The sequence below is a fragment of the uncultured Sphingomonas sp. genome (genome assembly GCF_964243315.1).
In the GTDB taxonomy this organism is placed as follows: domain Bacteria; phylum Pseudomonadota; class Alphaproteobacteria; order Sphingomonadales; family Sphingomonadaceae; genus Sphingomonas.
Genome location: NZ_CAXTEM010000007.1, coordinates 57,672 through 100,086, shown reverse-complemented (window position 1 = coordinate 100,086; position 42,415 = coordinate 57,672). Strand labels below are relative to the sequence as shown.

Here is a 42,415-nt window from a genome sequence, read left to right as displayed (position 1 = left end):
CCGAACTTCGGCCGCAAGTCCTTGAACGAGATCAAGGAAGTGCTGTCGTCGATGGGGCTGCGGCTGGGCATGGAAATCCCTGGCTGGCCGCCCGAGAATATCGAAGAGATGGCGAAGAAGCTCGAGCAGGAAATCATGGGGTGATCGCAGGCGAATAGCGGAAGCTATTCGCCACCTCGGCGATCACCACGGCCGGCGGGCCTTGGCCCGTTCGACGTATTCGGCGCGGCTTTGCCGCGGCGTAATCTGCTTAGGACTGGGCCCCGGCCTACGCCGGGGAACTGGTTGGCGCATTATTGGTGGGCAGCGCCCCCACCAGGTCTGGGGTTCCGTAACACGGCCCCTTAACGAACGAAGGAAATACCCATGCGCCATCGCGTAGGCGGCCGTAAGCTACAGCGGACCTCGGCCCACCGCATCGCGCTGTTCCGCAACATGGCGGCAGCGCTGATCAAGCACGAGCAGATCACCACGACCGTCGCCAAGGCGAAAGAACTGCGTCCGTATGTCGAGAAGCTGATCACGCTGGCGAAGAAGGGCGGCCTGTCCAACCGTCGTCTTGCGCATGCGCGGTTGCTCGACGACGCGCAGCTGGTGAAGCTGTTCGACGTTCTTGCGGAGCGTTATGCCTCGCGCAACGGCGGCTACACCCGCGTCATCAAGGCGGGCATCCGCGCGTCGGACGCGTCGCCGATGGCGGTCATCGAATTCGTCGACCGCGACGTCTCGGCAAAGGGCCAGGATTCGGGTCCGGTGATGACCGACAACGAGTATGACGAGGCCGCATAAGCCGCGACATCGTTGCCAATGAACAGAGGCCGTGCCCAGCGATGGGCGCGGCCTCTTTCGTTGTCGGGTCCATCTGGCTATGCGGCAGCGATGGAGCACCCCCACAGCATCCTCATCGTCGATTTCGGCAGCCAGGTAACCCAGCTCATCGCACGGCGGGTGCGCGAGGCGGGCGTCTACAGCGAGATCGCGCCCTTCCAGTCCGCCGCCGCGGCGTTCGACCGGATGCAGCCCAAGGGCGTCATCCTGTCGGGGAGCCCCGCCTCGGTGGTCGATGCGGACAGCCCGCGCATCCCCGAGGCGATCCTGGCGAGCGGCTTGCCGATGCTCGGCATCTGCTACGGCCAGCAGGCGTTGATCCATCAGCTCGGCGGGATCGTCGAGAAGGGGCATAGCGGCGAGTTCGGCAGCGCCTTCGTCGAGGTATCGGACGGTTGTTCGTTGTTCGACGCCCTGTGGGCTGAGGGCGACCGTCACCAGGTCTGGATGAGCCACGGCGACAAGGTGACGCAGCTCGCACCGGGATTTCGCACGGTAGCGGCCTCGCCCGGTGCCCCCTATGCGGTGATCGCCGACGACGAACGCCGGATCTACGCGATGCAGTTCCACCCCGAGGTGGTCCATACGCCCGATGGCGGCAAGCTGATCGCGAACTTCGCGCGCCACGTCTGCGGGCTGGCAGGCGACTGGACGATGGCGGAGTTCCGCGACACCAAGATCGCCGAGATTCGCGCGCAGGTGGGCACGGGCAGGGTGATCTGCGGCCTGTCGGGGGGCGTCGACTCGGCCGTGGCGGCGGTGCTGATCCACGAGGCGATCGGCGAGCAGCTCACCTGCGTCTATGTCGACCACGGCCTGATGCGTGCGGGCGAGAGCGAACAGGTCGTCAGCCTGTTTCGCGGGCATTACAACATCCCGCTGATCCACGTCGACGCCGAGGCCTTGTTCATGGACGGGCTCGCCGGGATCACCGATCCCGAGGCCAAGCGGAAGTTCATCGGCAAGACGTTCATCGACGTGTTCGAGACCGAAGCCCGGAAGATCGGGGGCGCCGAGTTCCTCGCGCAGGGCACCTTGTATCCCGACGTGATCGAGAGCGTCAGCTTCACCGGCGGACCATCCGTGACGATCAAGAGTCACCATAATGTCGGTGGGCTGCCCGAGCGGATGGACATGAAGCTGGTCGAGCCGCTCCGGGAGCTGTTCAAGGACGAGGTCCGCGCGCTGGGTCGCGAACTCGGGCTGCCGGAGATCTTCGTCGGCCGGCATCCGTTCCCTGGGCCGGGGCTGGCGATCCGCATTCCCGGCGAGGTCACGCGCGAGCGTTGCGACATCCTGCGCAAGGCGGATGCGATCTATCTGGAGGAGATCCGCGCGGCGGGCCTCTACGACGCGATCTGGCAGGCGTTCGCGGTGCTGCTGCCCGTCCGGACGGTCGGCGTGATGGGCGATGGCCGGACCTACGACTATGTGCTGGCGCTGCGTGCGGTGACGTCGACCGACGGGATGACCGCAGCGGCCTTCCAGTTTCCGGGCGACTTCCTGCCGCGGGTGGCGACGCGGATCGTCAACGAGGTCGCGGGGGTCAATCGTGTGACCTACGACTATACTTCGAAGCCGCCGGGCACGATCGAGTGGGAATGATCCCGGGTTCGTGTCAGCGAGTGGGGGCGCGGTACTTGCCTGAGGTGGGATAGCGCCTTCCGACGAGAAGCCGGGCCAGCCTTGTCGCATTGCGTCGGGGCGCGTGGGACGCCCGGTGGTAAATCTTCGCGCCACGCTTTATGCCGAACCCACGAAAGGAGCGGTGGCTACATGGTTCTCCTGGCGGATGCGTCCACCGCAAGCCGACGGCTGTTGCGGCTCGTCACCGACAGCCCGGTTCCGTCGGTAATCAGCGACCCGCGTCTGCCCGACAACCCGATCATCGCGTGTAACCAGCCATTCTGCGACCTGACGGGGTATCCCGCGGACGAGGTGGTCGGGCGCAATTGCCGGTTCCTGTCGGGTCCCGCTACCGAGCCATGGCTGTCGGAAGAGATCCGCCGCGGGGTGCGCGAGCATCGGCCCGTGCTGGTCGAGATCCTCAACTACAAGCGCAGCGGCCAGCCGTTCCGGAACGCCGTGCTGGTCGCGCCCTTGTACGACGAAGACGACAAGCTGTTGTACTTCCTCGGCTCGCAGATCGAGATCGATGCCGATGCGTCCGCGCCGAGCAGCATGCGCCGGATCCGCGCCGCCGAGATGGTCAAGGCGCTGTCACCGCGTCAGGGTCAGGTGCTGAAGCTGGTGGCCGGCGGCTTGCTCAACAAGCAGATCGCGGCCGAACTCGGCCTGTCCGAGAAGACGGTGAAGATGCATCGTGCCATCCTGATGGGCAGGCTAGGCCTCAACACCACCGCGGACCTGATCCGGCTGGCGGTCGAAGCCGGGCTCTGAGCGCGGCGCGGGACGCTACCTCCAAAGGTCCGTATCGTTGGATCGTCGGTGAGCGCCTATCTGCGACTCGGTCGTCACAGCGGTCGCGCCTCGGGTTGTTTTTAGCCACCCGGCCCGGGGTTCGGAACGAAGCCCTCTGTTGCCATGCAGCCGTTGTGACGCCAACTTCCCAACGCCGTGTGCAACTTCTCTTTGTATTTGCGTATCATTTCGAGATTCCGCGACGCCGCGTAAATAGTGGCAATCGACCCCTGGATCGGTTAAAAGCTAGTTAATGGATCGACTAAATGTCGACCGAGGGTTGCATTGCGCCAAACTCGAAAGTCAGGGAAGAGATCATGATCAACAAATATGCAATGGCAGCCGTGTTGGCTGTGGGGATGGCGGGCCCCTCTTATGCCGCGACCATCGCAACCACGCCAGGCAGCGTGGCGTCGTTTGCGCCCACCGCCGGTCTGCTCATCAACTTCAATGGCATGACGCCTGCGCCGTTCACGTTGACGAACAACGGCAGCTCCGGGATCGTTAGCGGCAGCTTGGCAAACCAATATGCGCAGCCGCTGTTCAGTGACAACACCGCCTATCTGGCAGTTCGCGCGGGTGGCCTGGGCACGCTTCAAAGCAGCGTCGCCTATAACAGCGTCAGCTTCTTCATCGGCTCGATCGACGCTTACAACACGGTCAGTCTGCTCGACACGATGGGCAACGTGATCACGAGCTACACTGGGTCGAGCTTCATCATCCCTGCGGATGGCGATCAGACCGATCCAAGCACCAACCGCCGTGTGACCCTCACGCGCAGCGGCACCGATGCGGCGATCGGCGGCATTCGCTTCCAGTCGAGCCAGAACGCGCTTGAAGTCGACAACGTCGTGTTCGCGGTTCCAGAGCCGACCACTTGGGCGATGATGTTCGTCGGTTTCGGCATGATGGGCGCTTCGATGCGCTATCGCCGTCGCAGCACGAAGTTCGTCACCGCGTAAGCATCGCGCTTCACGGTAACAAAGGGGGAGCCGCCGGCCTTCGGGTCGGCGGCTTTTCTCATTGTTGAGCGACGGCCGTTGGCGCGCCCGGGTGGATTCGAACCACCGACCACAAGCTTAGAAGGCTCGTGCTCTATCCAACTGAGCTACGGGCGCGCACGATCGTCGCGTAGCGCGGATTGCGCGGGCGGGGAACCGGCATCATAACGTCTCGCATGAACCAGGGGGATGGGGAGCCGGTCGCGGCGCGCGATGCGGCGTCGCGCCAGTTTCGCTACTTCGACTTCGTGATGGCGGCGTTCGTCACGATCCTGCTGCTGTCGAACGTCATCGGCGCGGGCAAGCGCGCGGTGATCGACCTGCCGTTCGTCGGGCTGTGGCCGTTCGGGGCGGGCATCCTGTTCTTCCCGGTCAGCTATGTGCTCGGGGATGTACTCACCGAAGTCTATGGCTATGCGCGCGCGCGTCGGTGCATCTGGGCGGGCTTCGCGGCGCTGCTGTTCATGGTCGCGATGTCGACGATCGTGGTCGCGCTGCCCCCTGACGCCGGTTGGGAAGGGCAGGCGGCTTACGAGGCGGTGTTCGGGCAGGTGCCGCGGATCGTGTTCGCGTCGATCTGCGCGTTCTGGGCTGGGGAGTTCGTCAACGCCTATGTGCTCGCGCGGATGAAGCTGTGGACCGGGGGCAAGCATCTCTGGGCGCGGACGATCGGATCGACGGTCGTGGGACAGGGGGTGGACAGCCTGATCTTCTACCCGCTCGCCTTCTTCGGCGCGGTCGGCTGGACCGGACCGCAGGTGTTGCAGGTGCTCGTCACGCAGTGGGTGTTGAAGGTGGCGTGGGAGGTGATCCTGACGCCGGTCACCTATGCGGTCGTCGCGTTCCTAAAGGCGCGCGAGGGTGTCGACATCTTCGACGAGGACACCGACTTCTCGCCCTTCAAGGCGCGGGTCTGAGGCTGGTCAGGCGCCGACGGCGGCGAGCAGTCCCTCGAACAGCCGGCGGCCGTCGGCGCCGCCATGCGCAGCCTCGATCCGCCGTTCCGGGTGCGGCATCATGCCGAGCACGTTGCCCTGCGCGTTGACGATCCCGGCGATGTCGCGGGCGGAGCCGTTGACGGGTTCGGCATAGCGGAACGCGACCTGGCCTTCCTCCTCGAGCCGATCGAGCGTGTCGGCATCGGCGAAGTAGTTGCCGTCGTGATGCGCGACCGGGACGGTGATGCGCTCGCCATGCTCATACCCATTGGTAAAGCGCGACGCCCCGCCGACGGTCAGGCCGACATCGCGGCATACGAAGTTGAGGCCCTCATTGCGCATCAGCGCGCCGGGCAGCAGCCCGGTTTCGGTCAGCACCTGAAAGCCGTTGCAGACCCCGAGCACGGGCAAGCCCGCACCCGCACGCTCGATCACCGCCCGCATCACCGGCGATCGTGCCGCGATCGCGCCGGAGCGCAGATAGTCGCCATAGGAAAAGCCGCCCGGCACCGCGACCAGCGCGATGTCGTCGGGCAGCGACGCGTCGCCATGCCACACCATCGTCGGTGCGGTCCCGGTCACCGTCTCAAGCGCGACGGCGAGATCGCGATCGCAGTTCGAGCCGGGAAAGACGATGACCGCGGTCTTCACGCGCGTTCGATCCGGTAGTTCTCGATCACGGTGTTGGCGAGCAGCTTGCGGCACATCGCATCGATCGTCGCATCGTCGGTCGCGTCGGCAACCTCCATCTCGATCAGCTTGCCCGCGCGGACATCCTCGACCCCGGTGAAGCCGAGGCCGTCGAGTGCGTGGTGGATCGCACGTCCCTGCGGGTCGAGCACGCCGGGTTTCAGCGTCACGAAGATCCTGAGCTTCATCATGTCATCCCGCTACCGGCCTGTCCCGCGGTCCCTATGCGCAGGGGTGGGGCAAGAGCAAGCGCGGGATGGCTTAGAAATACCGGGCGAGGGTGAATTCGAAGCGGCTGCGGCTGGTCTTGTAGAGGGCCAGCGAGGAGTCGATCCGCGAGAACGACCAGCTCACCTGCGGCGATAGGCCCAGGACGCGGATCTTGCGGTTGCCGAGCGTCGCTCGGGAGACCAGCCGCCAGTCGCGGCGTGGCGATACGTCGAACAAGGGAATCGGCGCGTCGTATCTGGCGCGGGAGACGCCGGCGCTGAGGCCGAAGTTGATCCCGAAGCGAAGCTCGCCGCCGATACCGGCATTGGCGCCGATCTCGGTGCTCGAATAAGCGCGTTCGTTGAGCCAGTCGCGGCGGAGGAACGGGCCGGCCGACAGCACGATGGCCGGAGACAGGCTCTGTTCGTAGGTGCCGTAAAGGCCACCCTGCCAGCCGCTATAGCCCGAATCGAACAGGGCGGTGGTGCGGCGCGCGTCGAGCTGGAAGCCGATGCGACGGTTGGTGCCGATCAACGTCTGAGCGCCACCGCGGACGCCGATCTGCCGGCTGACCGCGTCGCCGCCGAACCAGCGGCTGGCGCCGACGGTCTGGAGCGAGGCGCTGGTGCGATCGGTGAAGCGATACTCGCCGCCGAGCGCGAGCTGGGCGACGTAATCGTCGAAGGTCGAGCCCGAATAGTTGGTGCCGCTGACGTCGAGATCGGCGAGCGCCGACAGCTTCTTGGCGACGGGAAGGCGGAGGCGGGCAGACAATTGCCCGGTCTGGCCGAGGCCCGATCGCTTGCGGGCGCGGTCGTCGAGGGTCAGCGGGATCGGGGTGTCGCCGAGCATCACCGTCACGGTGTCGACCGCGGTGGCGTTGTTGATGTTGCTATCGGGTGCGATGCCGATGCTTACATCGACCTGCCAGGCACGGGCGCTCCGGATCGTGTCGCGGACGGTGCGGATCGTGCGCAGCACCTCGGGGGAGAGCGTGGCGTCCTGTTCGGCGATGCGAAACTGTTTGTCGGCGGCGGCGGGCTGGCGCATCGCGAGCATGACCTTCGCCAGCTCCAGCCGGACCGCGGTCTGGCGTGGATCGTCGGTCAGGATGGCGCGGTACTGCGCGGCGGCCTCGGGCAGCTTGCCGGTCTGCGCGGCGATGAAGCCGGTGAGGAAACGGGTCTGCATCGTGTAGCCGGGCGCCTGGCGGAGCGCGGCGATGAGCGGTGCGGCTTCGGCGTAGCGCTGTTCGTGCACCAGCCGTTCGGCGGCGGCGAGCAGTTGCTGCGGGGTTAGCTTCAGCTCGCATACGCCGGCGGAGCAGCGCGATCGATCTGCCGCTTCGCTAGCGGCAGGCGCAAGGATCCAGACGCCGAACGCCGCAGCGCCGGCGATCAACGCCATCCGCATGGTGTGTTCCTCGCGCTTGCCGAGCCTACTTTTTAGCGCCGGTAAACGCGCCCAAGATGTCGATCCGCTGATCGGGCACGCCGCCGGTGATGCGGAAGTTGCCGCCGACGTTCTCGGCATTCGGGCCATAGAAGGCGCCGTCGATCGAGCTCGCGCCTGCGACGCTGCTCGCCGCGCTGATCGGGGCGAAGTCGATGTTGGTGCGCGTCGCGCCGCTGGTGAAATAGGCGCTGAGGAACTTGCCCGCAAAACTAGTGCGAGAGCCGGTGAGCGAAGCAGTGCCGTTGGCGGTGAACACCGAACCAGTAGGTATATCGGTGAAGAAGTCGTTGACCGGCGTGTCGTTCACGTATGTCTTACCGACGGTGCCCGTCAGACCCAAAGTCAGCGATGACTTGGAGAAATCCACGTCGACCGAGCTAGTGCCGCTGATCCACTGCAACGGCATCCCGGCCGGTCCGCTGGCCCCGGCGACCATGGTTGCGAGGAAATCGCCGTCGAACCGGCCGCTGCCGGTCGAGGGAACTTGCAGCAGTGTGCTCTTGCTGCCGAAGACCATCACCCCGTGCTCGGAATGAAAGGCGCCGGTCGTTGTGTCGAGCTTGCTGCGATGAGCAAAGCCGGCGAGGGTCACGTAGCTCGCGGTGTTACCCGGGCGCTTGTAGAAAAACGTGTCAGATAGATCGTCGTCGGATGAAGCCTCGAGATAGTTGTAGAATGGAAACTCGGGAATTTCGGCCTGAAGCATACCACCGGCGGTGCGATGAGCGGGGTCTTGATACGTCACACTGCGCGTCACGTTCGCGGCGGTATCGGCAAGCGCGACGGTGAAGATGCCGTCGCGGGGATTGAAGCTGATCGTGCCGCTCGGGGTGCCGACGGTGCTTGCATTGCCGGTGTAGAGGCTGCGACCCTTGTCGTCGACGTCGATCGCATGAAGCCCGCCGATGGCATCGAATGTCGTGGTGGTCTTCACGTCGAGGAATGAGGTAGGCGTGCTGGTGGGCGTCGGCGTCGGCGTTACCGCGACGACGCCACCGCCGGCGACCGTGCCGCCGCTGATCGGCGGGGCGATGCTGCCGAGCGACTGGGTGCCGGCACCGCCGCCGCCGCATGCAGCCAGAGACAGGAGCGGCAGAGACAGAATCGCAAGCGTGGCGCGCATGGTGAGGACCCCTTCAGACCCACATTTCGGGTATGAGGGCGGGATACCGGCACAGGGTTAACAGCGTCTAAAGGGGCGCTTCGCTTGGCCGTTTTTGGCCGCTGTTGGTGAGCGGATGCTCGCTATGTTTCCGCGGACGCGTGGCCGGTGCGACCTCCGCTTGTCCTCCCGCGAAGGCGGGAGCCCAGTACTGGGTCCCCGCCTTCGCGGGGACACATAGGTATCAGCGTCAGTCTGGCCGGACCGATACCGTCGTCGCTTTACTTCCCCCGGCGCTTGCGATGGCTTTCCAGGTCGAGCACCGCATTGTCGCCGCCCTCAGGCAGCAGGCCCAGGCGTCGCGCGACCTCCTGATAGGCTTCGACTTCGCCGCCGAGATCGCGGCGGAAGCGGTCCTTGTCGAGCTTCTCGTCGGTTTCCATGTCCCACAGGCGGCAGCCATCGGGGCTGATCTCGTCCGCCAGGATGATCCGGCCGAAGTCGTTGTCCCAGATCCGCCCGAATTCGAGCTTGAAGTCGACCAGCCGGATGCCGCAGCCGGCGAACAGGCCGCAGAGGAAATCGTTCACGCGGATCGCGAGGTCGGCGATGTCGTGCATCTCTTCCTGGCTCGCCCAGCCGAACGCGGCGATGTGTTCGTCGGAGATCATCGGATCGCCGAGCGCATCGTCCTTGTAGTAATACTCGATGATCGTCCGCGGGAGCTGCACGCCTTCCTCGATCCCGAGACGCTTCGACAGCGAACCGGCGGCGACGTTGCGGATCACGACTTCGATCGGGACGATCTCGACCTGGCGGATCAGCTGTTCGCGCATGTTCAGGCGGCGGATGAAGTGGGTCGGCACGCCGATCGTGGCGAGCAGCGTGAAGATGTGCTCGCTGATCCGGTTGTTGAGCACGCCCTTGCCGTTGATCGTGCCCTTCTTCTGGGCATTGAACGCGGTGGCATCGTCCTTGAAATACTGGATCAGCGTGCCGGGTTCGGGGCCCTCGTAGAGGATCTTGGCCTTGCCCTCGTAGATCTGGCGGCGACGAGCCATGCGGGCGTTCCCCTGGAAATGAGCAGCCCCGGCGCACGGGTCACGCGGCCGGGGCGATAAGATGAGGCGCGTATATCGAAGGGGGGCGGGGCGCGCAATCGGGGCGGTGGCTAGAGCGTCAGCTCTCGGACGCCGGTTTCGCGCCCCGGTGACGCCGCCATATCGGCAACCCGAACCGACACCAGGCGAGCCACAGCAGCGCCAGCGCCAGCGCGGGCGGGCCGAACACCGCGACCAAGCCGAGGATGATCGCAACCGTCGTCTGCGTACTCGCAACCACCGTATCGAGCGCGCTGGTGATCGGTGCACTTGCGTCGAAGCCCCGGACGGCGTCACCGGACCGATATTGGAAGGTCATCGGCGTGGTCGCGAGGCTGGCACGGTTCTCCGCGATGTCGGCGGCGGATCCGGCGATCGTGTTGCGGAGATTGTCGCGCTGCGTGCGCAACTCGCCGGCTTCATTTTCGCGAACGCCGCGTGTGGTCAATCGCGCCTCGACCCGCTTGAGTTCGGCAGTGGCGGCGGTCCGCGTTGCCGTCGATTGAGCGATCGCTTCGCCTGCATCCTTGCCGCTGATCTCGGCATCGACCAGCCGGCCCTTCATTGCCTGGACCTTGGCGATACCATTCTTGCCGAACTCGCGTGCGATGGCCGGGTCGAGCTTGAACGCAAGCATGCCCTGGATGTCGTTCTCGCCCAGCAGTTGATAGCGCATGCCGGTGATCCGGCATCGGTTCACCCCGAGCCGCTCACAAGCCTGCGCATGTTCTTCCTGTGCGGTCGCGATGGCGGTCGGTGCGAGACTGAAGGCGTATCGGTAGTCGAACGCCACTCCTGGCGCTGCGGTGACGGTCACCCCCGGCACCGGAGGTGCCTCGGCGACGTCGTACGTCCGTGTGTCGCTTGCCTCCTGTTTCTGGCTGCATCCAGCAAGGGCGGTAAGTGACAGGGCAATGGCTAGTGAGCGCATCATTCATCCTCCCGATGACGATACACTATCCGCTGACTAGGTAATAAGGTCAAGCGTGCTTAAGTCACGACGAGCCGTTGGGCAAATCGCGGGTTGGTCCACGCATTCGTGGTGATCACTTCGCCCAAGATCTCACCAGCGCGCCAGACTTCGTCGTGCGACAAGTAGAGCGGCGTCAGGCCGAGGCGCAGGACGTCGGGATCGCGGAAGTCGCCGATCACGCCGCGGGCGATCAGTGCCTGGGTGATCGCATGGGCGTGGGGATGGCGGAAGCTGATGTGGCTGCCGCGGGCGGCGGGGTCGCGGGGGGTGATGCAGTCGAGGCCGAGCGCGTCGCCCGCGGTGGCGAGGATGTCGAATAGGGTGGCGCTCTTCGCCCATAGAGCAGCTCGATCCAGGTCTCGCCATAGTGACAGCCCCGATTCGAGCGCGGTCATCGCGAGGATCGGCGGGGTGCCGGCGAGCCAGCGGGTCATGCCGGGGGCGGGGGTGTAGGCGTCGGCGAAGGCGAAGGGTTCGGCGTGGCCCATCCATCCCGACAGCGGACTCGCCAGGCGGTCCTGCCAGCGTTCTGCGACGTAGAGGAAGGCTGGCGCGCCAGGGCCGCCGTTTACGTATTTATAGGTGCAGCCGACCGCGAGGTCGGCGTCGGCGCCGGTAAGGTCGATTTCGACCGCGCCGGTCGAATGGCTGAGGTCCCACAGCACCAGAGCGCCGGCTTCGCGTGCGGCGGCGGTCAGCGCAGCCATGTCGAACCGTTCGCCGGTCTTATAGTGGACATGGGTGAGCAGCAGCACCGCGGTGTCTTCGCCGAGCGCCTCGACGACCGACGCGCGCGGGACGGCGTTCAGCGTCGCGCCCTCGACGCAGGCGATCGCGCCCTCCGCGATGTGGAGATCGGTGGGGAAGTTGCCGCGCTCGCTGACGATGGTGCGGCGTTTGGGGTCGAGGCGCAGCGCGGCGACCAGCAGCTTGAACAGGTTAGCGGAGGTGGAGTCGCCGACGATCACCTCCGTCGGCGCGGCGCCGATCAGCGGGGCGATGGCGGCGCCGATCCTCTGCGGGGCGTCGATCCAGCCTTCATTCCAGCTGCGGATCAGCCGGTCGCCCCATTGCCGTCCGGCGGCGTCGGCGAGTGCCGCGGGGGTGTCGCGCGGCAATGCGCCGAGCGAGTTGCCGTCGAGATAGATGACGCCCTCGGGCAGGACGAAGCGCTGCCGCAGCGGTGCCAGCGGATCGGCTGCGTCGAGTGCTAGGGCCTCCTCGCGCGTCATGCCGTACGCTTCCCGGCGAACGCCGCGCGGATCAGGCGCTTGGTCGTCGCCCAGGCGGCGCTTTCGGGCACGACGAGTTCGACATGGCCGGTTTTCGCGACCTCGTGCAGCGTCGCGGTGTCGCCCGCGGTGGTGGCGGCGGCGACATAGGCGGTGGCCATGCGGAACGGGATGATCTTGTCCTCGCGGCCGTTGACCAGATCCTGCGGCAGGCCGAGCGGCAGCAGCCGCGGCACCGAGGTGTCGGCATAGGGATCGGCCCGCCCGGTGCCGACTAGCTTGGCGACGACCTCGGTTCCGCAGCCATTGTCGGCGCTGGCGGCGGTGTCGGCGAGATCGGGCAGACCGCCGAGGCTGACGACATGCGCGATCTTCAGCGGATCGGTGCGGCGCAGCGGGCTGGTTGCGGGCAGGCGCGGCCGACCAGCGAGCCACAGCGCGAGATGCCCCCCCGCCGAGTGGCCGACCGCGACGACCCGGCTGGTGTCCAGGCGGTATCTGGCGGCGACGGTCGCGAGCTGGTCGGTCGCGGCGGCGGCGTCGGCGAAGGTGCCGGGATAGCCGCCGCCGGCACGGTCGACGCCGCGATAATCGATGTTCCACACCGCGATGCCGTCCTTGCGCAGGTCGTCTGCGATCCAGTCCATCAGCCGGCGGTCGGCGATCTTGGTCTGCCAGCAGCCGCCATGCACCATCACCACTACCGGGAACGGCCCCTTGCCGCGGGGCAGCCACAGGTCGACCTTCTGCATCGCGTCGTCGCCATACGCGATTGTGGCGCTGGCTGCGGGGTGCTTGCGCTTGGCAAGATCGGCCCAGGTCATGAGCCTGGGTTCGACGGGCGCGGCCATAAGCAAGGTCGGGGCGAGCAGGAGGGGGAGCAGCATCGCCGGACGCTAGCCGAGCGCGCGGTACGGGAAAAGTAACCTGCGCGCGATATTGCCGGCAGCATGAAGATCCTCACCCTGTCGAGCCTCTACCCGAATTCAGTGCAGCGGCGCCACGGCATCTTCATCGAGCACCGGGTCGCGCATGTCTGTCGGTTGAGCGACGAGACCCGCGTGGTGGCGCCGATCCCGTGGTTCCCGAGCGGGCACCGGGCGTTCGGCCGCTATGGCGAGTTCGCGCGGGCGCCGCGGGCGGAGTCGCGGCGCGGGGTCGACGTCACCTATCCGCGCTATCCGACCTTACCGAAGATCGGGATGACGATAGCGCCGTGGCTGATGGCGACCGCGCTCTACCCGCATGTCGCGCGGCTGCAGCGCGATTTCGACTTCGACGTGATCGACAGCTATTACCTCTATCCCGATGGAATCGCGGCGGCGATGCTGGCGCGGCGGTTCGACCGGCCGTTCACGATGAGCGCGCTCGGCACCGATGTCAGCCTGATCCCGCGTTATCGGCGGCAGCGCTCGATGATCCTTGCCGCGATCGAGCAAGCGGGGGCGGTGACCACGGTGGCGGCGGCGCTTCGCGACGAATTGCTGGCGTTGGGTGCGGATGCGGACAAGGTGTCGGTGGTCGAGCACGGTGTCGATCTGATGCTGTTCCGCCCGCCCGCAGACCGCGCGGCGCTGCGGGCCGGGTTCGGCCTGACCGGGCCGACGATATTGTCGGTGGGGCATCTGATCGATCGCAAGGGGCACGACCTTGCGATCCGCGCGATCGCCGAACTGCCGGGGGTCCGGCTAATGATCGCGGGCGACGGCCCGCGCGAGGCGGATCTGCGCGCGCTCGCCAACACGCTCGGCGTGGCGCGGCGGGTGGAATTCCTCGGCCATGTCGATCAGCCACGTCTGCCCAATCTTTACGGTGCGGCCGACCTGACGGTGAGCTGTTCGGACCGCGAGGGGATCGCCAACGTGCTGCTCGAGTCGCTGGCGTGCGGAACGCCGCTGGTCGCCACGCCGGTCTGGGGATCTCCGGAAGTGGTGAAGGTGCCCGAGGCCGGGCTGCTGGTCGCCGACCGATCGGTCGCCGCGATCCGCGACGGCATCGCACGGCTGCTATCCGCGCTGCCGGACCGGGGCGCGACGCGGACCTATGGCGAACGCTATAATTGGCACGAGACCGGGCGGCAGCATCGTGCCTTGCTCGATCGCGTGGTGACGCGGCCGTCCTCGCCCATCGCCGTGGATTGATTGCCGGGCCTGCGATGCTATCGCAGGCGTAATGGTCGACGACTTCAAGGATCCCTTCGACAGCATCGTCGATTCGCCGTTCGATAGCGCGCTGTCGGAGCGCTACCTCGTCTATGCGCTGTCGACGATCACGGCGCGGTCGCTTCCCGATGTCCGCGACGGGCTGAAGCCGGTGCACCGCCGGCTGCTCTGGGCGATGCGGCTGCTGCGGCTCGATCCGAGCCAGGGCTACAAGAAATGCGCCCGCGTCGTCGGCGACGTGATCGGCAAATACCACCCGCATGGCGACCAGTCGGTCTACGATGCGATGGTCCGCCTCGCGCAGGACTTCGCGCTGCGCTATCCGCTGGTCGACGGCCAGGGCAATTTCGGCAACATCGACGGCGATAATGCCGCCGCCTATCGCTACACCGAGGCGCGGCTGACCCAGGTCGCGATCGACCTGATGGACGGGCTGGACGAGGACGCGGTGGCGTATCGTCCGACCTATAATGGCGAGGAACAGGAACCCGAGCTTTTCCCGGGCGCCTTCCCGAACCTGCTGGCGAACGGCGCCGCGGGGATCGCGGTCGGGATGGCGACGAGCATCCCGCCGCACAACGCCGCCGAGCTGCTGGACGCCGCGATCATGCTGGTCGACCGGCCCGACGCGGACGGTGCCGCGGTGCTGGAATTCGTTCGCGGCCCCGACTTCCCGACCGGCGGACTGGTCGTCGATCCGCCCGCGGTGATCGCCGAGAGCTATGCCACCGGGCGCGGCGGCTTCCGCGTCCGGGCGCGCTACACGATCGAGCGCGAGAAGGGCGGCGGCTGGCAGGCGATCGTCACCGAGATCCCGTACGGGGTGCAGAAGGGCAAGCTGATCGAGCAGATCGCGGCGCTGATCAACGACAAGAAGCTGCCGATCCTAGCGGACGTCCGCGACGAATCGGATGCCGAGGTGCGGATCGTGCTCGAGCCGCGCAGCCGCACCGTCGATGCCGGCGTGCTGATGGATGGGCTGTTCCGGCTCACCGACCTGGAAACCCGGATCAGCCTCAACCTCAACGTGCTCGACAAGGATCGCACGCCGCGGGTGATGAGCCTGAGGCAGGCGCTGTCGGCGTGGGTCGATCACCAGTTCGAGGTGCTGCGGCGGCGGACCGAACACCGGCTGGCGAAGATCGCCGACCGGGTCGAGCTGCTCGATGGCTATCTGGTCGCGTACCTCAACCTCGACCGGGTGATCGAGATCATCCGCACCGAGGACGAGCCGAAGGCGGTGATGATCGCCGAGTTCGCGCTGACCGATCGCCAGGCCGAGGCGATCCTCAACATGCGGTTGCGGTCGCTGCGGCGGCTCGAGGAGTTCGAGATCCGCACCGAGCGCGGCAAGCTCGACAAGGAACAGGCCGGGCTGGTCGCGCTGCTTGCCGATCCGAAAAAACAGCGCCTGCGGATGAAGCGCGACCTGACCAAGATCCGCGATCGCTATGGCGCCGACACCCCGCTCGGCAAGCGACGGACGACGATCGAGGAGGCAGCGCCCGCACGTGAGATCCCGCTGGAGGCGATGATCGAGCGGGAGCCGATCACCGTGCTGCTGTCGCAGCGCGGGTGGATCAGGGCGATGCGCGGGCATGTTGACCTGGCGTCGGCGGAGACGCTGAAGTTCAAGGAAGGCGACGGCCCGGCCTTCGCGTTCCATGCGCAGACCACCGACAAGCTGCTGCTCGCCGCCGCCAACGGGCGGTTCTACACGCTCGGCGCCGACCGGTTGCCCGGCGGTCGCGGCTTCGGCGAGCCGGTCCGCGCGATGATCGACCTCGACGGCAGCATCGGCATCGTGGCGCTGCTGAAGGCGCGCGGGACCGACCGGCTGTTGCTGGCGGCGACCGACGGGCGCGGCTTCGTGGTACCGGTGGCGGAGACGATCGCGGAAACGCGCAAGGGCAAGACGGTGATGACGCCGCGAACCGGTGCCAGCCTGCTCGTCGTCCGCCCGATCGCGGCCAACGCGGATTACGTCGCCGCGATCGGCGACAGCCGCAAGATGCTGGTCTTCCCGCTCGCCGAACTGCCCGAGATGACCCGAGGGCAGGGCGCGCAGATCCAGCGCTTCCGCGAGGGCAGCCTGTCCGACGCGGTCACTTTCGTCTTCGCCGAGGGGTTGAGCTGGCCGATGGGCGGCGACACCGGACGCACGCGGACCGAGCCCGATCTGTCGATGTGGCGCGCGGCGCGCGGGGCGGCGGGGCGGACCCCGCCGACGGGATTCCCGCGCGACAATCGGTTCGGTTAAGACGCACGCCGCGGGTTTGATCGCGCGACTTAAAATAGATCAGGGTTTATCGCCCTTTAATCATCGCGCTTTAGACGGGCGCCATGGCATCCGCCGCCACCGATGCGCTCAGCGCCCTGTTGCTTGCTCCCGACATGCTGGAGCGAGGGCTGGAACTGATGCCGATTCCGGCCGCCCACGTCCTGCGCGATGGGGACGAGTTGACGCTGGTCGCGGTCAATCGGGCCTATCGACTGGCAGGGCTCGGGGTGAGTGCGGAGCGATCGCCGATGCTGGCGGCGCTCGGGTCGCGCATCGAGGAGTTCCTCGACAGCGCCGCCCTGCGGCTGGAGTTCAGCTGGACGGTCGGCGATACGATCGACTGTCGCTATTATCAGGTCACGATCGCGCGATCGGCGCTGATCCATCGTCATCGCTGTACGATCGCGTTCATCGACCAGACCTCGCAGATCCATACCGAGCGCACCTTGCGCCGCGAGATGACGACCGACAGCCTGACCGGGCTGCCGAATCGCGAGGGCTTCATCGACATGATCGAGCCGCTCCGTGCGGCCAAGGGTCAGCATGCAGTGCTGATCGTCGATCTGCTCCGCTTCGGGCGGATCAACGCCTGCCTCAGCAGTCTGGCGGGTGACGAATTGCTGATCACCGTGGCGCGGCGGATCAAGGGTGCGCTCCGCGCGCGAGACGGGCTGGCGCGGATCGGCGGCGACGAATTCGGCATCGCGATGACGATCGACGAGGACGCGAGCGAGGCGGCACAGCTTGCGGACCGGATCCAGCGCGCGCTGATGGCGCCGTTCAGGCTCACCGATTACGAGATCGGCGTGGAATGTTCGATCGGCATCGCGCTCAACGCCGACGCGATCGAGGATGTCGAGGAGCTGATCCGCCACGCCCAGTTCGCGCTGAAGCGTGCCAAGACGACCGGTAAGACCGAATTCTACCAGACTCAGGCCTTCGCGCTCGCCCGCGAGCAGTTCGCGATGGAGACCGCGCTGCGGCGCGCGATCGATCGCCGCGAACTGCGACTAACCTACCAGCCGATCTGCGATCTATCGACCGGCACGATCGTGTCGTTCGAGGCGCTGGCGCGGTGGCGCGACGACGACGGCAGGGATCACCTGCCGACCGATTTCATCCCGGTGGCGGAGGAGTCGGGGCTGATCGTTCCGCTCGGTCGCTGGGCGATCGACGAGGCAGCGCAGACGCTCGCGACCTGGGACGCGGCGATGGGCGGCGATTGTGGGGTCAAGCTCGCGGTCAACCTGTCGGCGATCCAGTTGCAGCGCGATGACATCGCGCCGGTGGTGGAGGCGGCGCTGGCCCGTCACGGCCTGACCGGCGACCGGTTCACGCTGGAGCTGACCGAAAGCGCGATCGTCAGCGATCCGGACCGTATCGCCGGGATCATGCACGCGCTGCGAGCGCTGGGCACCACGCTGGCAATGGACGATTTCGGCACCGGCTATTCCAACCTCGCCTATCTGCAGAAGCTGCCGATCGACGTGCTCAAGATCGATCGCAGCTTCGTGACCGGCATGCTGGCGGATCGCGACAAGATCGCGATCGTCCGCGCGGTGCTCAGCCTTGCACAGGCGCTCGGCATGAAGACCACCGCCGAGGGCATCGAGAGCAACGAGCTTTCACAGACGCTGGCGGCGCTCGGCTGCACCTATGGCCAAGGTTATTTCTACGCCAAGCCGCTCGAAGCGGCGGACGCGCTGGCGATGCTCGACGCACGCAGGGTCGCCGCCACCGCCTCGTCGGCGAGCTGATCGACCCGCGCGGCATCGGGGAATCCTTCCGCGATCCAAACGGTTTCGATTTTCTTCAGTGTTGCCGCCACTTCCGGTCCCTTGCGAAGACCGCGTGCGACCAGCGCGCCGCCGCCGATCGGCATCGCGGGCGGCGCCCAATCGCGCAGCGGATCGACCGGCTCGCCCGCCAGCAACAGCCGGTCGATCGCCACGGTGGCACCGACCCGGTAGGCGAGGGCGCGTGGACCTTCGTCCCCCGGCCCGGCGGTCGCGGCGATCAGGCGGCGGCGATCAGCGATCGATAGTTTCAAGCGAGCGCCGATCGGTTCGGCTGCCGCCGGGGGCACCAGCGCCGCTAGCCGCCGGATCGCGTCGGGCGCTATGCCTGCCTCGGCTTCACGCGCGGCAAGGGTCGCGAGCGGCGCGACGTCGGTGATCTCGGGCAGGACCGCGCGCAGGATGCCGTGTTCGACCATCAGCGCCACCGCCGCGACGGCGCCGGGCGCGACCAGCAGCTTCAACACTTCGCTGGCGATGCGCTCGCGTGACAGCGCCATCAGGTCGTTGGCGCGCGCCGCGCAGGCGGCGAGCCCATCCGCGTCGATCGTTTCCCCGAAGCGGGCATGGAAGCGGAAGAAGCGCAGGATGCGGAGATGATCCTCGGCGATGCGCGCCAGGGGATCGCCGATGAAGCGCACGCGCCGTGCCGCGAGATCGTCGAGGCCGCCGAAATAGTCGAAAACGTCGCCTGTGGCGGGATCGGCGTATAGCGCGTTGATCGTGAAATCGCGTCGTGCAGCATCCTCCCGCCAGTCGTCGGTGAACGCGACCACTGCGTGGCGGCCGTCGGTCGACACGTCGTGGCGCAACGTCGTCACCTCGACCGGGCCGGATGGCAGGACCGCGGTAACGGTGCCGTGCGCGATGCCGGTCGGAACCGACTTGATCCGCGCATCGCGCAGCCGGGCGACGACCTCCTCGGGCGGGTGGACCGTGGCGATGTCGAGGTCCGCGGCGTCGATCCCGAGCAGCATGTCGCGGACGATCCCGCCGACGTAACGTGCCTCGCCCGCGCCGAGTGCGTCGAGCAAAGCGGGGAGGCCGGCGCGGTCGCGAAACGCCGCCAGCGGGAGGGTCACGTCCATCGCAGGCGCCGCGACAGGTTGACGATCATCGCCGCGGTCGCGCCCCAAATCCGGCGATCCTGCCAGAGTATCTCGGTATAACGCCGCTCGCTGCCCTGCCACATCGCGCGCGCGTCGCGGTGATTGGCGGGATCGAGCAGGAAGGCGAGCGGCACCTCGAACACGCTCGCGACCTCCGCCTCGCTCGGCCGCAGCGGCAGATCGGGCGCGACGACGCCGACCACGGGGGTGATGTGATAGCCGGTGCCGGTCCGGTAACGGTCCGCGAGCCCCGCGACCCGCACCGCCGCGGGCAGCAAGCCGATCTCCTCCTCCGCCTCGCGCAGTGCGGTCGCGACCGCGTCGGCGTCCTCGGAATCTACCCGCCCGCCCGGGAACGCGACCTGCCCGGGATGCTTGCGCATCGTTTCCGTGCGCTGAGTGAGGATCACGCCGGGTTCGGCGCGATCGGTGACCGCGACGAGCACTGCCGCCTCGCTCGGCGGATCGTCCGAGTCGTACAGCGGGGCGTCGCCCGTCAGGTAGGGAAGATCGGGCTCGCGGTCGGCGGTGAGCGCGTCGGCGAGTCGCTCGGCCAGCGTCACGATGTCGCGCCGGCCGGTGGCTCGATCGCGAAGAAGGCGCCGTCGCTCCACACGCCGATCGCGCCGTCGTCGCCCGCCTCCGCGCGATCGGCGAGCTCGTAATAGACCGAGCGCGAGACCAGCGCCTCCATTCCGCCGCGGACCGCGAGATAAGGGCGCGGCCCGTCCTCGCCGGTCGCGACGCGCAACGGGTTGGCCTCGCCGGCGGTGACGAGATCCCCGGTATTGAGGCGGAAGGCGAGCCTGGCGTCACGGCCGGACCCCTCCGCCTTCAATTCCACCGCGACGAACGGCGCGTCCTCCACCGTGATGTCGAGTTTTTCGACCGGGGTGACGAGGACGTGGCTGCCATCGGGCTCGCGCCGCAGGATCGATGCGAACAGCCGCACCATCGCCTCGCGCCCGATTGGCGAGCCCTGGTGATACCAGGTGCCGTCGCGCGCGATCCGCATCTCGCTGTCGCCGCAATGCGTCGGATTCCACTTGTCGACGGGGGGCAGTCGCTGCTCCTCGACGAGACGCGCGATCTCGGCGAGAGACAGGGTCGCGAGATCGGGCAGCGGCTCCATCGGCATGTGCGCGAGGTAGGGAGGTGGGCTCGCCCCGTAAAGCCTTACGCGTCAGGCGGTGGCGGCGACCCGTGGACCGAGCAGGCCCGCGACGTGGGGGACGCGCGCACCCCTGGCGAGCAGGCGGTGGCGCTCGACCGGGCCGGGCAGGCGCCATGCCGCTGTCGCTGCGGCGGTGAAGCCGAAGAAGCGGCCATAATAGCCGGGGTCGCCGATCAGCATCATCGCCTCGTCGCAGCCAGTCGCCTGCGCGGCCGCCAGCATGTGGGTCATCAGCAGCCGGCCGACGCCGTCGCGCTGGCGTGCGGGATCGACCGCGACCGGGCCGATCATCACGAGGTCGGCCGGCGCGCCACGATCCGCGATCAGCGCGATCGGCCAGCTCTGGATCGAGCCGACGAGCGCATCCCCGTCGACCGCAGCGAAGCTGAGCGTGGGGATCGCCTGCGCGTCGCCGCGGATCTTGTAGGCGGTGCGCTGCACGCGATCGGTGCCGAACGCGCGATCGAGCAGGTCCTCGACCGCCGCGACATCGATTCGGGACAGCGGCACGATTTCGATCAACTGACGCCTCCCGCCCGCACCGGCGACGCTGCCGGGCCGGCGCGCAGTAGCGGGGATCGCGGCGAACGCAAGGTGATCGGTGATCGGTGAGGCGTGAGGCTTTCGCGCGGCCACGACTCTGCTAGAGGCGCGCGATGGAAGACAGCCTCCAGCTCGAAGTGCACGACATGGAAGTGCCGGTCCTGACCGGCATCTATTCGGAGGAGACGCATCTTCCGCAGCCGCTGAGGATATCGATCACGGTCGACCTGCGATGCCCGGCGCGGTTCGACCCCGATACCCCGCTGGCCGCGTCGAAGAACTATCTCGACCTCAAGCATGCCGCGACCACCGCCCTGCCGGAGGGGCTGCATTTCACGCTGATCGAAGGGGTTGCGGACCATATCTGCGAGACGCTCTTCCTCGCCGACGAGCGCGTGCTGCGGGTCATGGTCAAGATCGTCAAGCTCGCGATCGCCGAGGCGGGCGAGGCGATCGGGATCACGCTGGTGCGGCACCGGCGCTGATGCGGCTCGACCTTGCCGAGTCGGACGAGCTGTCGGCGCGCGTGCGGGCCATTGCGGACGAATCGGTGGTGGCGGTGATCGATGCAGGCTGGGCGCCGCTGCCGTTCGCCCTCGCGCAGGCCGCGATCGCGCCGCTTGCGATCGAGCGGGCGCCGGCCGGACGACTGAACCTGGTGGTTCGCGGTGCCGGTGCGGATCCTGCCGCGGTGGATGCCGCGGTCGCGTTCCTGGAGGCGGCACGATCGACCACCGGGCAGATCCTCGCGATCAGCTAGCGCGTCCGCACGCGCCGAGCGCGGCGATCACGACCGCATAATCCTCCCGCGCGACGCTGGCGTCGGCGGCCTCGAGCGAGGCGGTGCTCCGCTCGGGCAGCGCGGCGGGCAAGGTGCAGGCGAGGCGATACCAAAGCAGCGTGTCGCGCGCGGGCGGCGCGGCGGCCTCGTCGACGATCTCGCTCAGCGCGACCGCCCAGCGGGGTTGTTCGCCGGGGCGGCGCAGAATCGACAGCGACACCGGCCGGTTGTCGGCGGTGGTGAGGAAGATCTGCGTCTCTCCCTCGCCGGGCAGGGCGCCGGGCACGTGGAAGGCGTTGCCGACGCCAGTGATCGCGGGCGGCGCCTCGGCCGCCGCCAGCTCGCCGGCGATTCGCCGGGTCCGCGCGTCCGAATCGGCCGACCAGGCGAGCTGCGCCGACGCGCCAACCAGCTGGACCTGCCCGGGCGATCCCGAAACGGGACGCGCGAACAGCAGCACGCGCTGCTTCTTCAGCTTTGGCGGCTTGGCGCGCGCGTCGAGCGGCACGTCGACGACATAGCCAATCCGCGGTGCGATTCCGTCGAGTCCGCGGATCAGCGCAGCGACGTCCGCCTCCGCATAGAAGCGTGCATGGCCGGGAGTCACGTTCGCGGCCTCGGGGCCCTTGATGAGGGTGGCCGAACGGATGGTCGCGTCGGCGATCACGGGCGCGGCGATGACGAGATCGGCGAGATCGGCATAGCTGGGGCCGGCCGCGAGTGGCGCCGACAGGGCCTGCGCCTGGGCGGGCGGAGCACTGGCCAGGGGCGCGGCGGCGATCAGCAAGGCTGCGAGGGGGAGGGGCATAACCATCGGATTGCGCTAGCGTAGGCCATGTGAACGTTACAGAAATAATTCGGCGGCGCACCCATTGAACGTTTGTTGCGTTAGACAGTCTGCGTCCGACAAAGCGTTTGCGTGTCAAAGGACGGGGCGATAGGACTCGGTCTCCGTCGCGGGTTAACAGCCGTAGCGGACGGCCTCCTGCGTGCAACGCCGCGCCGGGGAGTGCCGTCAGATTTAGGGAGTGTCGTTGCTGAATGGCCTATGCTGACCAAAAGATGTCCGGTGGCAAAGTGGTCGCGATCGTTATCGTCGCGCTCATCCACGCGGCTCTGGGCTATGCTTTCGTCACCGGCCTTGCGTACCAGTACGTGAAAAAGGCCCAAGAAAAGCTTAATACGTTCGACGTGGAGGAGCCGCCTCCGCCGCCGCCGGACGAGCCCCCGCCGCCGCCGCCCGACCAGCCGATGACACCGCCGCCGGTGGTGTCGCCGCCGCCGATCGTGCAGAATCCGAACCCGCCGCCCGTGGTGATCAACACGGTGCCGACGCCGCCGCCGGTATACATACCGACGCCGGTCGCCGCGCCGCCTGCTCCCCCGGCGCCCGCGCCAGGACCGCCGAAGGTCGCCGTTCCGGTGTCGCCGCGCGGCAACCAGGGCGATTGGTTCCCGCAGGACAGCTATCCCGCCGCCGCACGCCGTGCGGAAGCGGAGGGTCGCGTCAGCGTGCGGGTGACGGTCGGTCCCAATGGGCGGGTCACCGCTTGTTCGGTCACGTCGTCGAGCGGAAACGCGGATCTGGACAGTACCACGTGCCGCCTCGCGCAGCGCAACGGGAAGTTCAATCCGGCGAAGGATGCGGCCGGTACGCCGATCGAATCCTCGTTCAATCTGCGCAACGTCGTGTGGAAGCTCGAGAATAACTAACATCATGGCGGTGGCTCGGCATCTGGCCGGGCGCCGCCACACTCCATTATTAAGCTACTCGCTGAATTAGAGGGATCAACCTGACCATGCTCATCACCATCCTCGCTGCTGGCGGCGAAGCGGCCGCCAAAGGCGCCAACCCGTACGGCCTCGGCCCAGCGCTTCGCGAAGGCGGCCTCATCTCGCAGGCCGTGTTCTCGATCCTCGTGCTGATGTCGATCGTGTCGTTCTACATTCTGTTCTCGAAGCTGTTCGAGCAGCAGAAGGTCATGAACCAGGCCAAGCGCATGCGTCAGGGCTTCTGGAATGCCAACAACCTGCGCGAGGGCTCGGCCAAGCTCGAGAAGAACTCGGCCTACAAGCAGATCGTCGACGACGGTCTGGCCGCCCAGGAGCAGCACACCCGCCTGACCGATCCGGTCGAGGCACATGACTGGCTCCATGGTTCGCTCGCTCGTTCGGAAGCCGCGATCAACTCGAAGCTCGGCAGCGGCCTGGCCTTCCTCGCGACCGTCGGTTCGGTCTCGCCGTTCATCGGCCTGTTCGGCACGGTTATCGGCATCTACCGCGCACTGATCAAGATCGGTGCAGCCGGTCAGGCGTCGATCGACGCGGTCGCAGGTCCGGTCGGTGAAGCACTGATCATGACCGCGCTCGGTCTGGTCGTCGCGGTTCCCGCGGTGCTCGCGTACAATTGGCTGCAGCGTCGCAACAAGGCGATCGCCGAGGAGCTTTCGACCTTCTCGAACGACGTGCTCGGCTACCTCGCCTCGAACGGTGCGGTTCGCCCGATCTCGGCAGTTGGCGGCAGCAAGGGCCCGGCGCCGGTGAAGACCACCGCGACCACGACCACCGCCGGCCAGACCGGTGGCGTTCAGACCCGCGCGTAATCGATGCGGCGGGGCGGTCCGGTGGATCGCCCCGCCACCTGCCGACCGTGTGGCCGGCAGGACTGTTGCTTGAATAGGAAAGCTCTCACATGTCGATGAGCGTTGGTGGCGATACCACCGATAAACCGATGTCGGACATCAACACGACGCCGCTGGTCGACGTCATGCTGGTTCTGCTCATCATCTTTCTGATCGCGGTGCCGGTGGTGGTGCAGACGGTCAAGCTGAAGCTGCCCGACGTGCCGTTCGATCCCACGACGACCAAGCCCGAGAACGTCTCGCTGTCGGTGACGACCAAGCCCGACGGTTCGTGTGCGGTATATTGGGGCACGTCGCCGGTAACGAGCGGCGAGCTGCTCGACCGCGCCGTCGAGAAGCTGAAGGCCGAGATCGCGCGCCAGGGTGGCGTCGGCAATCCGGACCTCGAATTGCCCGAGGCGCATATCCGCGGCGATATCAACACGCCGTACCGCTGCGTCGGCGGGACGATCTACACCATGCAGATGGCTGGCTTCGCCAAGGTCGGCTTCATTTCCGAGCCGGCACCGGGGTCCACCACGGCGCGCATGTAATTTGACTATATGACTTTCGGGCGACCGAGCAGGAGTAACTTAGAATGGCAATGAGCGGCGGCAGCGAAGACGGCGAGCCGATGATGGACATGAACATGACGCCGTTGATCGACGTCCTGCTCGTCCTTCTCATCATGTTCATCATTACCATCCCGATCCAGACCCATGCGGTTAAGGTCGATCTGCCGGTGAACGATCCGCGCCAGTCGCGGCCACCGGTCGACCCCGAGAAGAACAAGGTCTCGATCGATCCGGCGGGTGTCATTTCGTGGAACGGTGCGCCGGTCGACGAGATCACGTTGCGCCAGTATCTCGATACCTCGGCGGGCATGAACCCGGAGCCGGAGCTGCACTTCCAGCCAGATCCGGCGGCGCGCTACGAAGTCGTCGATCGGACGCTGGCGGTCATCAAGCGGTCGCAGATCAGCAAGCTTGGCTTCATCGGCAACGAGCAATATCGCAACGACTTCTAGGTCGGTCCCTTCGCGGGAACGGCGATGGTGAAGAGCAGGGCGGTCCTTCGGGGCCGCCCTTTTTCGTTGCGCGCCATCGCAGGACGGTCGCGCAAAATGGGCGCTTGTCGGACAGTCTCAAAAGTGACACACTCCTGTCACAAATCTGAAACCTTCCGGCATGGAAGGGCAGCTGAGGAGACGATCGATGCGCATCATTGCTGTTCTCGCACTTGGCCTCGCTGCGGCGACCCCGGCGTTCGCGGCCGAACGTACCGGCTTTCACGCGATCGCCGCGGGCAACTTCCCGATGGCCGAACGCCAGATCAATGCTGCGATGCGCGCGGCGCCGGAACGTCCCGAACTGATGCTCAACCTCGCAGCGGTGTATCTCCAGACCGGACGCGCCGTGGAGGCCCGCCGGCTCTACGCCGCAGTGCTCGATCGTCCGGCAGTGGCGATGGACATGCCCTCGGGCGCAGTGATCTCGTCGCACGACGTCGCGCAGCGCGGCTTGCAGCGGCTACCGAACCAGGACGTGGCGTCTCGTTGAGTTGCAAGCCGGCGATTATCGTCGGCTCTGCTCGACCAGGGGCGTGTACTCAACGCAAGCGCGGTTTCGTGCTTCGCCGTTCACGCCAGAATTGGTGCAAGCCGCGCCGATAAAGATGCTTCGCCTATTCCGTAATTCCAACGCAGGCGGGACCATAATGGCGAGCGTCGCAGCGGACGGTCGAACGGCACAGAATATGGATACCTGACTGCGCGTGGGGTCTGGGAAACGGGGATCGACCATTATCTGGACAACCGTATTCCCGCGCAGGCGGGAACCTAGGGCCAAACAAAATGACGACTTGCGTCTATGACGACGCTGGGCTCCCGCCTTCGGGGGAGCACAACAAGGGGTTAGCTGGGCGCGTAGGAAGGCCGCGGGCAAGCAGGCGATCGGCGCTGATTCAGCACCGACAGAGGTGGCGTGAGCCCCACCCTCGACACCCTCAAAGCTTCGGCAACGTCACGCCGCGCTGGCCCATATATTTACCCGCGCGGTCGGCGTAGCTGACCTCGCACGGCTCGTTGCCCTTTAGGAACAGGAACTGGCAGGCGCCTTCGTTGGCGTAGATCTTGGCGGGCAGGGGGGTGGTGTTCGAGAACTCCAGCGTGACGTGCCCCTCCCAGCCGGGTTCGAGCGGGGTGACGTTGACGATGATCCCGCAGCGGGCATAGGTCGATTTGCCGAGGCAGATCACCAGGATGTCGCGCGGCACGCGGAAATATTCGACGGTGCGGGCTAGCGCGAAGCTGTTGGGCGGGATGATGCAGACGTCGGTCTTGCGGTCGACGAAGCTGTTCGACGCGAAATCCTTCGGATCGACGATCGCGCTGTCGACATTGGTGAAGATCTTGAACTCGTCGGCGACCCGCGCGTCATAGCCATAGGATGACAGGCCGTAGCTGATGCAGCCGTCACGGCGCTGGTTTTCGACGAACGGCTCGATCATCGCTTGGCTCAGCGCGGTCTCGCGAATCCAGCGATCGGACATTACGGACATGGTTGCTCCCTTTGCGAGCGTGTCTCGCCGCCTTTGCCGCGTGAGGCAAGCCGGGCGTATGTGGGAGCGAGGGCGGAGACGATTAGGATGCGGTGGATCGGTCTCGCCTTCGCGCTGCGGCGACGTTGCAGGCACTGGTCGGGTGGCGCACGCGCGGGGTGAAGGTCGCCGGGTTCGACGCTGCCGGCAACGTGCTGTTGGTGCGGCATCGTTATGGCGACACGAGAACATTCATTCTGCCCGGCGGCGGGGTGAAACGGCGCGAGGCGCCCGTCGATGCCGTGATGCGCGAGATGCGCGAGGAGGTCGGATGCGATCTCGCGGACGTCGTGTCGATCGGCACCTATCTCGCGAGTGGCGAAGGGCGCCGCGATACCGTCCATCTGTACCGCGCCCTGATCGTCGGCACGCCCGTGGCCGACGCGGTGGAGATCGCGGAGGCTAGCTTCTTCGCGCTCGATTCTCTGCCGCCCACCACAACTCCCGCGACTCGGCGACGGCTCGACGAGATCGCGGGCCGCCGTCCCGTGGACGCCGCGTGGTAGCCTCAGCCGATCCCCAGATCCGATGGCCCGAACGCGTCCGGCAGTAGCGCCGACAAGCGGTAGCTCGTCACCGCATCACCGGTCGCGGCGCCGCAATGGACGAGCACGTCGCGGTGCCCCATCTGCGCGGCTTCGTTGATCACCTGGCGGCAGCGGCCGCAAGGGCTGACCGGCGTCGTGCCGGTGGCATGGCCCGCCTCATCCATCGCCCCGCCGATCACTCCGATCGCGACGATGTCCTTCAGCCGCCCCTGTGCGCTCGCGGTGGCGACGGCGACTGTCTCCGCGCAGAGCGACAGACCGTAGCTGGCGTTCTCGACATTGGCGCCGGTGACGATGCTGCCGTCGTCGAGCAGCAGCGCGGCGCCGACCGCGAACCGCGAATAGGGCGCGTGCGCATGCCGCGCCGCCTGCCGCGCGGCGTCGATCAGACGGCGGATCTCGTCGCTCATGGCGCTACCACATCCCAATTGACCGGCCCCTCGATCCCCTCGACACGGCGGAAGTCGCTCGCGCGCCACATCCGCCACGGCCGCGCCGCATAATCCGAACGGACCATGTTGGCGACCGTCCAGACCGGGCGCCGGATCGCGGCGGTGATGTCGTACTCGCGCTCGACCCCGCGGGCGACGCGGAGCAGCAGCGGTTTCTGGGTATGCGCCTCGACGGTGCGGATGAAGCCTTCGAGATCGGCGATCAGCGTCGCGCGATCGGGGCGCGCGGTGCAATCCGCGCGGAACGACACGTCGACCGCGGCGGGCAGCGCGTCGTCGGTTCGCGGCACGAAGGCGTTGAAGGCGTTGGCCTGCGCGCGGGCGGGTTGGCACAAGGAATAGAGGTGAATCGCGCCGCGGCGGAGCCCCGCATCGGGCAGCGCGGCCCAATGTGCTTCGAAGGCGGGGTCGCGGCGATCCGCGCCCGACGTCGCGACCACATAGGCGAAGTCGGCGCCGCGCGCGCGGACCATGCCCCATTCGACCGGACCTGCCTCGGCACCCAGGTCGACGCCCTGCAACGGGTAACGCTCGGTCGACGGCGCCCAGCCGGTCGCGCCGTGCCAACTAAGCACGCCGATCGCACCGACGCCCGCGAGCACCGCTGCGGCTTTGATCATGAAACTAGCCATCAGCCGCGGATATGAAGCACGCAGATGAGCGTGAACAGTCGTCGTGCGGTGTCGAAATCGACCTCGATCTTGCCGTCGAGCCGCTCCTTCAGCAGCTCGGCCGCCTCGTTGTGGATCGCGCGCCGGGCCATGTCGACGGTCTCGATCTGCTGCGGCGTCGAGGCGCGGATCGCCTGGTAATAGCTGTCGCAGATCGCGAAATAGTCGCGGATCGGGCGGCGGAAACGCCCGAGCGCCAGCACCAGAAGCTCGAGCGGCGTGTCGTCCGCGCGCTTGATCTGGATCGCGAGGCGGCCTTCCTCGACCGACAGCGTGATCTTGTACGGCCCGGCATAACCGTCGGCATGCTCGCGTTGCGGCGCGAAGTGATTGCCCTCGATCAGGTCGAAGATCGCGATCCGGCGTTCCTGTTCGACGTCGGCCGACCGCCACAGGATCGTGCGTTCGTCGAGTTCGACATCGATGATCCGCGGATCGGCCATGGCCGCAGCGATAGCGAGGCGGCAGGAGGCTGTCACTTATCCCCATCATTCCGGCGCAGGTGCCTTGAGGCGGGCGGCTCCCGGCGCGTATCACGGCGGCATGGCCACTCTCGCATTCCCCACGCCGACTCCGGTCGAGCCACAGCAACTGCCGCGCAACGTCGAGGCGGAGGCGGCGATGCTCGGCGCGATGATGATCGACAACCGGCTCGCCGACGACCTGCTCGACCGGCTCGAACCCACGCACTTCTACGAGCCGCTGCACGGCCGTATCTTTGCGGCAATCAAGACGCTGCGGTCGAACGACATGCTGGCGACCCCGGTGACGCTGCGCCCAATGTTCGAGGCGGACGAGGGGATGCGCGAGTTGGGTGGGCCCGCCTATCTGGCAGGGCTGACGGGCAGCGGCGCGGGGCTGATCGGCGCGCGCCAGTTCGCGCAGCAGATCTACGACCTGGCGATGCTGCGCGCGCTGGTGTCGGTCGGGCGGACGCTGGTCGATCGCGCGATGGACACGTCGGAAGAGGTCAATCCGCGCGGGCAGATCGAGCTTGCCGAGGAGGAGTTGTTCAAGGTCGCGGCGGACGGCGGCACCGAGAGCAGCGTCAAGACCTTCGCGCAAGCGACGACAATGGCGGTCAAGATGGCCGAACGCGCGCTGAATTCGGGCGGCAATCTGTCGGGCGTGACCACCGGGATCGATAGCATCAACGCGAAGATCGGCGGCATGCATCATTCGGATCTGATGATCCTCGCCGGGCGTCCCGGCATGGGCAAGACCTCGCTCGCCACCAACATCGCGTTCAATGCCGCGCGGCGCTGGATGCGCGACATGGCGGACGGCATCGCCCCCGCCGATTCGGTCGGCGCGAAGGTCGCGTTCTTCTCGCTCGAAATGTCCGCGGACCAGCTGGCGACGCGTATCCTTGCCGAACAATCGCGGATCAGTTCGGAAAGCCTGCGCATGGGCAAGATCAGCCGCGCCGAGTTCGGGCAACTCGCGGCCGCGGCGGCGGAGCTGGAGAATCTGCCGCTGTTCATCGACGATACCGGCGGCCTGACGATCGGCGGCTTGCACACCCGCGTGCGGCGCCTGCAGCGGCGCCATAACAACGAGATCGGGCTGGTGGTGGTCGACTATCTCCAGCTGCTGACCGGATCGGGCAAGAACAAGGACGGCAACCGCGTCCAGGAAATCTCCGAGATCAGCCGCGGTCTGAAGACACTGGCCAAGGACCTCAACGTCCCCGTGCTCGCGCTGTCGCAATTGTCGCGTGCGGTGGAAAGCCGCGAGGACAAGACGCCGATGCTGTCGGATCTGCGCGAATCGGGATCGATCGAGCAGGACGCGGACATGGTCTGGTTCGTGTACCGCGAGGATTACTACGTCGCGTCGAAGGAGCCGAAGCGCCCGGTCGAGGGCGACAGCGCCAAGGTGCACGAGGATCACAATGCCTGGATGGCGGAGATGGAACGGGTCTACGGCCTCGCCGAGCTGATCGTCGCCAAACAACGCCACGGCGCGACCGGCAAGGTGCGGATGCGGTTCGATCCGACCTATACGAAGTTCTCTGATTTGGCGGAGTAGCGTGCGATCAGGCGGCTCTCAGCCTTAGGGGCAGGTAGCATAGCTGTTCCCCGGCGAAGGCCGGGGCCCAGGTCGGATGCCCTGGAATTGACGGACTGGCTTCCCTCGTTGGACCTTCGCCACTGGGCCCCGGCCTTCGCCGGGGAACGGTAAAGGTGCAAGCGACACCGACATCGATGCACTTCGGTGTGGCGACGACGTTGGCGAAGTCAGCGGCTCCCTCACAAGCGAGGGATCCGCGCCGCGCGTCAGCTCACCGATAAGGCGCGAGGGCGAGGACCAGTTCGGCTTGGCGGTGCGTGCCGGTCTTGTGGAAGATGGATTTCAGCTGGGTACGGATGGTCTCGACTCCGACGCCGCGGCGCTCTGCGATGGCCGCGATATCGTGGCCCATGCCGAGCAGCTCGGCGACGGCCGCCTCCGCCGCGGTCATGTCGAACGCCTTGCGGAGCGCGTCGGCGGTGGAGGTCGGCAGGTCCGCGCGTGCCGTCCTAACCGTCAGCAGGATGCGGGCGTTCATCGGCCCTTCGAAGTCGCGCTCCGGTAGGCGGTGCAGCTCCAGCACGAGCGGCGGTCGATCCCGCCCGCTGGCGACGACGACGAGCTTGATGGGGGCGCCCGGCGTGGATCCGCCGGTCGCCTGCCGGAACGCGGCACCCAGCGCCGCCTCGCACTGTGCGACGATCGCGGTCAGCCGACCCCCTCGCATCGTGAGGTGGGTGGCGCCTCGTAGCAGCGCCTCGGCTGCGGCCGATACGCCGATCACGCCGCGATCGGGACCGAGCAGGATCGCGGGGCCGACCAGCATCTCGACGGTGCCGAGCAAGCTGCTGGTCTTGCTCCCCTCCAGATGCGTGGCGAGCGTGAGCGAGGCGGCCAGCGTGGGGGCGAGCGTTTCCAGGATGCGCCGCTTCTTCTCGTCGGCAGGACCAGCACTGCTTGGCCACAACATGGACAGCCCGCCCATCCCGCCGGTCGGCGAGCCGGAGAGCCGGACCAGCCCGCAATGCGGCACGTCGTGCGGCCTGAACAATCCCTGGTAGATCGGTGACCGGGCGATCTGCTGCGCGTCGATGAACTCCTCGTCGACGATGCAGCGCATCGCCGGCCCGTTCACGATCGCACGACTGCGCGGGTTCATCGCCGGATCATAGCCCCGCCACGCCATGTAATCGTCGCTGGCGTCGAGCGCATGCCGAGTGAAGACGTTGAGCAACAGATTACCGTCGCGATCGACCAGCGCGATCTGGCCCATTTTTGCACCGAGCATCTCGGTCAGCGCGGTGAGCGGTTCGCCCCACGGCACGCGACCCGTCGCGGCCGAGCGAAAGCTCTCCTCCAGCGTGGCCAGTGCCTGCATCGAACCCCCCGATTCCCTGCCTCGTAGTCGCTGATCTGATTCGCATGCGCAAGCGTCACCCGAACGGGTGATGAAGGCTCTGGCCACCATGATTAGGGAGCGGGCGTGGCACCCGGTCGGGTGGGGCCGGGCCGCATCAACAGGGAGCTATTATGAAGAAGATTGCATGGATGATCGCGGCGGCGGCCGCGTCGATCTCGGTGCAGGTGGCAGCGCAGGACGCGACATCGGGAGCACCTGCGACCGCGAGCGACCGTGGCGTGATCTCGGCCGCGCTGACCGCCGGGTCGCTCGGCATCGGTCCGGAACTGGGGTTCCGCTTTTCGGATCATGTCGGCGTGCGGGGCAGTGCGACGTTCCTCGGCGTATCCAGCGACTTCGATTCCGACGACATCACCTATCGCGGCAAGCTGAAGCTCAAGTCGTTCGGCGCGATGGTCGACGTGCACCCGTTCGGCGGCGCGTTCCGGGTGTCGGCTGGCGCGCGGATCAACCGCAACCGCGTCAACGTCTCGGCCACGCCGACCGCCGACAATGGCGGCACGGTCACGGTCGGCGACGAGGAGTTCACCGCGGCGCAGGTCGGCACGCTGACCGGCCGTGCGACCGTCAAGAAGTTCTCGCCCGCGCTGACGCTGGGCTGGGCGGGCAAGAACCGTCCCGGCCTGTTCTTCCTCGCCGAAGCCGGCGTGCTGTTCCAGGGCGCGGCGCGGCTCCGCGATTTTCGTGCAAGCGGCTCGGCCTCGACCAGCGCGCAGTTCAACGCGGCGCTTGAGCGCGAGCGGCGCGACCTGCAGGACGATGTCGACAAGGTGAAGGTCTATCCGATCCTGCAATTCGGGATCGGCTACCGCTTCTGACTGTCCGGTCCGGCGCCTGCGAAGGGCAGGCGCCGGACGATCAGAAGATCGGGTCCTCGCCGGGCTGGGTGGGCTGGTGGATTCCGCACTCGACCTTGTCCCAGCCGCGCCAGCGGCCGGCGCGGGGGTCTTCGCCGGGCTGGACGCGCGAAGTGCAGGGCGCGCAGCCGATCGACAGATAGCCGGCGGCTTCCAGCGGGTGTCGCGGCAGTTCGTGCGCGGCAAAATAGGCGTCGAGCCGGCTCTTGGTCCAATCCGCCAGCGGGTTGATCTTGAGCCGGCCTTCGTCGACCTCGAACCGCGGCAGTGCGAGACGCGTGCCCGACTGGAACCCCTTGCGACCCGATATCCACGCGTCGAATGGCGCCAGCGCGCGGCGTAGCGGCTCGACCTTGCGCAGGTCGCAGCAGCCGTCGGGATCGTAGGACCAGCGCAGGCCCGTAGCATCCTTGGCCGCCAGACGCCGCGGATCGGGACGGAATACCCGCAGGTTGGTCAGCCCAAGCCGCTCGGACAGCTCGTCGCGATAGGCGAGCGTCTCGCCGAACATCTTCTGGGTGTTGGTGAAGATCACCGGTACGTCGCGATCGATCGTCGCGACCATGTGCAGCAACACCGCCGATTCGGCGCCGTAGGACGATACCGCAGCGATCCGCCCCGCCAGGTCTCCGGTCAACAACAGGCGCAGCAACGCCGGCGCCTCTACGCCCGCATAGCGCGCCTCGAAGGCCGCGGCGTCGGCCGCGGTGAACGCCGGCGCGACGTCGATCATGTCGAGCTGGCGCGCGGCTTCACCCATGCCGCAGCTTCCACACCGGCACCGCAGCATCGGCGGCGGGCTGATAATGATGCTCGTAGCGGTCCAGGCTGCGCTGGAGCACCGCGGGATCGATCGGGGCCTCGGGCGCGAAACTGTCGAACCCGCAGCGCCGCATCAACGGAACCTGATCGACCAGCACGTCGCCCGCGGCGCGCAATTCGCCGGCATAGCCCGCCTCGCGCAGCACCCGCGCCGCCGAATAGCCGCGGCCGTCGCGGAACGACGGGAAGCTGACCTCGACCAGCCCGAGCTGGCCAAGGTGCGGCAGCAGCGCGCGCGCATCGTCGCCGGCCTCCAGCCGGACCGCCGTCGCATTGGTCTGACCCTCTAGGAACGCGTCGAGCGTCACCGCGGGTTCGTCGTGCACCTCATCCTCGCGGAAGCGGAGGATATCCCCCTCCCGCTCCCGGGAGGGGCTAGGGGAGGGCGTGTCCGAAGCCGCAACGTCGGTGAGAGAGACAGGCCCTCCCCCGACCCCTCCCGCAAGCGGGAGGGGAGAAATGGGATCAGCCATAAATCGCTTCCTTGAAGGTTTCCATGCCGACCCGGCGATAGGTGTCGAGGAAGCGCTCGCCCTCTTCGCGGACGACGAGATATTTGTCGGTGACGCGTTCGATCGCGTCGACGATGCCGTCTTCCGAAAAGCCGGGGCCGGTGATCTTGCCGAGGCTGACGTCCTCGGCACCCGATCCGCCGAGCAGCAGCTGGTAATTCTCGGTGCCTTTCTTGTCGACGCCGAGGATGCCGATGTGCCCTGCGTGATGATGCCCGCAGGCATTGATGCAGCCGCTGATCTTGAGCTTCAGTTCGCCCAATTCGCGCTGCCGGCCGAGATCGGCGAAGCGGGTCGCGATCTTCTGCGCCACCGGGATCGAACGGGCGTTGGCGAGGCTGCAGTAATCCAGGCCGGGGCAGGCGATGATGTCGCTGATCAGGTCGAGATTGGCCTCGGCGAGGCCGGCTTCCGCTAGCGCCTGCCAGACCGCGTAGAGATCGGCCTTGCGGACGTGCGGCAGGACGATGTTCTGCGCGTGGGTGACGCGTAGCTCGTCATGCCCGAAGCGTTCGGCGAGGTCGGCCATCACGTCGATCTGGTCGGCCGATGCGTCACCGGGGATCTGGCCGATCGGCTTCAGGCTGATGTTGACGATCGCATGGCCCGGACGCTTGTGCGGCTTGACGTTCTGGTCGACCCAGATCGCGAAATCGGGGTCGCTGCGGTCGATCTCGTCGGGCGCGTCCGCCGCGAAGGCGGGCTCGCCGAAGAAGGCGGTGATCCGCGCGAGTTCGGCCGCGGGCGGATCGATGCCGAGCGCCTTCACCGCCACGAACTCCTCCTCGACCTGCCGTGCATATTCCGCCGCGCCGAGTTCGTGGATCAGGATCTTGATCCGTGCCTTGTAGATGTTGTCGCGGCGACCGTAGCGATTGTAGACGCGCAACGCCGCTTCGAGATAGCTCATCAGGTCGTCGGCAATGACGAAGTCCTTGATCTCCGGCCCGATCATCGGGGTACGGCCCATGCCGCCGCCGACGAAGATCTTGGCGCCGAGCACGCCGTCGCGCATCACCAGCTGGATGCCGATGTCGTGCAGTCGCATCGCCGCGCGGTCCTCGTCCGCAGCGATGACTGCGATCTTGAACTTGCGCGGCAGGTAGCTGAATTCGGGGTGGAAGGTGCTCCACTGGCGGATCAGTTCCGCCCAGGGGCGCGGATCGGCGACCTCGTCCGCGGCGGCGCCGGCGAACTGGTCGGAACTGATGTTGCGGATGCAATTGCCGCTGGTCTGGATCGCATGCATCTCCACCGTCGCGAGATCGGCGAGGATGTCGGGCGCGTCCTCCAGCTTGATCCAGTTATACTGGATGTTCTGGCGCGTGGTGAAATGCCCGTAGCCGCGGTCGTACTTGCGCGCGATATGCCCGAGCATCCGCATCTGCCGCCCGTCGAGCGTGCCATAGGGCACCGCCACCCGCAGCATATAGGCGTGGAGCTGGAGATAGAGGCCGTTCATCAGCCGCAGCGGCTTGAACTGGTCCTCAGTGATCTGGCCGGCGAGGCGGCGCTTCACCTGATCGCGGAACTCGTCGACGCGGGCATCGACGATCGCCTGGTCGTAGCTGTCGTACTTATACATCGGTCGATCCTCGTTGGGCCCGACCCGCCAACGAGCGACGGAAAGCCATTTCAGCAAACGACTTAGGCACGGCAGCGGCCTGCGACAAATCACGGAAGCTTGCGTGCCCGGTAGGGCAGCTATTCACCATATCGTATAATATATTTGACAAGCGGGATCCTATACAGTCCTATTGCGGCTGGGCGGGAGACCTCGGCATGTATACGACTAGCAAGACCATCCTCTTGGCAGGTGCGGCAGCCGCAGCGTTGACGCTCGGAACGGTCGGTCCTGCCGCGGCACAGGCCGACGTTCCGGCGGATCAGTCGACGACCGATGTCGCTGCGGAACCGGGAAGCGCTTCTTCCGACAAGAACAAGATCGACGAGGGGGTCGCCGCGATCCCTGGCGACGCAATTGCCGACGAGATCCTCGTCACCGGCACGCGCATCCTTCGGCCGAACATGGAGAGCAACGCGCCGGTCACGGTGGTCGACGAAGCATTTCTGCGCCAGCGCGGGCTCGCCCGGATCGAGGACGCGCTGTCGCAGATCCCTCAAGTGACGCCGATGATGGGATTGCAAGGGAACGACTGGACCTCCGGCCGAGCCGGCGTCAACCTGCGCCGGCTGGGGCAGGGCAGGACGCTGACCCTGCTCAACGGCCAGCGCATCGACAATGACGTCGGCCTGATTCCCGGCGCGCTCATCGAACGCATCGACATCCTCACCGGCGGCGCGTCCGCGGTCTATGGGTCCGACGCGATCGCGGGCGTCGTCAACTTCATCATCAAGCGCCGCTTTGACGGGATCGTCTTCGATGCGGAGGCGAGCGGCTTCCAGCACCGCAACGACAATGACGCCTTGCTGCGTCTGGTCAGGGATGCTGGCTTCACGACGCCGCCGCGCAGCGTGCTGGGTGGCGGCAACTTCTTCGGGTCGCTCGCGGCCGGCAAGGATCTGTTCGACAAGCGGGTCAACATCAGCGGTTTCGTCACGCTGAAGGAAGCCAAGCCGATGCGGCAATCCGACATCGACACCACCGCGTGTCCGCTGTTCATGAACCCGGCCCTTACCAGTGTGTTCCGCAACGACACGCTCACCTGTGGCGGCGGCGACTACAGTCCTTACGGTCAGTTCTCCGTCGGTGACGACAGCTATTCCAACGCCGTCGATGGATCGCGGACGTGGCGCCCGACATCGCCGAGCGACAGATCCCGCGTTCAGCGCGACGACTATTTGCAGCGTGAGGACCGGACCATAAGCGCGGGCGGCTTCCTGACCGCCGATCTGTTCGCAGGCATCAAGTTGGACGGTGGGTTCATTTACAACCACTCTCGCCAGCGGACCAAGATCGTCGAGACCGCACCGTTCTACGGCGACTTCGCGGAGATCAATTGCGACAACCCGTTTCTAGGTGCGCAGCAGGCGCAGCTTTTGTGCGGCGACGCGGCAGGCACCGACGCATTCTCTTCGCCGACCGATGTCATCCTCTGGCGCAAGAATTACCTCCAGACGATGAAGCCGCAGATATCGAACTGGCGAGGGTCCGCCAAGCTGTCCGGCCCGATCAGCGGCAAGATCCGTTTCGAGGCCAGCTATGTGCAATCGCGCGACATCTTTCGGAACATGCAGGACAATGCCTATCGGTACGATTACGAGCAGCTCGGGCGCGGACTGCAGGTGCGCAACATCAACGGTGTCCCGACCTGCCTGTCCAAGATCGATGGCACCGACCCCGATTGCGTTCCGGTCGACGCCTTCTCATCCGCGTCGCAGCCCGGCGCCGCGGTATGGGACTGGCTGACCGACATCGGCCGCAGCAGAACGCAGAACGATCTGAAGGTCTTCAACGGCGTGATCTCCGGTATTCTCGAGGATTACGGGATCAGGAGCCCGTTCGCGACCAGCGGTATCGGATTCGCGATCGTCGGCGAGCAACGCAACGTCCGCTCGCAATCGGGCGGAGAAGGTGCCTGGAGCAACTGGACCAAGTTCGACGGCCGCGCCCGCGTCCGCGAAGTGGCAGGCGAGATCGACGTGCCGCTCGTGCAGAACCGGCCCTTCGTTCAGGAACTGTCGGTCAATGGCGGCTACCGCCTGTCCGACTATACAACCTACGAAAAGCTTGTGCACACCTGGAAGGTCGAGGCGACCTATGCGCCAGTCGAAGGGCTCCGCTTCCGAGGCAGCTACAACAAGGCGCTCCGCGTGCCGGTGCTCGAGCGTCTGGAGGGTGAAAACCGCTATCCCAACGAGTTCGCCGTCGATCTGTGCGCGCCCCCGGCCGCCGGTAGCGACGTGCAGCGCTATACCTTCGACCAATGTTCGATTGGCATGAGCCGGGCACAATATGATGCGCTCACCAGCTATCGCGGGTGCAACATCGACGGACGTTGCCCGGCCGTCCTCATCAACGGCGGCAACCCGACGCTGCAACCGGAGCGCTCGCGCAGCTATACCGCGGGTGTCGTGCTGCAACCGGTGTTCCTACCGGGGTTCTCCGCGACGGTGGACTGGTACGACATCCAGATCGAGGCCGCGTTCGAATGGTCGCGGTGGAACCTGGCCTTCGATCAATGTTACAATGGCAAGATCGATTTCTGGTGCGGCGTGTACAAGCGCGATCCGCAAACTGGCCAGTTGCGGGAGATCGACGCCCGCTACAGCAATTCAGGATACCTGAAGAGCCGGGGAATCGATTTTGCCACGACCTATGATTTCGATGCGAGACGGCTCGGCCTCGACGATTTCGGCATGATCAACCTGAGCTTCAACGGCACGCTCGCCACCAAGCTTGACCGGCAGTTCGCGCCGGGCACACCGGCCTGGTCATGCCTCGGCTATCACGGCTTTGCATGCGGTTCTCCGGTGCCGACGTGGCGGCACGTCGCTGGGGTGAACTGGGCGTTCCCGCAAGGACAAGGCGGCCTCGGCTTCACCTGGCGCTACACCGGCGGGACGCAGGTATCCAAGCTGTCGACCAACAGCGTACTTGCCGCCCGCCCGACTGCCACGGACCCAGACACCTTCCCTCTGATCCGCAAGCTGCCCGCGGTGACCTATATCGACTTCAATGCCAATGTGGCGCTGACGCGCTTTCTGGATGTGCGGTTCAACGTCCAGAACCTGTTCGACAAGGATCCGCCGATCATTGGCATTGACCGCAATTTCGCGGTCGGCTCGGTGAATAACACCTACCCCGATTATTACGCTCTTCGTGGTCGGACGTTGCGGGTCGGACTGACGGCGCGCTTTTGATCTAGCGTTGCTCCGGCCGCGCGAGGCGTACTGCACACGTTCAGTTCCCCGACACCAATCGGTGCCATGCCCTTCCGATCAGTAGCCCCATGTGTCCCCGCGAAGGCGGGGACACAGTACTAGGCTCCCGCCTTCGCGGGAGCACGAAACAGGTCGCGCTGAGATAGCGACGATTCGGCTACAGGCGAGAAGACGATAAGAAGCAAACGGGCCAGGGTTCGGCGGAGTGATCTGAAACCTCAGCGATTGTCGTAGAGGCCGTGCTTTAGCGGAGGTGAGTAAGGTCAAGCCGACCTCTTCTCGCTCTATGTCCTCAGATAACCCAGCTTCCCGCAGCCGGATCGGTCGGTTTCAGCGTCAGGTCGGGCCGCACCGTCGGCCCGAGCGCGCGGATGCGGTCCTTGATGTGCGCGGGGCGGGGACCCTCGGCGGTCAGCGTCGCGTCGATGACGTACGGGCCGTTCACCCGCCGTGCGCCTTCCTCGGCGCGCGCGATCGCCTCGCCCTGATCGACGACGTCAGTGGCGTCCTCGACGTGGCGGGACCAGCCGCTGCCGATCCACCAGATCACATCGCCGCTCGGCAGGTCGTTTCCGGTCAACAGCTTCATGCGCCCATGCTCTCCGATACGCGCGCCCAGCGCGCCAGCTTGTCCTCTGCGTCGGACAGTTCGACGACCTCGCCGACGACGATGATCGCCGGGCTCTGGACGCCTTCGCGCGCGACCATCGGGCCGAGATCCGCGAGCAGCGTCTTGATCGCGCGGTGGTCCGCCAGCGTGCCCTTTTCGAGGACCGCCACCGGCATGTCTGGGGCGACGCCGTCCGCCATCAGCTTGTCGGCGATATCGGTCGCGGTCGCGACGCCCATATAGATGACGAGCGTGCGGCCCTGCCCGGCGAGGCCTGCCCAATCCTGATCGGACAGGCCCTTGCACTGGCCGGCGACGAAGCTGACCGCGCTCGAATGGTCGCGGTGGGTGAGCGGCAGCATCGCTTCCGCGGCGCAGCCCAGCGCGGCGGACACGCCGGGGATCACCTCGACCGGTAGCCCGGCAGCGCGAACCGCTTCTACCTCTTCGCCGCCGCGGCCGAAGATGAACGGGTCGCCGCCCTTCAGCCGCACCACGATCGCGCCGGTCTTCACATGCGCGACGATCAGCGCGTTGATCGCATCCTGCGACAAGGTGTGGCGTGCGCGTTGCTTGGCAACCGAGATGCGCTGCGCGGCGGCGGGGGCGATGTCGAGGACGCGCGGATCGATCAATCCGTCGTGGACGACGACGTCCGCCGTCTCCAGTGCCTTCACCGCGCGCACGGTGAGCAGGCCGGGATCGCCCGGACCTGCGCCGACGAGGATGACACGCCCGCGGGCGGTTGGATCAAGGAGGCTTGCCATGGCTCCGGAGATGGCCGCTGGCAGACCGAAGCGCAAAGCAGCGATGCTTGGCGATGGGGTAGGAGAGGTTTCGTGGCCGCTCAATGCGCTCCGCGCGCCTTGCCGATCGCGTGGACCGCGAGCGCGATGATGCCGCCGACGATCAGCCCGAGCACTCCCGATCCGATCGCGGTGACGACCCAGCTCGCGACTCCGGCGATCGCGCCCAGCGAATGGCCGACCGCTTCGGCGGCATGATGCAGCGCCTGCGCGGGCGCGGCGAGCCCGAGCGTCTCGGCGCCGTGCAACAGGATCCCGCCGCCGACCCAGATCATCGCCGCGGTGCCGATCACCGACAGCGCGCGCATCACCACCGGCACGCCCTTGACCAGCCCGCGCCCGATCGCGCGCAGGACCGTCGATTGCCGCCCGGCGAGGTGGAGCCCGACATCGTCCGCCTTCACGATCAACGCGACCACCCCGTAGACGCCCGCGGTGATCACGATCGCGACGACCGCGAGGACGATGCCCTGCGTGACGATCGGCGACTCCGCAACTTCGGCAAGCGCGATCGCCATGATTTCCGCCGAGAGGATGAAGTCGGTCCGCACCGCGCCGGAAACCTTTTGCTTCTCCAGCTCCTCCGGCGTGCCCGCGACCGCGTCGTCCTCGGCATGGCCGTGGCCGGTGAGCGCCTCGATCACCTTCTCGGTGCCTTCGAAACAGAGATAGGCACCGCCGATCATCAGCAGCGGCGTAATTGCCCACGGCGCGAGCGCACTCAGCGCGAGCGACACCGGCAACAGGATCAGCAGCTTGTTGCGGAGCGATCCGAGTGCGATCTTGCCGATGATCGGCAGTTCGCGCTGCGGGCTGAGCCCGACGACGTAGCGCGGGGTCACTGCGGTATCGTCGACCACCACGCCCGCGGCCTTGGTCCCGGCCTTGGTGGCAGCGGCGCCGACATCGTCGAGCGAGGCGGCGGCGAGCCGGGTCAGGCCGGCGATGTCGTCGAGCAGTGCGACCAATCCGGAGGGCATTGTGGTTCCTTAATTGATGGGGCGTGGTGCAGTTGCGCCTTCGGGATGACTCCCATCCACCCCGTTCGTCCTGAGTAGGGATTGAGTAGCTGCGCAGCAGCGTAAGGAAAGCCCATATCGAAGGACAGGGTGGGCTGCGGAACCTATCCTTCGATACGCGGCTTCGGCTTCGCTCAGCCGCTACTCAGGACGAACGGTGGTGACTATGGCGCGCGTTCTCGGCAGGCGGGGCAAATCAGCATTCAAGCGTCGCGAAGCCCGATCCCCAACGACGCCCGCGCGCTCTCGGCTTCGTTGCTGACCACCGGATACGCGCAATAATCGGCCGCGTAGAAGGCGCTCGGGCGGTGGTTGCCCGACCAGCCGACGCCGCCGAACGGGGCCGAGGAGGAGGCGCCGTTGGTCGGCTTGTTCCAGTTGACGATGCCCGCGCGCACCCCCGACCAGAACCGGTCGTACAAGGCCGGGGTCTGGCTGATCAGCGAGGCGGACAGGCCGTAGCGGGTGTTGTTCGCCTCGGCGATCGCGGCGTCAAAATCGTCGGTGCGGATCACTTGGAGGATGGGGCCGAACAGCTCGATGTCGGGTCGGTCGGTGATCGCGGTGACGTCGATAATCGCGGGGACTAGGAACGGCTTGTCCTCGATCACGCGTTCGAGATGGCGGATCGGCCGGCCGCCGCGCATCAGCAGCGCGAGGAAGCTCTCGGTCAGCTGGTCGGCGACCTCGTTGTCGATCACCGGTCCCATGAACGGCGCCGGATCGTCGTGCGGGCTGCCGACGATCAGGCGGCCGACCATCGTGTTGATGGTGTCGATCAGTGCGTCGTAAAGCTTGGTGTCGACGATCAGCCGGCGCGCGGCG

The 42,415-nt window shown here is 66.7% G+C and carries 44 protein-coding genes, 1 tRNA gene and 1 pseudogene (1 of these 46 running past the window's edge); 20 read left to right on the top strand and 26 right to left on the bottom strand.

All coding sequences use genetic code 11. The features are described from left to right. The 5 genes and pseudogenes from ACFE77_RS04205 to ACFE77_RS04185 all read left to right on the top strand — a co-directional run. A pseudogene (locus ACFE77_RS04205) lies at positions 1-144 on the top strand (DNA-directed RNA polymerase subunit alpha); the annotation flags it as partial. Positions 145-366: 222 nt separating this feature from the next. Beyond that, positions 367-789, top strand: coding sequence for a 50S ribosomal protein L17 (gene rplQ / locus ACFE77_RS04200; protein WP_375420373.1), 423 nt, complete (start codon positions 367-369; stop codon positions 787-789). Between the two features lie 90 nt (positions 790-879). Then, positions 880-2,433 (top strand): glutamine-hydrolyzing GMP synthase, encoded by a 1,554-nt coding sequence (gene guaA, locus ACFE77_RS04195; RefSeq protein ID WP_375420372.1) that lies wholly within the window; start codon positions 880-882, stop codon positions 2,431-2,433. 171 nt (positions 2,434-2,604) lie between these two features. Further along, complete coding sequence (locus ACFE77_RS04190) at positions 2,605-3,228, top strand: LuxR C-terminal-related transcriptional regulator (protein ID WP_375420371.1); 624 nt, start codon at positions 2,605-2,607, stop codon at positions 3,226-3,228. A gap of 338 nt (positions 3,229-3,566) precedes the next feature. Continuing rightward, positions 3,567-4,211: a PEPxxWA-CTERM sorting domain-containing protein gene (locus tag ACFE77_RS04185; RefSeq protein WP_375420370.1), complete on the top strand. Its 645-nt coding sequence runs from the start codon at positions 3,567-3,569 to the stop codon at positions 4,209-4,211. Positions 4,212-4,290: 79 nt separating this feature from the next. On the opposite strand, the gene ACFE77_RS04180 is transcribed toward ACFE77_RS04185, so the two are convergent. After that, positions 4,291-4,367, bottom strand: a tRNA-Arg gene (locus tag ACFE77_RS04180). Between the two features lie 59 nt (positions 4,368-4,426). On the opposite strand from ACFE77_RS04180, the gene ACFE77_RS04175 reads away from it, so the two are divergent. Next, a complete protein-coding gene (locus ACFE77_RS04175; protein WP_375420369.1) occupies positions 4,427-5,167 on the top strand; it encodes a queuosine precursor transporter in 741 nt (246 codons plus the stop codon). A gap of 6 nt (positions 5,168-5,173) precedes the next feature. Here the strand turns inward: ACFE77_RS04175 and purQ are convergent, their stop codons facing one another. The 8 genes from purQ to ACFE77_RS04135 form a co-directional block, all read right to left on the bottom strand. Next, positions 5,174-5,839 carry a phosphoribosylformylglycinamidine synthase subunit PurQ gene (gene purQ / locus ACFE77_RS04170; RefSeq protein ID WP_375420368.1) on the bottom strand — a complete coding sequence of 222 codons (666 nt, stop codon included), beginning with the start codon at positions 5,837-5,839 and terminating at the stop codon, positions 5,174-5,176. After that, a complete protein-coding gene (purS, locus tag ACFE77_RS04165) occupies positions 5,836-6,066 on the bottom strand; it encodes a phosphoribosylformylglycinamidine synthase subunit PurS (protein ID WP_375420367.1) in 231 nt (76 codons plus the stop codon). The genes purQ and purS overlap by 4 nt, the downstream gene beginning before the upstream one ends. Before the next feature lie 73 nt (positions 6,067-6,139). Beyond that, positions 6,140-7,501, bottom strand: coding sequence for a surface lipoprotein assembly modifier (locus tag ACFE77_RS04160; protein ID WP_375420366.1), 1,362 nt, complete (start codon positions 7,499-7,501; stop codon positions 6,140-6,142). A gap of 25 nt (positions 7,502-7,526) precedes the next feature. After that, entirely contained in the window at positions 7,527-8,666 is a 1,140-nt protein-coding gene (locus tag ACFE77_RS04155) for a transferrin-binding protein-like solute binding protein (RefSeq protein ID WP_375420365.1), read from the bottom strand. A 260-nt stretch (positions 8,667-8,926) separates the two neighbouring features. After that, the gene (gene purC, locus ACFE77_RS04150) at positions 8,927-9,706 is read right to left on the bottom strand and encodes a phosphoribosylaminoimidazolesuccinocarboxamide synthase (RefSeq protein WP_375420364.1); all 780 of its coding nucleotides are present in this window, start codon (positions 9,704-9,706) and stop codon (positions 8,927-8,929) included. A 118-nt stretch (positions 9,707-9,824) separates the two neighbouring features. Continuing rightward, a complete protein-coding gene (locus ACFE77_RS04145; protein WP_375420363.1) occupies positions 9,825-10,676 on the bottom strand; it encodes a hypothetical protein in 852 nt (283 codons plus the stop codon). Between the two features lie 59 nt (positions 10,677-10,735). Then, on the bottom strand, positions 10,736-11,950 hold the full coding sequence (gene kynU / locus ACFE77_RS04140; protein ID WP_375420362.1) for a kynureninase: 1,215 nt from the start codon (positions 11,948-11,950) through the stop codon (positions 10,736-10,738). Continuing rightward, positions 11,947-12,837, bottom strand: a complete 891-nt coding sequence (locus ACFE77_RS04135) for an alpha/beta fold hydrolase (protein WP_375420361.1) — start codon at positions 12,835-12,837, stop codon at positions 11,947-11,949. The genes kynU and ACFE77_RS04135 overlap by 4 nt, the downstream gene beginning before the upstream one ends. Positions 12,838-12,900: 63 nt before the next feature. Here ACFE77_RS04135 and ACFE77_RS04130 point away from each other — a divergent pair, with 63 nt between their 5' ends. The 3 genes from ACFE77_RS04130 (at position 12,901) to ACFE77_RS04120 (ending at position 18,150) form a co-directional block, all read left to right on the top strand. Then, positions 12,901-14,091, top strand: a complete 1,191-nt coding sequence (locus ACFE77_RS04130) for a glycosyltransferase (RefSeq protein ID WP_375420360.1) — start codon at positions 12,901-12,903, stop codon at positions 14,089-14,091. A 31-nt stretch (positions 14,092-14,122) separates the two neighbouring features. Beyond that, a complete protein-coding gene (parC, locus tag ACFE77_RS04125) occupies positions 14,123-16,372 on the top strand; it encodes a DNA topoisomerase IV subunit A (protein ID WP_375420359.1) in 2,250 nt (749 codons plus the stop codon). An 83-nt stretch (positions 16,373-16,455) separates the two neighbouring features. After that, on the top strand, positions 16,456-18,150 hold the full coding sequence (locus tag ACFE77_RS04120; RefSeq protein WP_375420358.1) for a putative bifunctional diguanylate cyclase/phosphodiesterase: 1,695 nt from the start codon (positions 16,456-16,458) through the stop codon (positions 18,148-18,150). On the opposite strand, the gene ACFE77_RS04115 is transcribed toward ACFE77_RS04120, so the two are convergent. Genes ACFE77_RS04115 through ACFE77_RS04100 form a run of 4 tightly spaced genes read right to left on the bottom strand, consistent with a single transcriptional unit; the run spans position 18,066 to position 20,994 of the window. Beyond that, entirely contained in the window at positions 18,066-19,277 is a 1,212-nt protein-coding gene (locus ACFE77_RS04115) for a CCA tRNA nucleotidyltransferase (protein ID WP_375420357.1), read from the bottom strand. The two genes, ACFE77_RS04120 and ACFE77_RS04115, sit on opposite strands and share 85 nt — an antisense overlap. Beyond that, positions 19,268-19,861, bottom strand: a complete 594-nt coding sequence (locus tag ACFE77_RS04110) for a CoA pyrophosphatase (protein ID WP_375420356.1) — start codon at positions 19,859-19,861, stop codon at positions 19,268-19,270. The genes ACFE77_RS04115 and ACFE77_RS04110 overlap by 10 nt, the downstream gene beginning before the upstream one ends. Continuing rightward, complete coding sequence (locus tag ACFE77_RS04105; RefSeq protein WP_375420355.1) at positions 19,858-20,436, bottom strand: DUF1285 domain-containing protein; 579 nt, start codon at positions 20,434-20,436, stop codon at positions 19,858-19,860. Before ACFE77_RS04105 ends, ACFE77_RS04110 begins: the two co-directional genes overlap by 4 nt. 45 nt (positions 20,437-20,481) lie before the next feature. After that, complete coding sequence (locus ACFE77_RS04100) at positions 20,482-20,994, bottom strand: GNAT family N-acetyltransferase (RefSeq protein ID WP_375420354.1); 513 nt, start codon at positions 20,992-20,994, stop codon at positions 20,482-20,484. 134 nt (positions 20,995-21,128) lie between these two features. Between ACFE77_RS04100 and ACFE77_RS04095 the strand changes: the two genes are divergently transcribed. Continuing rightward, entirely contained in the window at positions 21,129-21,500 is a 372-nt protein-coding gene (locus ACFE77_RS04095) for a dihydroneopterin aldolase (RefSeq protein ID WP_375420353.1), read from the top strand. Next, complete coding sequence (locus ACFE77_RS04090; protein ID WP_375420352.1) at positions 21,500-21,775, top strand: Rossmann fold domain-containing protein; 276 nt, start codon at positions 21,500-21,502, stop codon at positions 21,773-21,775. The genes ACFE77_RS04095 and ACFE77_RS04090 overlap by 1 nt, the downstream gene beginning before the upstream one ends. On the opposite strand, the gene ACFE77_RS04085 is transcribed toward ACFE77_RS04090, so the two are convergent. Next, on the bottom strand, positions 21,768-22,610 hold the full coding sequence (locus ACFE77_RS04085) for a hypothetical protein (protein ID WP_375420351.1): 843 nt from the start codon (positions 22,608-22,610) through the stop codon (positions 21,768-21,770). The two genes, ACFE77_RS04090 and ACFE77_RS04085, sit on opposite strands and share 8 nt — an antisense overlap. 227 nt (positions 22,611-22,837) lie before the next feature. On the opposite strand from ACFE77_RS04085, the gene ACFE77_RS04080 reads away from it, so the two are divergent. The 5 genes from ACFE77_RS04080 (at position 22,838) to ACFE77_RS04060 (ending at position 25,976) form a co-directional block, all read left to right on the top strand. After that, positions 22,838-23,509 carry a TonB family protein gene (locus ACFE77_RS04080; protein WP_375420350.1) on the top strand — a complete coding sequence of 224 codons (672 nt, stop codon included), beginning with the start codon at positions 22,838-22,840 and terminating at the stop codon, positions 23,507-23,509. Between the two features lie 86 nt (positions 23,510-23,595). Then, positions 23,596-24,399, top strand: a complete 804-nt coding sequence (locus ACFE77_RS04075) for a MotA/TolQ/ExbB proton channel family protein (RefSeq protein WP_375420349.1) — start codon at positions 23,596-23,598, stop codon at positions 24,397-24,399. Between the two features lie 89 nt (positions 24,400-24,488). After that, complete coding sequence (locus ACFE77_RS04070; protein WP_375420348.1) at positions 24,489-24,971, top strand: ExbD/TolR family protein; 483 nt, start codon at positions 24,489-24,491, stop codon at positions 24,969-24,971. Between the two features lie 44 nt (positions 24,972-25,015). Further along, positions 25,016-25,444, top strand: a complete 429-nt coding sequence (locus tag ACFE77_RS04065) for an ExbD/TolR family protein (RefSeq protein ID WP_375420347.1) — start codon at positions 25,016-25,018, stop codon at positions 25,442-25,444. A 187-nt stretch (positions 25,445-25,631) separates the two neighbouring features. After that, complete coding sequence (locus tag ACFE77_RS04060; protein ID WP_375420346.1) at positions 25,632-25,976, top strand: tetratricopeptide repeat protein; 345 nt, start codon at positions 25,632-25,634, stop codon at positions 25,974-25,976. A gap of 445 nt (positions 25,977-26,421) precedes the next feature. Here ACFE77_RS04060 and dcd read toward each other — a convergent pair whose 3' ends face one another. Next, positions 26,422-26,976, bottom strand: coding sequence for a dCTP deaminase (gene dcd / locus ACFE77_RS04055; RefSeq protein WP_375420345.1), 555 nt, complete (start codon positions 26,974-26,976; stop codon positions 26,422-26,424). 92 nt (positions 26,977-27,068) lie between these two features. On the opposite strand from dcd, the gene ACFE77_RS04050 reads away from it, so the two are divergent. Beyond that, positions 27,069-27,521, top strand: coding sequence for an NUDIX domain-containing protein (locus ACFE77_RS04050; RefSeq protein WP_375420344.1), 453 nt, complete (start codon positions 27,069-27,071; stop codon positions 27,519-27,521). A gap of 2 nt (positions 27,522-27,523) precedes the next feature. Here the strand turns inward: ACFE77_RS04050 and ACFE77_RS04045 are convergent, their stop codons facing one another. The 3 genes from ACFE77_RS04045 to ACFE77_RS04035 are packed head-to-tail and all read right to left on the bottom strand — an operon-like array spanning position 27,524 to position 29,129. Then, the gene (locus ACFE77_RS04045) at positions 27,524-27,973 is read right to left on the bottom strand and encodes a cytidine deaminase (protein WP_375420343.1); all 450 of its coding nucleotides are present in this window, start codon (positions 27,971-27,973) and stop codon (positions 27,524-27,526) included. Next, positions 27,970-28,635 (bottom strand): GH25 family lysozyme, encoded by a 666-nt coding sequence (locus ACFE77_RS04040; protein WP_375420342.1) that lies wholly within the window; start codon positions 28,633-28,635, stop codon positions 27,970-27,972. Before ACFE77_RS04040 ends, ACFE77_RS04045 begins: the two co-directional genes overlap by 4 nt. An 11-nt stretch (positions 28,636-28,646) precedes the next feature. Continuing rightward, on the bottom strand, positions 28,647-29,129 hold the full coding sequence (locus ACFE77_RS04035) for a UPF0262 family protein (protein WP_375420341.1): 483 nt from the start codon (positions 29,127-29,129) through the stop codon (positions 28,647-28,649). A gap of 100 nt (positions 29,130-29,229) precedes the next feature. Here ACFE77_RS04035 and ACFE77_RS04030 point away from each other — a divergent pair, with 100 nt between their 5' ends. Then, positions 29,230-30,717 (top strand): replicative DNA helicase, encoded by a 1,488-nt coding sequence (locus ACFE77_RS04030; RefSeq protein WP_375420340.1) that lies wholly within the window; start codon positions 29,230-29,232, stop codon positions 30,715-30,717. Positions 30,718-30,970: 253 nt separating this feature from the next. Here ACFE77_RS04030 and ACFE77_RS04025 read toward each other — a convergent pair whose 3' ends face one another. Further along, on the bottom strand, positions 30,971-32,077 hold the full coding sequence (locus tag ACFE77_RS04025) for a helix-turn-helix transcriptional regulator (protein WP_375420339.1): 1,107 nt from the start codon (positions 32,075-32,077) through the stop codon (positions 30,971-30,973). Positions 32,078-32,229: 152 nt separating this feature from the next. On the opposite strand from ACFE77_RS04025, the gene ACFE77_RS04020 reads away from it, so the two are divergent. Continuing rightward, positions 32,230-32,937 (top strand): hypothetical protein, encoded by a 708-nt coding sequence (locus tag ACFE77_RS04020; RefSeq protein ID WP_375420338.1) that lies wholly within the window; start codon positions 32,230-32,232, stop codon positions 32,935-32,937. A 40-nt stretch (positions 32,938-32,977) separates the two neighbouring features. Here ACFE77_RS04020 and ACFE77_RS04015 read toward each other — a convergent pair whose 3' ends face one another. From ACFE77_RS04015 to ACFE77_RS04005, 3 genes are all read right to left on the bottom strand, one after another. Beyond that, positions 32,978-33,736 carry a phosphoadenylyl-sulfate reductase gene (locus ACFE77_RS04015; protein ID WP_375420337.1) on the bottom strand — a complete coding sequence of 253 codons (759 nt, stop codon included), beginning with the start codon at positions 33,734-33,736 and terminating at the stop codon, positions 32,978-32,980. Then, on the bottom strand, positions 33,729-34,124 hold the full coding sequence (locus ACFE77_RS04010; protein WP_375420336.1) for a DUF934 domain-containing protein: 396 nt from the start codon (positions 34,122-34,124) through the stop codon (positions 33,729-33,731). The genes ACFE77_RS04015 and ACFE77_RS04010 overlap by 8 nt, the downstream gene beginning before the upstream one ends. A gap of 139 nt (positions 34,125-34,263) precedes the next feature. Beyond that, complete coding sequence (locus ACFE77_RS04005) at positions 34,264-35,895, bottom strand: nitrite/sulfite reductase (protein WP_375420335.1); 1,632 nt, start codon at positions 35,893-35,895, stop codon at positions 34,264-34,266. Positions 35,896-36,092: 197 nt separating this feature from the next. Between ACFE77_RS04005 and ACFE77_RS04000 the strand changes: the two genes are divergently transcribed. After that, a complete protein-coding gene (locus ACFE77_RS04000; RefSeq protein ID WP_375420334.1) occupies positions 36,093-39,134 on the top strand; it encodes a TonB-dependent receptor domain-containing protein in 3,042 nt (1,013 codons plus the stop codon). Positions 39,135-39,447: 313 nt separating this feature from the next. On the opposite strand, the gene ACFE77_RS03995 is transcribed toward ACFE77_RS04000, so the two are convergent. From ACFE77_RS03995 to astD, 4 genes are all read right to left on the bottom strand, one after another. Next, positions 39,448-39,744, bottom strand: coding sequence for a DUF2849 domain-containing protein (locus ACFE77_RS03995; RefSeq protein ID WP_375420333.1), 297 nt, complete (start codon positions 39,742-39,744; stop codon positions 39,448-39,450). Continuing rightward, positions 39,741-40,532 carry a uroporphyrinogen-III C-methyltransferase gene (gene cobA / locus ACFE77_RS03990; RefSeq protein ID WP_375420332.1) on the bottom strand — a complete coding sequence of 264 codons (792 nt, stop codon included), beginning with the start codon at positions 40,530-40,532 and terminating at the stop codon, positions 39,741-39,743. Before cobA ends, ACFE77_RS03995 begins: the two co-directional genes overlap by 4 nt. A gap of 80 nt (positions 40,533-40,612) precedes the next feature. Then, a complete protein-coding gene (locus tag ACFE77_RS03985; RefSeq protein ID WP_375420331.1) occupies positions 40,613-41,551 on the bottom strand; it encodes a DUF808 domain-containing protein in 939 nt (312 codons plus the stop codon). A gap of 242 nt (positions 41,552-41,793) precedes the next feature. Further along, positions 41,794-42,415 carry the 3' portion of a succinylglutamate-semialdehyde dehydrogenase gene (gene astD / locus ACFE77_RS03980; RefSeq protein WP_375420376.1) on the bottom strand. It continues 803 nt past the right edge of the window, so 622 of the gene's 1,425 nt are visible here — the last part of the coding sequence; its start codon lies beyond the right edge, outside the window; the stop codon is at positions 41,794-41,796.

Bases quoted from the DNA above. Each gene is read 5' to 3' on its own strand.
- ACFE77_RS04175 (WP_375420369.1), top strand. From the start codon at position 4,427: ATGAACCAGGGGGATGGGGAGCCGGTCGCGGCGCGCGATGCGGCGTCG.
- ACFE77_RS04030 (WP_375420340.1), top strand. From the start codon at position 29,230: ATGGCCACTCTCGCATTCCCCACGCCGACTCCGGTCGAGCCACAGCAA.
- ACFE77_RS04080 (WP_375420350.1), top strand. From the start codon at position 22,838: ATGGCCTATGCTGACCAAAAGATGTCCGGTGGCAAAGTGGTCGCGATC.
- ACFE77_RS04185 (WP_375420370.1), top strand. From the start codon at position 3,567: ATGATCAACAAATATGCAATGGCAGCCGTGTTGGCTGTGGGGATGGCG.
- ACFE77_RS04160 (WP_375420366.1), bottom strand. From the start codon at position 7,501: ATGCGGATGGCGTTGATCGCCGGCGCTGCGGCGTTCGGCGTCTGGATC.
- rplQ (WP_375420373.1), top strand. From the start codon at position 367: ATGCGCCATCGCGTAGGCGGCCGTAAGCTACAGCGGACCTCGGCCCAC.
- ACFE77_RS04075 (WP_375420349.1), top strand. From the start codon at position 23,596: ATGCTCATCACCATCCTCGCTGCTGGCGGCGAAGCGGCCGCCAAAGGC.
- ACFE77_RS04085 (WP_375420351.1), bottom strand. From the start codon at position 22,610: ATGGTTATGCCCCTCCCCCTCGCAGCCTTGCTGATCGCCGCCGCGCCC.
- ACFE77_RS04090 (WP_375420352.1), top strand. From the start codon at position 21,500: ATGCGGCTCGACCTTGCCGAGTCGGACGAGCTGTCGGCGCGCGTGCGG.
- ACFE77_RS04155 (WP_375420365.1), bottom strand. From the start codon at position 8,666: ATGCGCGCCACGCTTGCGATTCTGTCTCTGCCGCTCCTGTCTCTGGCT.
- ACFE77_RS04070 (WP_375420348.1), top strand. From the start codon at position 24,489: ATGTCGATGAGCGTTGGTGGCGATACCACCGATAAACCGATGTCGGAC.
- kynU (WP_375420362.1), bottom strand. From the start codon at position 11,950: ATGACGCGCGAGGAGGCCCTAGCACTCGACGCAGCCGATCCGCTGGCA.
- ACFE77_RS04045 (WP_375420343.1), bottom strand. From the start codon at position 27,973: ATGAGCGACGAGATCCGCCGTCTGATCGACGCCGCGCGGCAGGCGGCG.
- ACFE77_RS04065 (WP_375420347.1), top strand. From the start codon at position 25,016: ATGGCAATGAGCGGCGGCAGCGAAGACGGCGAGCCGATGATGGACATG.
- parC (WP_375420359.1), top strand. From the start codon at position 14,123: ATGGTCGACGACTTCAAGGATCCCTTCGACAGCATCGTCGATTCGCCG.
- ACFE77_RS04120 (WP_375420358.1), top strand. From the start codon at position 16,456: ATGGCATCCGCCGCCACCGATGCGCTCAGCGCCCTGTTGCTTGCTCCC.
- purS (WP_375420367.1), bottom strand. From the start codon at position 6,066: ATGAAGCTCAGGATCTTCGTGACGCTGAAACCCGGCGTGCTCGACCCG.
- ACFE77_RS04015 (WP_375420337.1), bottom strand. From the start codon at position 33,736: ATGGGTGAAGCCGCGCGCCAGCTCGACATGATCGACGTCGCGCCGGCG.
- ACFE77_RS04190 (WP_375420371.1), top strand. From the start codon at position 2,605: ATGGTTCTCCTGGCGGATGCGTCCACCGCAAGCCGACGGCTGTTGCGG.
- ACFE77_RS04035 (WP_375420341.1), bottom strand. From the start codon at position 29,129: ATGGCCGATCCGCGGATCATCGATGTCGAACTCGACGAACGCACGATC.
- ACFE77_RS04060 (WP_375420346.1), top strand. From the start codon at position 25,632: ATGCGCATCATTGCTGTTCTCGCACTTGGCCTCGCTGCGGCGACCCCG.
- guaA (WP_375420372.1), top strand. From the start codon at position 880: ATGGAGCACCCCCACAGCATCCTCATCGTCGATTTCGGCAGCCAGGTA.
- ACFE77_RS04115 (WP_375420357.1), bottom strand. From the start codon at position 19,277: ATGGACGTGACCCTCCCGCTGGCGGCGTTTCGCGACCGCGCCGGCCTC.
- ACFE77_RS03985 (WP_375420331.1), bottom strand. From the start codon at position 41,551: ATGCCCTCCGGATTGGTCGCACTGCTCGACGACATCGCCGGCCTGACC.
- purC (WP_375420364.1), bottom strand. From the start codon at position 9,706: ATGGCTCGTCGCCGCCAGATCTACGAGGGCAAGGCCAAGATCCTCTAC.
- cobA (WP_375420332.1), bottom strand. From the start codon at position 40,532: ATGGCAAGCCTCCTTGATCCAACCGCCCGCGGGCGTGTCATCCTCGTC.
- ACFE77_RS04105 (WP_375420355.1), bottom strand. From the start codon at position 20,436: ATGCCGATGGAGCCGCTGCCCGATCTCGCGACCCTGTCTCTCGCCGAG.
- ACFE77_RS04145 (WP_375420363.1), bottom strand. From the start codon at position 10,676: ATGCGCTCACTAGCCATTGCCCTGTCACTTACCGCCCTTGCTGGATGC.
- ACFE77_RS04005 (WP_375420335.1), bottom strand. From the start codon at position 35,895: ATGTATAAGTACGACAGCTACGACCAGGCGATCGTCGATGCCCGCGTC.
- ACFE77_RS04095 (WP_375420353.1), top strand. From the start codon at position 21,129: ATGGAAGACAGCCTCCAGCTCGAAGTGCACGACATGGAAGTGCCGGTC.
- ACFE77_RS04000 (WP_375420334.1), top strand. From the start codon at position 36,093: ATGTATACGACTAGCAAGACCATCCTCTTGGCAGGTGCGGCAGCCGCA.
- ACFE77_RS04040 (WP_375420342.1), bottom strand. From the start codon at position 28,635: ATGATCAAAGCCGCAGCGGTGCTCGCGGGCGTCGGTGCGATCGGCGTG.
- ACFE77_RS04135 (WP_375420361.1), bottom strand. From the start codon at position 12,837: ATGCTGCTCCCCCTCCTGCTCGCCCCGACCTTGCTTATGGCCGCGCCC.
- dcd (WP_375420345.1), bottom strand. From the start codon at position 26,976: ATGTCCGTAATGTCCGATCGCTGGATTCGCGAGACCGCGCTGAGCCAA.
- ACFE77_RS04130 (WP_375420360.1), top strand. From the start codon at position 12,901: ATGAAGATCCTCACCCTGTCGAGCCTCTACCCGAATTCAGTGCAGCGG.
- ACFE77_RS04020 (WP_375420338.1), top strand. From the start codon at position 32,230: ATGAAGAAGATTGCATGGATGATCGCGGCGGCGGCCGCGTCGATCTCG.
- ACFE77_RS03995 (WP_375420333.1), bottom strand. From the start codon at position 39,744: ATGAAGCTGTTGACCGGAAACGACCTGCCGAGCGGCGATGTGATCTGG.
- ACFE77_RS04025 (WP_375420339.1), bottom strand. From the start codon at position 32,077: ATGCAGGCACTGGCCACGCTGGAGGAGAGCTTTCGCTCGGCCGCGACG.